General features: G+C 70.9%; 45 protein-coding genes, 3 tRNA genes and 4 pseudogenes (1 of these 52 only partly in view). 24 read left to right on the top strand and 28 right to left on the bottom strand.

The genetic code is table 11. The features are described 5' to 3' along the window. Positions 1-2,126: the 5' portion of an N-acetylmuramoyl-L-alanine amidase gene (locus tag ACIPPM_RS10420; RefSeq protein ID WP_401445471.1), read on the bottom strand. The gene continues 385 nt to the left of window position 1, outside the view; 2,126 of the gene's 2,511 nt are visible here — the first part of the coding sequence; the start codon lies at positions 2,124-2,126; the stop codon falls past the left edge of the window. A gap of 154 nt (positions 2,127-2,280) precedes the next feature. Here ACIPPM_RS10420 and recO point away from each other — a divergent pair, with 154 nt between their 5' ends. Both recO and ACIPPM_RS10410 read left to right on the top strand, forming a co-directional pair. Next, positions 2,281-3,027, top strand: a complete 747-nt coding sequence (recO, locus tag ACIPPM_RS10415) for a DNA repair protein RecO (RefSeq protein WP_401445468.1) — start codon at positions 2,281-2,283, stop codon at positions 3,025-3,027. Positions 3,028-3,069: 42 nt separating this feature from the next. Further along, positions 3,070-3,921 (top strand): isoprenyl transferase, encoded by an 852-nt coding sequence (locus tag ACIPPM_RS10410; RefSeq protein ID WP_401445466.1) that lies wholly within the window; start codon positions 3,070-3,072, stop codon positions 3,919-3,921. Between the two features lie 239 nt (positions 3,922-4,160). On the opposite strand, the gene ACIPPM_RS10405 is transcribed toward ACIPPM_RS10410, so the two are convergent. The 4 genes from ACIPPM_RS10405 to ACIPPM_RS10390 all read right to left on the bottom strand — a co-directional run bounded on the left by ACIPPM_RS10405 (position 4,161) and on the right by ACIPPM_RS10390 (position 7,384). After that, on the bottom strand, positions 4,161-4,577 hold the full coding sequence (locus ACIPPM_RS10405; RefSeq protein WP_401445464.1) for a Fur family transcriptional regulator: 417 nt from the start codon (positions 4,575-4,577) through the stop codon (positions 4,161-4,163). Between the two features lie 166 nt (positions 4,578-4,743). Further along, positions 4,744-5,637 carry a metal ABC transporter permease gene (locus ACIPPM_RS10400; protein ID WP_401445461.1) on the bottom strand — a complete coding sequence of 298 codons (894 nt, stop codon included), beginning with the start codon at positions 5,635-5,637 and terminating at the stop codon, positions 4,744-4,746. Next, positions 5,637-6,416, bottom strand: coding sequence for a metal ABC transporter ATP-binding protein (locus ACIPPM_RS10395; RefSeq protein WP_401445458.1), 780 nt, complete (start codon positions 6,414-6,416; stop codon positions 5,637-5,639). The genes ACIPPM_RS10400 and ACIPPM_RS10395 overlap by 1 nt, the downstream gene beginning before the upstream one ends. Further along, complete coding sequence (locus ACIPPM_RS10390) at positions 6,413-7,384, bottom strand: metal ABC transporter substrate-binding protein (protein WP_401445455.1); 972 nt, start codon at positions 7,382-7,384, stop codon at positions 6,413-6,415. Before ACIPPM_RS10390 ends, ACIPPM_RS10395 begins: the two co-directional genes overlap by 4 nt. A gap of 229 nt (positions 7,385-7,613) precedes the next feature. Here ACIPPM_RS10390 and ACIPPM_RS10385 point away from each other — a divergent pair, with 229 nt between their 5' ends. The 3 genes from ACIPPM_RS10385 (at position 7,614) to ACIPPM_RS10375 (ending at position 10,790) form a co-directional block, all read left to right on the top strand. Then, positions 7,614-8,996, top strand: a complete 1,383-nt coding sequence (locus tag ACIPPM_RS10385) for a glycine--tRNA ligase (RefSeq protein WP_161150485.1) — start codon at positions 7,614-7,616, stop codon at positions 8,994-8,996. A 147-nt stretch (positions 8,997-9,143) separates the two neighbouring features. After that, positions 9,144-10,154: an aldo/keto reductase gene (locus ACIPPM_RS10380; RefSeq protein ID WP_401445452.1), complete on the top strand. Its 1,011-nt coding sequence runs from the start codon at positions 9,144-9,146 to the stop codon at positions 10,152-10,154. Between the two features lie 39 nt (positions 10,155-10,193). Beyond that, positions 10,194-10,790, top strand: coding sequence for a TetR/AcrR family transcriptional regulator (locus ACIPPM_RS10375; protein WP_401445449.1), 597 nt, complete (start codon positions 10,194-10,196; stop codon positions 10,788-10,790). Positions 10,791-10,997: 207 nt separating this feature from the next. On the opposite strand, the gene ACIPPM_RS10370 is transcribed toward ACIPPM_RS10375, so the two are convergent. The 3 genes from ACIPPM_RS10370 to ACIPPM_RS10360 form a co-directional block, all read right to left on the bottom strand. Next, positions 10,998-12,149: a serine hydrolase domain-containing protein gene (locus ACIPPM_RS10370; protein ID WP_401446416.1), complete on the bottom strand. Its 1,152-nt coding sequence runs from the start codon at positions 12,147-12,149 to the stop codon at positions 10,998-11,000. 61 nt (positions 12,150-12,210) lie between these two features. After that, positions 12,211-12,435 carry a hypothetical protein gene (locus ACIPPM_RS10365; RefSeq protein ID WP_388993357.1) on the bottom strand — a complete coding sequence of 75 codons (225 nt, stop codon included), beginning with the start codon at positions 12,433-12,435 and terminating at the stop codon, positions 12,211-12,213. A gap of 72 nt (positions 12,436-12,507) precedes the next feature. Then, on the bottom strand, positions 12,508-13,941 hold the full coding sequence (locus ACIPPM_RS10360) for an MFS transporter (RefSeq protein ID WP_401445447.1): 1,434 nt from the start codon (positions 13,939-13,941) through the stop codon (positions 12,508-12,510). Between the two features lie 178 nt (positions 13,942-14,119). Here ACIPPM_RS10360 and ACIPPM_RS10355 point away from each other — a divergent pair, with 178 nt between their 5' ends. Together ACIPPM_RS10355 and ACIPPM_RS10350 are read left to right on the top strand one after the other, a co-directional pair. Beyond that, on the top strand, positions 14,120-14,992 hold the full coding sequence (locus tag ACIPPM_RS10355; RefSeq protein WP_401445445.1) for a helix-turn-helix transcriptional regulator: 873 nt from the start codon (positions 14,120-14,122) through the stop codon (positions 14,990-14,992). A 141-nt stretch (positions 14,993-15,133) separates the two neighbouring features. Continuing rightward, on the top strand, positions 15,134-15,589 hold the full coding sequence (locus ACIPPM_RS10350) for a DUF6000 family protein (protein WP_401446413.1): 456 nt from the start codon (positions 15,134-15,136) through the stop codon (positions 15,587-15,589). 77 nt (positions 15,590-15,666) lie between these two features. Here the strand turns inward: ACIPPM_RS10350 and ACIPPM_RS10345 are convergent, their stop codons facing one another. Next, complete coding sequence (locus tag ACIPPM_RS10345; RefSeq protein WP_401445443.1) at positions 15,667-17,109, bottom strand: MFS transporter; 1,443 nt, start codon at positions 17,107-17,109, stop codon at positions 15,667-15,669. A gap of 203 nt (positions 17,110-17,312) precedes the next feature. On the opposite strand from ACIPPM_RS10345, the gene dusB reads away from it, so the two are divergent. After that, positions 17,313-18,443 (top strand): tRNA dihydrouridine synthase DusB, encoded by a 1,131-nt coding sequence (gene dusB, locus ACIPPM_RS10340; RefSeq protein ID WP_401445441.1) that lies wholly within the window; start codon positions 17,313-17,315, stop codon positions 18,441-18,443. A gap of 49 nt (positions 18,444-18,492) precedes the next feature. On the opposite strand, the gene ACIPPM_RS10335 is transcribed toward dusB, so the two are convergent. The 3 genes from ACIPPM_RS10335 to ACIPPM_RS10325 form a co-directional block, all read right to left on the bottom strand. Continuing rightward, on the bottom strand, positions 18,493-20,052 hold the full coding sequence (locus ACIPPM_RS10335; protein ID WP_401446410.1) for a CDP-alcohol phosphatidyltransferase: 1,560 nt from the start codon (positions 20,050-20,052) through the stop codon (positions 18,493-18,495). Positions 20,053-20,866: 814 nt separating this feature from the next. Continuing rightward, the gene (locus ACIPPM_RS10330; RefSeq protein WP_401445439.1) at positions 20,867-22,795 is read right to left on the bottom strand and encodes a glycogen debranching N-terminal domain-containing protein; all 1,929 of its coding nucleotides are present in this window, start codon (positions 22,793-22,795) and stop codon (positions 20,867-20,869) included. After that, on the bottom strand, positions 22,792-24,186 hold the full coding sequence (locus tag ACIPPM_RS10325) for an MGH1-like glycoside hydrolase domain-containing protein (RefSeq protein WP_401445437.1): 1,395 nt from the start codon (positions 24,184-24,186) through the stop codon (positions 22,792-22,794). Before ACIPPM_RS10325 ends, ACIPPM_RS10330 begins: the two co-directional genes overlap by 4 nt. 119 nt (positions 24,187-24,305) lie before the next feature. Between ACIPPM_RS10325 and ACIPPM_RS10320 the strand changes: the two genes are divergently transcribed. Together ACIPPM_RS10320 and ppdK are read left to right on the top strand one after the other, a co-directional pair. Further along, positions 24,306-25,526: an ROK family protein gene (locus ACIPPM_RS10320; protein WP_401445435.1), complete on the top strand. Its 1,221-nt coding sequence runs from the start codon at positions 24,306-24,308 to the stop codon at positions 25,524-25,526. A 406-nt stretch (positions 25,527-25,932) separates the two neighbouring features. Then, positions 25,933-28,653 carry a pyruvate, phosphate dikinase gene (gene ppdK, locus ACIPPM_RS10315; RefSeq protein ID WP_401445432.1) on the top strand — a complete coding sequence of 907 codons (2,721 nt, stop codon included), beginning with the start codon at positions 25,933-25,935 and terminating at the stop codon, positions 28,651-28,653. A gap of 607 nt (positions 28,654-29,260) precedes the next feature. Here the strand turns inward: ppdK and ACIPPM_RS10310 are convergent. Next, complete coding sequence (locus ACIPPM_RS10310) at positions 29,261-30,082, bottom strand: class I SAM-dependent methyltransferase (protein ID WP_401445429.1); 822 nt, start codon at positions 30,080-30,082, stop codon at positions 29,261-29,263. Positions 30,083-30,138: 56 nt separating this feature from the next. On the opposite strand from ACIPPM_RS10310, the gene ACIPPM_RS10305 reads away from it, so the two are divergent. Continuing rightward, a complete protein-coding gene (locus ACIPPM_RS10305; RefSeq protein WP_401445427.1) occupies positions 30,139-30,855 on the top strand; it encodes a GntR family transcriptional regulator in 717 nt (238 codons plus the stop codon). Between the two features lie 615 nt (positions 30,856-31,470). Here the strand turns inward: ACIPPM_RS10305 and ACIPPM_RS10300 are convergent. Beyond that, entirely contained in the window at positions 31,471-32,178 is a 708-nt protein-coding gene (locus ACIPPM_RS10300; RefSeq protein WP_401445425.1) for a hypothetical protein, read from the bottom strand. A 158-nt stretch (positions 32,179-32,336) separates the two neighbouring features. Between ACIPPM_RS10300 and ACIPPM_RS10295 the strand changes: the two genes are divergently transcribed. Continuing rightward, complete coding sequence (locus ACIPPM_RS10295; RefSeq protein ID WP_401445422.1) at positions 32,337-32,951, top strand: hypothetical protein; 615 nt, start codon at positions 32,337-32,339, stop codon at positions 32,949-32,951. A 4-nt stretch (positions 32,952-32,955) separates the two neighbouring features. Here ACIPPM_RS10295 and ACIPPM_RS10290 read toward each other — a convergent pair whose 3' ends face one another. From ACIPPM_RS10290 to ACIPPM_RS10270, 5 genes are all read right to left on the bottom strand, one after another. Then, on the bottom strand, positions 32,956-33,576 hold the full coding sequence (locus tag ACIPPM_RS10290) for a class F sortase (RefSeq protein ID WP_401445420.1): 621 nt from the start codon (positions 33,574-33,576) through the stop codon (positions 32,956-32,958). Between the two features lie 118 nt (positions 33,577-33,694). Continuing rightward, on the bottom strand, positions 33,695-34,237 hold the full coding sequence (locus ACIPPM_RS10285; RefSeq protein ID WP_401445418.1) for a hypothetical protein: 543 nt from the start codon (positions 34,235-34,237) through the stop codon (positions 33,695-33,697). A gap of 286 nt (positions 34,238-34,523) precedes the next feature. Next, complete coding sequence (locus tag ACIPPM_RS10280; protein WP_401445415.1) at positions 34,524-36,170, bottom strand: M4 family metallopeptidase; 1,647 nt, start codon at positions 36,168-36,170, stop codon at positions 34,524-34,526. 156 nt (positions 36,171-36,326) lie between these two features. Continuing rightward, positions 36,327-37,235, bottom strand: a complete 909-nt coding sequence (locus tag ACIPPM_RS10275; RefSeq protein ID WP_401445413.1) for an EamA family transporter — start codon at positions 37,233-37,235, stop codon at positions 36,327-36,329. Beyond that, positions 37,232-37,894 (bottom strand): nitroreductase family protein, encoded by a 663-nt coding sequence (locus ACIPPM_RS10270; protein ID WP_401445410.1) that lies wholly within the window; start codon positions 37,892-37,894, stop codon positions 37,232-37,234. Before ACIPPM_RS10270 ends, ACIPPM_RS10275 begins: the two co-directional genes overlap by 4 nt. A gap of 144 nt (positions 37,895-38,038) precedes the next feature. On the opposite strand from ACIPPM_RS10270, the gene ACIPPM_RS10265 reads away from it, so the two are divergent. Together ACIPPM_RS10265 and ACIPPM_RS10260 are read left to right on the top strand one after the other, a co-directional pair. After that, positions 38,039-38,536, top strand: a complete 498-nt coding sequence (locus ACIPPM_RS10265) for a MarR family winged helix-turn-helix transcriptional regulator (RefSeq protein WP_401445407.1) — start codon at positions 38,039-38,041, stop codon at positions 38,534-38,536. A 21-nt stretch (positions 38,537-38,557) separates the two neighbouring features. After that, a complete protein-coding gene (locus tag ACIPPM_RS10260) occupies positions 38,558-38,947 on the top strand; it encodes a hypothetical protein (RefSeq protein ID WP_401445404.1) in 390 nt (129 codons plus the stop codon). A 55-nt stretch (positions 38,948-39,002) separates the two neighbouring features. On the opposite strand, the gene ACIPPM_RS10255 is transcribed toward ACIPPM_RS10260, so the two are convergent. Next, positions 39,003-39,674, bottom strand: coding sequence for a vancomycin high temperature exclusion protein (locus tag ACIPPM_RS10255; protein WP_401445401.1), 672 nt, complete (start codon positions 39,672-39,674; stop codon positions 39,003-39,005). A 131-nt stretch (positions 39,675-39,805) separates the two neighbouring features. On the opposite strand from ACIPPM_RS10255, the gene ACIPPM_RS10250 reads away from it, so the two are divergent. The 4 genes from ACIPPM_RS10250 (at position 39,806) to ACIPPM_RS10235 (ending at position 45,737) form a co-directional block, all read left to right on the top strand. Next, positions 39,806-41,080, top strand: coding sequence for a deoxyguanosinetriphosphate triphosphohydrolase (locus ACIPPM_RS10250; protein ID WP_401445399.1), 1,275 nt, complete (start codon positions 39,806-39,808; stop codon positions 41,078-41,080). A gap of 115 nt (positions 41,081-41,195) precedes the next feature. Further along, entirely contained in the window at positions 41,196-42,455 is a 1,260-nt protein-coding gene (locus ACIPPM_RS10245) for an NAD(P)/FAD-dependent oxidoreductase (RefSeq protein WP_401445397.1), read from the top strand. A 47-nt stretch (positions 42,456-42,502) separates the two neighbouring features. Further along, the gene (dnaG, locus tag ACIPPM_RS10240) at positions 42,503-44,407 is read left to right on the top strand and encodes a DNA primase (RefSeq protein WP_401445394.1); all 1,905 of its coding nucleotides are present in this window, start codon (positions 42,503-42,505) and stop codon (positions 44,405-44,407) included. Positions 44,408-44,588: 181 nt separating this feature from the next. Beyond that, entirely contained in the window at positions 44,589-45,737 is a 1,149-nt protein-coding gene (locus tag ACIPPM_RS10235; protein WP_401446407.1) for an RNA polymerase sigma factor, read from the top strand. A 74-nt stretch (positions 45,738-45,811) separates the two neighbouring features. Here the strand turns inward: ACIPPM_RS10235 and ACIPPM_RS10230 are convergent, their stop codons facing one another. The 4 genes from ACIPPM_RS10230 to ACIPPM_RS10215 all read right to left on the bottom strand — a co-directional run bounded on the left by ACIPPM_RS10230 (position 45,812) and on the right by ACIPPM_RS10215 (position 51,460). Next, positions 45,812-47,740, bottom strand: a complete 1,929-nt coding sequence (locus ACIPPM_RS10230) for an ABC transporter ATP-binding protein (protein ID WP_401445391.1) — start codon at positions 47,738-47,740, stop codon at positions 45,812-45,814. After that, positions 47,740-49,473: an ABC transporter ATP-binding protein gene (locus tag ACIPPM_RS10225; RefSeq protein WP_401445387.1), complete on the bottom strand. Its 1,734-nt coding sequence runs from the start codon at positions 49,471-49,473 to the stop codon at positions 47,740-47,742. Before ACIPPM_RS10225 ends, ACIPPM_RS10230 begins: the two co-directional genes overlap by 1 nt. Before the next feature lie 127 nt (positions 49,474-49,600). Further along, the gene (locus ACIPPM_RS10220) at positions 49,601-51,055 is read right to left on the bottom strand and encodes an FGGY family carbohydrate kinase (RefSeq protein ID WP_401445385.1); all 1,455 of its coding nucleotides are present in this window, start codon (positions 51,053-51,055) and stop codon (positions 49,601-49,603) included. Positions 51,056-51,151: 96 nt separating this feature from the next. Then, positions 51,152-51,460, bottom strand: coding sequence for a YtxH domain-containing protein (locus ACIPPM_RS10215; RefSeq protein ID WP_393598387.1), 309 nt, complete (start codon positions 51,458-51,460; stop codon positions 51,152-51,154). A gap of 171 nt (positions 51,461-51,631) precedes the next feature. On the opposite strand from ACIPPM_RS10215, the gene ACIPPM_RS10210 reads away from it, so the two are divergent. The 3 genes from ACIPPM_RS10210 to ACIPPM_RS10200 all read left to right on the top strand — a co-directional run bounded on the left by ACIPPM_RS10210 (position 51,632) and on the right by ACIPPM_RS10200 (position 52,029). Next, positions 51,632-51,704: transfer RNA gene (locus ACIPPM_RS10210), tRNA-Asn, on the top strand. Positions 51,705-51,710: 6 nt separating this feature from the next. Then, positions 51,711-51,783: transfer RNA gene (locus tag ACIPPM_RS10205), tRNA-Asn, on the top strand. 169 nt (positions 51,784-51,952) lie between these two features. Next, positions 51,953-52,029 (top strand) — tRNA-Ile (locus tag ACIPPM_RS10200). Between the two features lie 520 nt (positions 52,030-52,549). On the opposite strand, the pseudogene ACIPPM_RS10195 reads toward ACIPPM_RS10200, so the two are convergent. Further along, a pseudogene (locus ACIPPM_RS10195) lies at positions 52,550-53,365 on the bottom strand (IS5 family transposase). Positions 53,366-53,421: 56 nt separating this feature from the next. Continuing rightward, positions 53,422-53,910, bottom strand: a complete 489-nt coding sequence (locus ACIPPM_RS10190) for a hypothetical protein (protein WP_401445381.1) — start codon at positions 53,908-53,910, stop codon at positions 53,422-53,424. A 138-nt stretch (positions 53,911-54,048) separates the two neighbouring features. Between ACIPPM_RS10190 and ACIPPM_RS10185 the strand changes: the two are divergent. Continuing rightward, a pseudogene (locus ACIPPM_RS10185) lies at positions 54,049-54,417 on the top strand (transposase family protein); the annotation flags it as partial. Here the strand turns inward: ACIPPM_RS10185 and ACIPPM_RS10180 are convergent. Beyond that, positions 54,364-55,021 (bottom strand): annotated as a pseudogene (locus tag ACIPPM_RS10180) (transposase); the annotation flags it as partial. The pseudogenes ACIPPM_RS10185 and ACIPPM_RS10180 overlap by 54 nt on opposite strands. A gap of 184 nt (positions 55,022-55,205) precedes the next feature. Next, positions 55,206-55,403, bottom strand: a complete 198-nt coding sequence (locus ACIPPM_RS10175; protein ID WP_401445378.1) for a hypothetical protein — start codon at positions 55,401-55,403, stop codon at positions 55,206-55,208. Positions 55,404-56,290: 887 nt separating this feature from the next. Between ACIPPM_RS10175 and ACIPPM_RS10170 the strand changes: the two genes are divergently transcribed. Next, positions 56,291-57,028 carry a hypothetical protein gene (locus ACIPPM_RS10170; RefSeq protein WP_401445376.1) on the top strand — a complete coding sequence of 246 codons (738 nt, stop codon included), beginning with the start codon at positions 56,291-56,293 and terminating at the stop codon, positions 57,026-57,028. A gap of 92 nt (positions 57,029-57,120) precedes the next feature. Further along, a pseudogene (locus ACIPPM_RS10165) lies at positions 57,121-57,344 on the top strand (hypothetical protein); the annotation flags it as partial.

Raw genomic sequence — 57,344 nt, 5'->3', positions numbered from 1 at the left:
GCGGTGTTGCCCGCCAGGTCGGTGGCGGTCAGGCCGAACTTGGTGGCCGCCGCCGACTTGGCGGTGGTGGACCAGCTCGTCGAGGTGGCCGTCAGCGCCTTCGCCGTGGGCGAGGTGACGGCCTGGGAGCGCAGGCCGTTGGCGTCGGCCGCCTTCCAGTTCACCGTCACCGGGACGCCCGCCGTGTTGACCGTGCCCTTGCCCAACTGCGCGGTCGGCGCGGTCGGGTAGGTGGGACGCGTGGTGTCGGCGGTCACCGTGACCGCCGCCGAGGTGGCGGTCGTGCCCGAGACGTGGGTCGCCCGCACCTGGACCGTGTGACGGCCCGAGGTCAGCTTGACGGAGGCCGAGGTGGCGGTGCCCGCGACCTTCGCCACGGAGGTGCCGTCCACGAGGACCTCCGCGCCGGAGAGCAGCGAGGTGGGCGTGGACGTGGTCCAGCGCACGGTCGCCGTGGTGCCGGTGACGTACCCGGTGCCCGAGCGGACCGCGCCGGACGGGGTGTCCACGCTGGTGACGCCGACCCCGGCCGGGGGACCGGCCGCGTAGGAGCGGATGGTGGCGAGCTTCGCGTACAGCTGGTTGCCGGGGCAGTCGGTGGCGAAGCCGTTGCGGTGCCCGGAGACGGCGTTCAGGGTGTACGCCTTGCCGAACGTGAAGCCGGAGCTGTCCTTGGAACCCTCGGTGAGGACGCTGGTGCCGGTCGGGCTCACGCCGGACATGCCGAGCTTCCACGCGGCGATCCGGGAGATCGCGGTCACCATGGCCGTGGTCGGGGTGGCACCGGGGATGGTGCTCGCCTTGGAGTCACCGCCGGTGAAGTCGGTGAACGTGCCGATCGCGGCGATACCCATCGAGTCGGTGTTGAACCCGTAGGTCTGCGCGCCGATCACCGGCATCGCCATACCGCCGAAACGGCCTTCGAAGATCGTTCCGCACTTGTCGACCAGGAAGTTGTAGCCGAGGTCGCGCCAGCCCTGGTGCAGGTGCAGGGCGTACAGGCTGCGCACGATCGAGGCCGAGTCGGTGCAGGAGTAGGTGTTGGTGGTGTCGGTGTGGTGGACGAACACCGCCTTCACCGTGTGGCCGTAGTCCGGGTAACCGGTGTCGCGGGCGCACTCGTCCGCACCCCAGCCCGCGCGGGTGACGACCGGGGGAGCGGGCACCTTCGTCGTCGGGGGCTGCGCGGGCAGCGGGCTGGGCATCTTCTGCGGCGCGGCGGAGGCGCTCGCGCAGGAGGGGTACGCGGCCGACAGCGACGGAAGGTAGCCGGGCGCGCTGGGCGCGGTGCTGGTCGGCGGGGCCGTCGAGGTCGGGGCGGTGGGCGACGCCGGGGCGCTCGACGCGGCCGTCGTGCTCTGCGAGGGCTCGACGGTCGGGGTGGGCGGGGGCGTGGTCCCGGGCGGCGTCTCCGTCGCGGAGTCGGAGGGCGCGGGGGGTGCGGGCGTGGTCTCGGCCGGGTCGTCCGACGGGGTCTGCTCCGGGGTGGAGGTGTCGGGGTCGGTCGGCTGGTCCGTCGGCGTCTCCTCGCCGTCGCCGGGCATCGCGTAGGCCGCCGGGTCCATCGCGGCAGTGGAGGAGCCGCTGGAGTCGCTGGCGTCGCTGGCGTCGGTGGAGTCACCCTTGCCGGGGTCCACCAGGTCGACGGTCAGCCCCTTGGGGAGCGCCTTGCCGTCGGCCTTCACCTGCACGCCGTCGGAGGGTCCGGCCCACAGCGGGGCGGTGCCGCCGCGCACTCCGGCCCGGTCGCGCTCGGCCGGGTCCGGCTGCGCGTCCCCGGCGCCCAGCGCCTGCCACTCGGACCACTGGCCCGTGTCCGACGACCGGGTACGTACCCGTACCGTCCCGTCGAGCCGGACGCTCGGGTCCTGCCAGCTCACCGCCAGCATCCGGAACGCCTTGGTCGAGCGGGCCGCGAGCGCGCGCTCGCCCGACGAGCCGGTCAGGTCCAGCGAGTTCACCGAGGTGTGCACCACGTGCGGCCCGTCAGCCGCGGTGTCGGTGCCCGACGTGGCGCGGACGGCGACGACCGCGCCCGTCCCCGCCACCAGCACGGTTCCGGCCGCGAGCCATATCTTGGCCCGTCTCCCCCGCGGCGCCCGCGCGCCGCCAGCCTCTGTTCTCATGTCCAGCCTCTCCCCTTGCCGCCACCGGCGGCCCGTGCGCACACTCGCGTCACGTCCAGCGGATCGTAGAGCCGGGCGTGGAGCCGGTCACAGCCGGGGGCGGATAAGGGGAGACCCGGCTTCACGGCTTCTGGCGTGGGCGAGAATGGACGACATGAGTCTGTTCCGCGACGACGGCATCGTGCTGCGCACCCAGAAGCTGGGTGAGGCGGACCGGATCATCACCCTGCTCACCCGTGGCCACGGCCGGGTGCGGGCGGTGGCGCGCGGCGTGCGGCGCACGAAATCGAAGTTCGGGGCCCGGCTGGAGCCCTTCTCCCACGTCGACGTGCAGTTCTTCGCGCGGGGCGGCGAGCTGGTCGGGCGCGGGCTGCCGCTGTGCACCCAGAGCGAGACGATCGCGCCGTACGGCGGTGGCATCGTCACCGACTACTCCCGCTACACCGCCGGGACCGCCATGCTGGAGACGGCCGAGCGCTTCACCGACCACGAGGGCGAGCCCGCCGTACAGCAGTACCTGCTCCTGGTCGGCGGCCTGCGCACCCTGGCCCGTGGCGAGCACGCCTCGAACCTCGTCCTCGACGCCTTCCTGCTCCGCTCCCTCGCCGTCAACGGCTACGCGCCGACCTTCGGGGACTGCGCGCGCTGCGGGATGCCCGGGCCGAACCGGTTCTTCTCGGTCGCCTCCGGCGGCTCGGTGTGCGTGGACTGCCGGGTGCCGGGCAGCGTGGTCCCCTCCCCGCAGACCCTGATGCTGCTGGGCGCGCTGCTTACGGGAGACTGGGAGACCGCGGACGCGGCCGAGGCGCGGCACGTCCGCGAGGGGAGCGGCCTGGTGTCCGCCTATCTGCACTGGCACCTGGAGCGGGGTCTGCGCTCCCTGCGCTACGTAGAGAAGTAAGCAGCGAAACAAGCAGCAAGCACGGCTGAGGAGACGAGAAGCATGGTCGTACGCGGATTTCTGGGGGGCCGGCGCCGGGAGTACCAGGCACCGGAACCGCACCCGTCCGGCGCCCGCGCGCCGAAGCTTCCCGGTGAGCTGGTCCCCGAGCACGTGGCGATCGTCATGGACGGCAACGGCCGCTGGGCGAAGGAGCGGGGGCTGCCGCGCACGGAGGGGCACAAGGTGGGCGCCGAGCAGGTGCTCGACGTGCTCCAGGGCGCGATCGAGGCGGGCGTCCGCAACATCTCGCTCTACGCCTTCTCCACCGAGAACTGGAAGCGGTCGCCCGAAGAGGTCCGCTTCCTCATGAACTTCAACCGCGACTTCATCCGCAAGTCCCGCGACCAGCTCGACGCGCTGGGCATCCGGGTGCGGTGGGTGGGCCGCATGCCCAAGCTGTGGAAGTCGGTCGCCAAGGAACTCCAGGTCGCGCAGGAGCAGACCAAGGACAACGACCTCCTCACCCTGTACTTCTGCATGAACTACGGCGGCCGCGCCGAGATCGCCGACGCCGCCCAGGCCATCGCCGAGGACGTCAGGGCGGGGCGCCTGGACCCGGCCAAGGTCACCGAGAAGACCATCCAGAAGTACCTGTACTACCCCGACATGCCCGACGTCGACCTCTTCCTCCGCCCCTCCGGCGAACAGCGCACCTCCAACTACCTTCTCTGGCAGAGCGCCTACGCCGAGATGGTCTTCCAGGACGTCCTGTGGCCCGACTTCGACCGCCGCGACCTGTGGCGCGCCTGCGTCGAATTCGCCTCCCGGGACCGCCGCTTCGGGGGCGCGGTGCCGAACGAGGAGCTGCTGGCGATGGAGAAGGCTATGCAGGGGGACGACTCGGCGTCGTAGGGGGCGCGGGGGTAGGACGGGGCTTGGGCTGGCGGGGCGAGGGTGCCCGTCAGGCCAGGCCAGGCTCGGCGAAAGCACTGAGAACGCACTGCTGCGGCCCGTAGACATGCAGGTCAAGCAGTGTGCTCCCCGCGCGTGCGGGGATGGTCCCAGGCGCCGGTGGCGGTGGCGGACGGGGACAACCTGCTCCCCGCGTGTGCGGGGGCGGAGCGTGTCGGCCCTTCGGAGCTGCCGCCTACTCAGCGGAGCGCCCCCGCGCAGTCCGCGCAGGTGCCGAAGATTTCCACCGTGTGGGCGACATTGACGAAGCCGTGCTCCGAGGCGATGGCCTCGGCCCACTTCTCCACGGCCGGGCCCTCCACCTCCACCGCCTTGCCGCAGGTGCGGCAGACGAGGTGGTGGTGGTGCTCGCCGGTGGAGCAGCGGCGGTAGACGGACTCGCCGTCCGAGGTGCGCAGCACGTCGACCTCGCCCGCCTCGGCGAGGGACTGGAGGGTGCGGTAGACGGTGGTGAGCCCGACCGAGTCGCCCTTGTGCTTGAGCATGTCGTGGAGATCCTGCGCGCTGCGGAACTCGTCGACCTCGTCGAGGGCCGCCGCCACCGCCGCGCGCTGCTTGGTCGCGCGGCCCTTCACGGGCGGTCCAGCGGTCGTCACCGGGTGCCTCCTCATGTCTGCGCCTCTGACCGGGCCATTGTGCCAGCCCGCAGGGCGGGCGGTCAGACGCCGAGCCCGCCTCCGGCGGTTCTGAGGTGTACTCGGCCGGGGGTGCACCCCTTGCACAGGCGCCCGGTCGGGGCAGCCGGTGAGCCGCGGGCGTGAGTCAGACGCCGACCTCGTCCCCCGCCGTCCGCGTGGCCGGGATCGCGCACTCCACCGGATCTCCGGTGACGCGGTTCGCGCGGGCTCGGCGGCGTGCCAAGGGGGTGGCGAGCGCGGTCATGACGGCGAACGCGGCGATGGTCAGCAGGACGATCGTCGCGCCCGGCGGAACATCCTCGTAGAACGACGTGATCGTGCCGCCGATCGACACCGTCACGCCCAGCGCGACCGATATGGCGAACGTCGCCGCGAAGCTGCGGGTGAGCTGCTGGGCGGCGGCCACGGGAACGACCATGAGCGCCGAGACGAGGATCAGGCCGACGACCCGCATCGCCACGGTGACCGTGACGGCCGCGGTGACCGCGACGAGCAGGTTCAGCGCCCGCACCGGCAGCCCGGTGACCCGCGCGAACTCCTCGTCCTGGCTGACCGCGAACAACTGGCGCCGCAGCCCCAGCGTCACGGCGACCACACACGCCCCCAGCACGATGATCGCGACCACGTCGGACGGCGCCACCGTGGACAACGAGCCGAAGAGGTACGAGGTGAGGTTGGCGTTGGAGCCGCCGGGCGCGAGGTTCACGAAGAGCACACCGCCCGCCATGCCGCCGTAGAACAGCATGGCGAGGGCTATGTCGCCACGCGTCTTCCCGTACCAGCGGATCAGCTCCATCAGTACGGAGCCCGCCACGGAGACGAGGGTCGCCATCCACACCGGCGAGGAGTTCAGCAGGAAGCCGAGGCCGACGCCGGTCATCGCGACGTGCCCGATGCCGTCGCCCATCAGGGGCTGACGGCGCTGGACGAGGTAGATGCCGATCGCGGGGGCGATGATGCCGACCAGGACGGCCGCGAGCAGTGCCCGCTGCATGAAGGCGTAGTTCAGGAAGTCCATCAGCTCAGCAGTCCCGTACGGATCGGTTCGGCGCCCTCGTGCGGGTGCACGTGGTCGTGGCCGGGCAGGGCGTGCTGGCCGACGGCCTTCGGCGGCGGCCCGTCGTGCAGCACGCAGCCGTCGCGCAGGACGACCGCGCGGTCGATCAACGGCTCCAGCGGGCCCAGTTCGTGCAGCACCAGCAGGACGGTGGCCCCGGCGGCGACCTGCTCGCGCAGGGTCGACGCCAGCACCTCCTGGCTGGCGAGGTCGACACCGGCCATCGGCTCGTCCATGATCAACAGCTCGGGCTCGGAGACCAGCGCGCGGGCGATCAGCACCCGCTGGTGCTGGCCCCCGGAGAGCGCGGTCACGGAGTCCTTGGCGCGGTCCGCCATGCCGACCAGCTCCAGGGCGCGCGCCACCGCCTCCCGGTCCGCCTTGCGGAAGCGGCCGAAGCGGGTGCGAGCCAGCCGGCCCGAGGACACGATCTCGGAGACGGTCGCCGGTACGCCCCCGGCGGCGGAGGTGCGCTGGGGGACGTAGCCGACGCGGGCCCAGTCCCGGAAGGAGCGCAGAGGCGTACCGAACAGCTCGACGGCGCCCGAGGTGGCGGGCACCTGCCCGATGGCGGTGCGCACGGCCGTGGACTTGCCCGAGCCGTTGGCGCCGAGCAGCGCGACGACCTCACCGGAGCGGACGGTCAGGTCGATGCCACGCAGCACCGGCCGCCCGCCCAGCTCGGCCCGTACGTCCCGCAGGGCGAGCACGGGCGCCGACTCCCGCTCTTCGGTGGTCACTTGGCCCCCAGGGCACTCTGAAGGGCCTTGAGGTTGGCCCGCTGGACGGCGAGGTAGTCCTGGCCGCGCGACTTCTTCGTGATGCCCTCGATCGGGTCGAGCACGTCGGTCCGTACACCCGCGTCCCCGGCGACCGTCTTCGCGGTCTTGTCGCTGACCAGCGTCTCGTAGAACACGGTGGAGACCCCGTCCGCCTTGGCCAGCCTCTGGAGGTCCCGCACCCGGGCCGCGCTCGGCTCCGACTCGGGGTCGAGCCCGCTGATCGCCTCCTCGGTGAGGCCGTAGCGCTCGGCGAGGTAACCGAAGGCGGCGTGGGTCGTGATGAAGACCTTGGAGCGGGTGTGCGCCAGGCCGTCCTTGAAGTCGGTGTTCAGCTCGTCCAGCTGCTTCACCAGGGCCGCGGTGTTCCTCTTGTAGTCCGCGGCGTGGTCCGGGTCGGCCTTCTCGAAGGCCCGGCCGACACCCTGGGCGACCTCGGCGTACCGCACCGGGTCGAGCCAGATGTGCGGGTCGTTGCCGTCCGCGCTCTCGTGGTCGTGGCCCGCGTGCTCCTCCTGGTGCCCGGCCGCGTGGCCGCCGACCTCGGTGCCGTGCTTCTCCAGCGTGGTCAGCGTGGCCGCGTCGATCTTCGTCCGCACCGGCGACTGCTCCACCGCCTCGTCCACCGAGGGCTGGAGCCCCTTCAGGTAGAGGACGGCGTCGGAGCGCTCCATGCTCCCGATCTGCCGCGGGCTGATCTCCAGGTCGTGCGGCTCCTGGCCCGGCGAGGTCAGCGTGGTCACGTGCACGTGGTCGCCGCCGATCCGCTCGGCGAGGAAGGCCATCGGATAGAACGAGGCGACGACGTCGAACTTGCCCGTGTTCCCCGAAGCGGCGCTGCTGTCCGAGCAGGCGGACAGCGTGCCCAGGCCCAGTGCGGTGACGGCCGCTATCGCGGACCCGGATATGAGGCGTCGTCGTACGTTCATGACAGTCATTTTCAACAAAGTTGGAAACGATTGTCAACAAGCTCGACGGCGGGAGCTCACGACACGGATTCTCCGGGTCGGCTTGGTAAGGGTTCGGGCGGGCTTCGGCGGCTTCGGGAGGGGGGTCGGCGGGGGCCGATTTGGCCGAGGGGGAGCATGCGCCGGTAACCTGAATCATTCGCTGGAAGCATCTCGCTTCAACGCCCGTCGTCGTAATGAAGAGAGCACCGTGGCCGCCGACAAGATCGACACCATCGTCAGCCTGAGCAAGCGCCGTGGCTTCGTTTTCCCCTGCAGTGAGATCTACGGCGGACAGCGTGCCGCCTGGGACTACGGACCGCTGGGTGTCGAGCTCAAGGAGAACATCAAGCGTCAGTGGTGGCGCTACATGGTGACGTCCCGCGAGGACGTGGTCGGCATCGACTCGTCCGTCATCCTGGCCCCCGAGGTCTGGGTCGCCTCCGGTCACGTCGCCACCTTCACGGACCCGCTGACCGAGTGCACCTCGTGTCACAAGCGGTTCCGCGCGGACCACCTGGAAGAGGCGTACGAGGAGAAGAAGGGCCACGCCCCGGCGAACGGCCTGACCGACCTCAACTGCCCCAACTGCGGCAACAAGGGCACCTTCACCGAGCCCAAGCAGTTCTCCGGTCTGCTCTCCACCCACCTCGGCCCGACCCAGGACTCCGGCTCCGTCGCCTACCTGCGTCCCGAGACCGCCCAGGGCATCTTCACCAACTTCGCCCAGGTGCAGACCACTTCGCGCCGCAAGCCGCCCTTCGGCATCGCCCAGATGGGCAAGTCCTTCCGCAACGAGATCACGCCCGGCAACTTCATCTTCCGGACCCGCGAGTTCGAGCAGATGGAGATGGAGTTCTTCGTCAAGCCGGGCGAGGACGAGGAGTGGCAGGAGTACTGGATGCAGCAGCGCTGGAACTGGTACACCAACCTCGGCCTGCGCGAGGAGAACATGCGCTGGTTCGAGCACCCGAAGGAGAAGCTCTCCCACTACTCCAAGCGCACCGCCGACATCGAGTACCGCTTCTCGTTCGGTGGCTCGGAGTGGGGTGAGCTGGAGGGTGTCGCCAACCGCACGGACTACGACCTCGGCGCTCACGCCAAGGCGTCCGGCCAGGACCTCTCCTACTTCGACCAGGAGGCCGGCGAGCGCTGGACCCCCTACGTCATCGAGCCCGCCGCCGGTGTCGGCCGCACCATGCTGGCCTTCCTCCTCGACGCCTACACCGAGGACGAGGCGCCCAACGCCAAGGGCAAGATGGAGAAGCGCGTCGTGCTGCGCCTCGACCACCGCCTCGCGCCGGTCAAGGTCGCCGTGCTCCCGCTCTCCCGCAACCCCGAGCTGTCCCCGAAGGCCAAGGGTCTCGCCCAGGCGCTGCGCCAGAACTGGAACATCGACTTCGACGACGCCGGTGCCATCGGCCGCCGCTACCGCCGCCAGGACGAGATCGGTACCCCCTTCTGCGTGACCGTCGACTTCGACACGCTCGAGGACAACGCCGTGACCGTGCGCGAGCGCGACACCATGAAGCAGGAGCGGGTCTCCCTCGACCAGATCGAGGGCTACCTCGCCGCCCGTCTGATCGGCGCCTGACCTTCGCATTTCCGCCCACCCTCCTGCCCGGTCCCCCGGGTCGGAGGGTGGGCTTTTTCGTGTTCGGACGGGGTCTACCCGGAATTCACTGACAAGTAACAGATGACAGATATTGAATTCTGTCAGTCCACGTGCCAGGCTGGACGCATGACGATCCCCACGCGAAATCTCGGAAGCACAGGACCCCAGGTCTCCGCCCTCGGACTCGGCTGCATGGGCATGTCGGGTATGTATGGAGAGGCGGACCGCCCGGAGGCCGTCCGCACGGTGCACGCCGCTCTGGAAGCGGGCGTCACCCTTCTCGACACCGGCGACTTCTACGCCATGGGTCACAACGAAATGCTGGTCGGCGAGGCCCTGCGCACCGCCCCGGCCCACCTCCGCGACAACGCGGTGCTGAGCGTGAAGTTCGGCGCCCTGCGCGACCCGGACGGCGCCTGGCTGGGCTTCGACGGCCGCCCCGCGGCGGTGAAGACCTTCGCCGCCTACTCCCTCCAGCGCCTCGGCGTGGACCACATCGACATCTACCGCCCCTCCCGCCTCGACCCGGACGTCCCCATCGAGGAAACGGTCGGCGCCGTCGCGGAACTGGTGGAGAAGGGATGGGTGAAACACATCGGCCTCAGCGAGGTCGGCCCCGACACCATCCGCCGCGCCGCCGCCACCGCCCCGATCTCCGACCTCCAGATCGAGTACGCGCTGATCTCGCGCGGCATCGAGCGGGAGATCCTCCCCACCCTGCGTGAGCTGGGCATCGGCGTCACCGCCTACGGCGTACTCTCCCGCGGCCTGCTCTCCAACCACATCTCCGCCGACCGCGACTTCGCCGCCACCGACTTCCGCGCCTTCTCGCCCCGCTTCCAGGGCGACAACTTCCGGCACAACCTGAGCCTGGTCGACTCCCTCCGCAAGATCGCGGAACAGAAGGGGGCCACGGTCGCCCAGATCGCCATCGCCTGGGTCCTCGCCCAGGGCTCCGACATCGTGCCGGTCATCGGCTCCCGCACCCGCGAGCGGCTGTCCGAGGCGCTGGGCGCACTGGACATCACCCTCGATCCGGCCGACCTCGCCGCCATCGAGGAGGCCGTCCCCGCCGACGCGGCGGCAGGCGAGCGGTACGCGCCCGCGCAGATGGCCATGCTGGACAGCGAGCGATGAGCCGGAACCGGTGACCGGCGCGCCGGGTACGGTCTAGGCATGGCAGCGACCGAGACTCTGACCGCCGAGCGCATCCTCGAAGCGACCGAGGAGGTGCTGCGCCGCCACGGCCCGGCCAAGGCCACCGTGGTCGACGTGGCCCGCGCTCTCGGCGTCAGTCACGGCAGCGTCTACCGCCACTTCCGCACCAAGGCGGCGCTGCGCGAGGCGGTCACCAAGCGCTGGCTGGACCGCACCTCGGAGCGGCTCGCGGTCATCGCCGGCGAGGAGACCCCCGTCGAGCAGCGGCTGCGGGACTGGCTCGCCACCCTGTTCGAGGCCAAGCGGCACAAGGCGGGTGACGATCCCGAACTGTTCGCCACCTACAGCGTGCTGGCCGAGGAGAGCGGGGTGACGGTCGGCGAGCACATCACCGACCTCACCGCCCAGCTCGCCCGGATCATCGGGGCCGGGACCGAGTCCGGCACCTTCCGTGCCGCGGACCCGGCCGCCGAGGCCCGCGCGGTCTTCCAGGCCACGGCCCGTTTTCACGACCCCTGTTACGCCCGCGAATGGCAGCAGCCCGGTATCGAGGAGGACTTCAAGGTGATCGTGGACCTGCTGATACGTGGGCTGGGCGCTCCCGCCAGGCCATGAGCCGCGTCGGGCCGTGAGCCGCGTCGGGCCGTGATCCGTGTTGGGCCGTGGTTCCCGTCAGGCCGTGACCCGCGTCAGGCCGTGACTCGCGCAGGCCGTGACCCGCTTCAGGCCGTGACCCGCGTCAGGCCGTGACCCGCGCGGGCCGCGAGCCGCGTCGGGCCGTGACCCGCGTCAGCGGTGAGCCGTGTTGGGCCCTGGTTCCCGTCAGGCCGTGACCCGCCAGAAGTCCCGCATCACCGCGGGTGGGGTCGGGCCGGTCATCGCCACCTGGGTGAGCAGCACGGTCACCTTGCCGGTGGACGGGACCAGATGGGCGGCGGTGCCGGTGCCACCGACCCAGCCGTAGCGGCCGGGCACGTTCCACGGTTCGGTGCGGTCGATGTCGACCGAGCCGCCGTATCCCCAGCCCTGGCCCTCCAGGAAGAGCGGGCTGCCCTTCCGCTGGTCCGGGGCGAGCTGGTCGCTGGTCATCCGGGCTACCGACTCCGGTGAGAGCAGCCTGCGGCCACCGCTCTCACCGGCCGCTTCACCGCCCGCCAGCAGCATCCGGGCGAAGGCCAGGTAGTCGTCGGCGGTGGAGACCAGGCCGCCTGCGCCGGAGGGGAAGGCGGGGAGCTGGTCCCAGCCGCTGTCGAAGGTTTCGGCCACGTTCAGGGTGCCGTCGGGACCGGGCTGATAGGCCGTCGGCAGCCGGTGCAGGTCCCGTTCCGGCACGGAGAAGCCCGTGTCCGTCATGCCGAGTGGTTCGAAGATCCGCTCGGCCAGGAAGTCCGGCAGTGTCCGGCCCGTCGCCCGGGCGATCAGGGCACCTTGAAGATCGGAGGAGGTGTTGTAGAGCCAGGCTTCACCGGGCTGGTGGAGGAGCGGCACCTTGGCGAGGTCGGCCAGCAACTCGTCCATGGCGGGCACCGCGTGCGGAGCGAAACCGCCGCGCTGGAGCTCGAACAGCGGAGCCACGGCGGGCAGCGAGAAGTCCGGCGGGAACCCCCACCCGCACCGCGAACTGAGCACGTGCTCCACGGTGATGGGCCGCTCGGCCGGCACCACGTCGCCCACCGGCGACTCTGGCGTCCGCACCACCATCGGCGCGGCCAGCTCGGGCAGCCACCGCGCCACCGGGTCGTCCAGCCCGACCAGGCCCTCGTCGACGAGCATCATCAACGCGGCGGCGGTCACGGGCTTGGTGATGGAGGCGAGCCGGAACAGCGAGTCCCGCTCCAACGGCACGGTCCGCCCGGTGTCCGTGTGCCCGACGGCCACGGCCTCGATGTCGTCCCCATGGGCGACGAGGCCGACCGCGCCGGGCAGGCTCCCGTCGTCCACGTACCTGCGCAGGGTCTCGTGCAGTGCGGTCATGGGGCTGGCCTTCCGGTCGGCGCGGGTCGTCATGGGGTACGACTCCCACGGCGCCGTGGATTCATCGCCGGGCGGGGTCCAGCGTCGCCTGATGAGCCTCGGCCAGATGCTCCGTCGCCGGGTGCTCGTCCGTCGGCGTCCAGGGCAGGTGCCGGGTACCCCGGCGCCAGCCGCAGGTGCCGCAGCCGAAGGTCCGCTGGAGTCCGGCCCGCACCACCCGTACGACGTGTTCCCGGCCGTGCCGGTCCCACCGGCGCACGCTGGTGCCGATTCTGCTGTCGGTCATGCCCGGAGTGTGCGGCACGCGGGGCGGGGTGAGGGGCGGAAGTCCGGGTGGGAACTCTCACACGGGCCCGGCTCAACCCACCTCGCGAGGCAGGCGCAGGCTCAGCAGGCCGGTGGCGAGGATCGCCGTGAGCTGGGTGAACAGGGCGATCAGCAGGGCGTCCCGCATGCCGAGGTGCGGGACCAGGGTGAGGAAGAGGGCGCCGAGGGTGGCCACGCCCAGGGCGAACGACGCCTGCTGGGTCGTCGCCAGCACCCCGCTGCCCACCCCGGCACGGGCGGCCGGGACCTCGGAGAGCACGATCCGCAGCAGATTGGGGAGCTGGAGCGCCTGACCGGCTCCGGCGACGGCCGCGCCCGGCAGCAGGGTGCCCAGACCCAGGTCCGGCCAGTCCCGCCACACGGCCAGCACGATCAGCAGCACGCCCACGCCCTGGAGCACGGCCCCGGCGCCCACCACCCGCGTTCCGAAGCGGGCGATCAGTCGGGGCCCCGCCAGCGAGACGAGGAGGAAGGAGACCGCCATCGGCGCCAGCGCCAGACCCGCACGTACCGGACCCAGACCCGCGCCCTGTTGGAGGCTCAGCGCGATGACGAACATGAACCCACTGAATCCCAGGCAGAACGGCACCACGATCAGCAGCCCCCGTCGCAGCGACAGGGTGGCGAACAGACTCGGAGGCAGCAGCGGGGTGCGGCCCAGCCGGTCCAGACGCCGCTCCACCGTCCAGAACGCCCACCCCGCCACCGGGAACACCGCCAGCGAGACCCACGTCCACAGCGGCCAGCCCGTGGCGCGGCCCTCGGTGAGCGGGGCGAGCAGCGCCAGCAAAGCCACCGCCAGCAGGACGGTGCCGGGGACGTCGACCGGCTCGGGGTGCCGGGCGCGGGTGTCGGGGACGTGGCGGACGGCGAGGATCAGACCGAGGACGACCACGGGCACGTTCACCAGGAAGATCGAGCGCCAGCCGGTTCCGGCGATGTCCGCCGCGACCAGGACGCCGCCCAGGATCTGGCCCACCACCATGGACAGGCCCGCCGTCGCCCCGTACAGGCTCATCGCGTGGGCGCGGCGGCTACCGGTGGTGGTGGACTGGATGGTGGCGAGCACCTGCGGCAGCATCAGCGCGGCCGACGCGCCCTGCGCGGCCCGCGCCGCGACCAGGCTCCACGCGTCCGGGGCCAGCCCGCACGCCAGCGAGGTCAGCCCGAACGCGGCCATGCCGCCGATGAACAGCCGGCGCCTGCCGAACAGGTCTCCGAGGCGCCCGCCGAGCACGAGGAGTACGGCGTACGTGACGCCGTACCCGGCCACGACCAACTCCAGCAGGGCCTCGCTCGCGGAGAGGTCGCTGCCGATGGCGGGGAGGGCGACGTTGACGATGAAGAAGTCGACCAGGGGGAGCGAGGCGGCCAGCAGGACGGTCACCAGGCCCGCCCCGCTCAGGGAGGGCGCCGCCGCCGGAGCGCGTACGGACGGCGCGGTGGAGAGGGTGGTCTCGGTCATGCCACCGAGCGTGCGCCCGCCGTCAGACGGGTACCAGAGTGTGCCGATGCTGGTACCGGAAGTACCCGCCAACGCCCTCGGCCGGGCCTTGTCCCACCTGCAGCCTGGTGGTGGCGAGCCCTCATCCTGGTGGCAGGAGCACCTGGCAACGGGGTCCGCGCGGAGGCACTCTGGAACCATGACGACCATGGCCCAGGAAAGCGCCGCCCCGGCGGTCAAGGGCGCGGAGATCCGGCGCCATGAACTGGCCGCGTTCCTGCGCAGCCGCCGCGAGCGGATCACCCCCGAGCAGGTGGGGCTGCCGCGCGGGCCCCGGCGGCGTACGCCCGGTCTGCGCCGGGAGGAGGTCGCGCAGCTCTCCGCGGTGGGCGTCACCTGGTACACCTGGCTCGAACAGGCCCGCAACATCCAGGTCTCCGTGCAGGTCCTCGACGCCCTCGCCCGCACCCTGATGCTGGACCCCAGCGAACGCGCCCACCTCTTCCAGCTGGCCGGGGCCACCGACCCGACCCCGGCCGCGATCTGCCCCAGCGTCACCCCTGCGCTGCTCGCGACCCTGCGCCAGATGGAACCGTTCCCGGCCGCCGTGCAGAACAGCCGGTACGACATCCTGGCCTACAACCGCACCTACGCCCGGCTGCTGTGCGACATGGACGCCGTCCCGCCCGAGGACCGCAACTGCGTGCTCCTCGCCTATTCCAACCCCGAGTGGCGCTCCTCCATCGTCCACCTCGACGAGGCCCTGCGGCTGATGGCGGCCCGGCTGCGCGCCTCCATGGCCGGACACCTCGGCGAACCCGCCTGGAAGATGCTGCTCAAGCGCCTCAAGGCGTACCCGGAGTTCCTCGAGCACTGGGAGCGCTACGAGGTGGTCGGCAGCCGGTCCAAGACCAAGGAGTTTCTCAACCGCCATGTCGGCCACCTCACCCTGGAACACACCGACCTCTGGCTCTCCCCGGACCCCGGCCCCCGCATCGTGATCTACCCGCCGAAGAACGAGGAGTCCCGCGAGCGCCTGGAGAAGCTGCACGCGATGGCGCTGGAGAGGTGACTGGAGGAGGGACTGGAGGGGCGAGCGGGCGGGACGACCTGTTCCGGCGCTACTGCCTGCCCGGCAACCGGTACAAGAAGCTCCTGTCTGTGGGTGTCCTGACCGCCGACCGGGAGCGCGCGCTGCGATTGCAGGGCGTTGGTGGACGACGGCCGCCGGGCGTCCTCGGCGGAGCTGGAAGGTCTGCTCGTGGGGGACTGGCGTGAGGTCAGCACCGGGTGCTGGCTCATCGGGTTCGCGCAGCGGTGGGAGTTCCGGGCCGAGCTGCACCGGCGCCTTCGGGCGGGGGAGGCCGGGCGCGCGGCCAAGGGGATGGCGTTCGCGCTGGCCCGGTCGGGGCAGGCCGCCGACGCGAAGGTGCTGGCACACCGTCTGGCGGCCGACCTCGGTGATCCGGCGGACCGTCGCCATCAGCCGTGGGTGCTGGGTGCGCTGCTCGTCGTCGAGGAGCGGCTCGGCCTGGAGCTCTCGGGCGAACTGCTCGCCCCCGACGGACCGTGGGAGCGCTGGGCGGAGGCGAGCACGTTCCACAGCCGGGAGTCCGCCGAGTGGGCACGGCTCGTCCGCCAGTGGGTCGAGCTGGCTGAGGCGGTCTGAGGGCAGACACCCCGTTCGGCCGACCATGTCGGAGGCATGGGCACCGTCGGCAGCCGTGCGCCCGAAGCGGTCCGAGGTCAGGACACCCCCGCGGGCTGGCGTACCTCTTCCGTCCGCAGACGTTCCGCCGTCCGTTCCGCCGTCCGGTGGGCCCAGCGGCCGCTGGTGAGGAGGCCCAGGATCAGGACCGCGGCGCCGCACGCGGCCAGGACCCACCAGCCGGGGCGGGCCGCCGAGACGAAGGTGTCGCGGTACGGGGAGTGGCCGATGCCCGCGGCCAGGATCGCGCCGATGACGGCCACGCCCAGGGTCTGGCCGAGCTGGCGGCTGGTGGACGCGACGGCCGCCGCCACGCCCGCCTGGGCGCGGGGCATGCCGGAGACGGCGGTGTTGGTGATGGGGGCGTTGACGAAGCCGAAGCCGACGCCGAAGAGGACGTACCCGAGGAAGAGGGTGACGTCGGAGGTCTCGGCCTCGAAGAGGGCGAAGAGGAGGCCGCTCGCCGTCATCGCGGCGCCCGCGATCAGCAGGGGCAGACGTGGGCCCCGGCTGCCGACCAGCCGTCCGGACAGCGGGGCGCACAGCAGAGTGGGTACCGCCATGGGCAGCATCCACAGACCGGCGTGCAGGGCGTCGAGGCCGCGTACGTTCTGCAGGTACAGCGTGGACAGGAAGAGGAACCCGCCCAGCGCGGCGAAGGCGCTCACCGCTATCCCGGTCGCCCCGCTGAACGGCGCCGAATGGAAGAAGCGCAGGTCGATGAGGGGTTCGGTGCGCCGGGGCTCGTAGATCAGGAGGGCCAGCAGGGCGGCGAGGGCCACGGCGGCGAAGGGGAGGACCTCGGCGAGGCTCGCGTCGGGCGCCTCGATGATCGCGTACGTCAGTGAGCCGAACAGGGCGATCACCAGCACCTGGCCGACCGGGTCCGGGCGGCGCGGCCGGGGCGCGCGGGACTCGGGGACGAAGCGCAGGGTGAGCAGCAGGGCGGCGAGGCCCACCGGCAGGTTGACCCAGAAGATCGAGCGCCAGCCGACCGACTCCACCAGCAGCCCGCCCGCCAGCGGACCGGCGGCCATGGAGATGCCGACCACCGCGCCCCAGGCGCCGATCGCCCGCGCCCGTTCGCGCGGGTCGGTGAAGGTGTTGGTGATGATCGACATGGCGACCGGGTTGAGCATCGAGCCGCCGACCGCCTGGACCATGCGGAACACCACGAGGAGTTCCAGGTTCGGCGCGAGCGAGCACAGCAGGGAACCGGCGGTGAAGATCACCAGGCCCGCCATGAAGACCCGTTTGCGGCCGATCCGGTCCGCCGTGGACCCCGCCAGCATCAGCAGCGAGGCCAGTACCAGCGTGTAGGCGTCGATTGTCCACTGGAGACCGGAGGTGGTGGCGTGCAGCTCTCGCTGCATCGAGGGCAGCGCGACGTTCAGGGCGGTGTTGTCCAGGCTCACGATCAGCAGGCTCATGCAGCAGATCGAGAGCACCAGCATCCGCCGCCGGTGACTCAGCTCGGGCATGCGTCCCATCGTACGCGCTTCGATAGTGCGGCTAACTAATGACCCCTACATGATCCTTCCCGTCTCCGGGCGCGATCCTTCCCGTCTCCGGGTGTGACCCGTCCCGCCCCTGTGCGTGATCCAGCCCGTAGGGGGGAGGGGCACCGGTGAGGTGAGGGACAATGGACGACGCCCATGCCGTACATCCGTCCCGGAGCCCCCTGATGACCCAGCCGCTGTCCATCGGCCCGCACGCCGTGGTGCCGCCCGTCGTGCTCGCACCCATGGCCGGGATCACCAACGCCCCCTTCCGCACGTTGTGCCGGGAGTTCAGCGGGGGCAAGGGGCTGTTCGTCAGCGAGATGATCACCACGCGGGCGCTGGTCGAGCGCAACGACAAGACCATGCAGCTCATCCGGTTCGACGAGACCGAGAAGCCCCGCTCGATCCAGCTGTACGGCGTCGACCCGGCCACGGTCGGCAAGGCCGTCCGCATGATCGCGGAAGAGGGCCTGGCCGACCACATCGACCTGAACTTCGGCTGCCCGGTCCCCAAGGTCACCCGTAAGGGAGGCGGCTCCGCGCTGCCGTACAAGCGGAACCTGCTGCGGTCCATCCTGCGCGAGGCCGTCTCCGGCGCGGGTGATCTGCCGGTCACCATGAAGATGCGCAAGGGCATCGACGACGACCACATCACCTACCTCGACGCCGGGCGCATCGCCGTCGAGGAGGGCGTCACCGCCATCGCCCTGCACGGCCGCACCGCCGCCCAGCACTACGGCGGCACCGCCGACTGGAGCGCCATCGCCCGGCTGAAGGAGCACGTCCCGGAGATCCCGGTGCTCGGCAACGGCGACATCTGGTCCGCCGAGGACGCGCTGCGCATGGTCCGCGAGACCGGCTGCGACGGTGTGGTCGTCGGCCGCGGCTGCCTCGGCCGGCCCTGGCTCTTCTCCGATCTGGTCGCCGCCTTCGAGGGCCGCGACGACTTCCAGCGGCCCGTGCTGCGCGAGGTCGCCGACGTCATGGTCCGGCACGCCACGCTGCTCGGGGAGTGGCTCGGCGACGAGGCGCGCGGTGTCATCGACTTCCGCAAGCACGTCGCCTGGTACCTCAAGGGCTTCGCGGTCGGCTCCGAGATGCGCAAGCGGCTCGCCATCACCTCCTCACTGGAGGAGCTGCGCACCGGGCTGGACGAGCTGGACCTCGACCAGGCGTGGCCGACCGGCGCCGACGGCCCGCGCGGCCGCACCTCCGGCAACAACCGGGTGGTCCTCCCGGACGGCTGGCTGAAGGACCCGTACGACTGCGCGGGCGTCGGTGAGGAAGCCGAGCTGGACACCTCCGGCGGCTGAGCGACGACGGGGGACACCCCCTAGGGGGTGTCCTCAGGGCCCCTGAGGGTCAGCCCTTCGGGTGGGGAGTCGAGCCGTACGCGGTCAGGAAGCGGTCGCGGAAGAGGTTCATCTTCCACACCGGCGCGTCGTGCGCGGGGCGCAGGCCGTCCGTCCAGTTCCAGTCGCCGATCTTGTCGAGCACCTTCGGGTCCTTGGCGACGATCGAGACCGGTACGTCCCTGCTGGCGTGGTTGCCGCTGACGCGGGCGATGGGCTGGTGGTCGCCGAGGAAGACCAGCACCGTGTCCTTGGAGCCGTACCGCTCCAGCCACTCGGTGAGCGCGGTGACCGAGTACTGGATCGACTTGCCGTACTCCTGGCGGGACTTGGTGGTGTCCGCGATCACGTCGGCCGGGTCGTTGCCCGCCGCCTCGATGCCCTTGAAGACCGAGCCGTCGCCCAGCTGGTCCCAGCCGACCATCTTCGGGATCGGGCCCCAGGGCTGGTGGCTGGAGGTCAGGATCACCTCCGACATCACCGGCTTGTCGTGCTTCTTGCCGTGCACCCGCTGCTGGAACTGCTCCAGCGCGTACTGGTCCGGCATCGTCGACCAGCTGAACTTCGGTCCCTTGTAGCCGAGTTGGAAGGCGTTGTAGACCTTGTCCAGGCCGAAGAAGCCCTGCTCCGGCCATGCCTTCTGGATGCCCGGCATCACGCCGACCGTGTCCCAGGCGCCGGTCTTCTTGAACACCTTGGTGAGGCTGAGGTGGTCGCTCGCCATCACCGTGCGGTAGCGCTGCTGGTTGCTGACCCACAGGCCCGACAGGGTGGTGGAGTGGCCGAGCCAGCTGCTGCCGCCGTAGGTCGCCGAGGTCAGCCAGCCGCTCTTCGCGTGGTAACCCGCCTTCTCCAGCGCCGCGTTGCGGACGGCGAGGGTCTGGTCCACACCGGGTGCCATGATCGGGTCCTCGATCGCGCTGCGGCCGTAGCTCTCGATGAACGTGAAGATCACGTCCTTGCCGCGCAGGTCCGGCACCAGCTGGTCGGGCGGGGTCGCGCCGAACGCGTCCACCCGGGCGATCTTCTGGAACGCGGCCTCGTCCTTCAGCGTGTTGGACACCCGCTGGGTCTGGCTCTGGACGGTGAGGGCCGCGCTGTCGGCGGCCAGCGGTACGCCCGCGAGCTGCACCCCGAAGGAGGAGCAGGTGATCCAGACGACGCCCGCGATCAGGGTGCCCCGCGTCGCGGTGGCCGAGTGCCGGGCGAGGACATCACTCAGGCGCACGACGGCGTAGGCCGAGGAGGCGAACAGCACCAGCACGAGGACGATCAGCCCGGCGGTCGCGGCGAGGGTGGCCGCCCGGCCGAGCGAGTCCTCCAGGTACGACTGCGCGTCGCCCAGCAGGCTCCAGTCCAGCACCAGGTTGAAGGTCCGGCCCAGGTACTGCTTGAACCCCATGTCGAGCCAGTTCAGCACCGTCAGCGCGGCGAGGGCCACGCCGGAGAGCGCGGCCAGCACCACACGGGGCTTCCGGGGCAGCGCGAGCAGTACGGCCGCCCCGACGATCGCCTCACCGGGCAGCCGGAAGAAGCTGGCGGGGCGGACGGCGGCGATGGTGGCGGGCATCACCAGGGTGCAGACGACCAGTACGGCGGCCAGCACGGTGATGGTGCGGGAGAGGAAGCGGGCCCGCCGGGGGTGCTCGGCCCGCCAGCGGGTGAGGCGCGCGAAGCGGGGTGGCTTGGCGGGGGCGCCGGGAGCGCCCTCAGGGGTGGGCTCGGGGCCGGCATGCAGGCCGAGTGTGTCGGCCGCCTCCGCATCGGGGGTTCCCTCAGGGTCGGCCTTCAGATCGGGCGCGTCTGCCGCCTCCGCGTCGGGGGCGCCCTCAGGGGCGGACTCCGCGTCGCGCGCGCCCCCCGCCTTCACCTCCGGGCCCGACTCGGGGACCGGCTCGGGGTCGGCCCCTACCTCCGCGTCCCCACCCGTGTCCGCCGCAGGCGCGCCCGGCCGCACCTCGGTCCCGGCAACAGCCCCCGAAGCGCCGCTCCCGCCCCCGGAACCCAGCTCGCCCTCATGACCCCGCGCCCCCGAAGCCTCGGCAACCTCGGCGTCCCCACCGACCCGCCGGTCACCACTCTTCCCGTGCTCGACCGGGGTCTCGGTACCCACCGCCCCGCCGGAGCCCGCGGAGCCCTCCTCGGGGGTGCCCCCCGGTCCCCCCGGCGCGCCGGGTGACGTATGCGTGTTCTTCTGCTGAGACAACCCGGAGGTCCTTCCGCACGGGGCCGGTGACGACGGAGGCGGCGGGCCACGCTGGGGAGGCTGGGCAGGACCGGTGGCGGCCGGTCCGCCTGGCCCGCCGTCCTTCCGTACGAGCCACCGCGGACCGGTGTTCACGACCTACGGCAAATACCGGGCAAACGCCCGGTCAAGGCCGGTGTCAGGCACCCCCGACCGCGGTGAGCAGGGCGAGCGGCGCGGCAGCCGAACGGGACTCCCGCACACACGCGTGCGGGTACGGTACCGGCTCGGGGTGGGTGTCCCGGCCGTAACCCGCCAGCACCTCGGGCAGCCGGTGCCCCGCACAGGCCGCCGCGTCCACCAGGCCACGGGCCACCGCGCGGGCCTCGTCGTGCAGGCCGTAGCGGGCCAGGCCGAGGGTGATCAGCGCGTTGTCGTGCGGCCAGACGGAGCCCCGGTGGTAGGAGAGCGGGTGGTAGGCGGCCTGGCCGGAGGCCAGCGTGCGCACGCCCCAGCCGGAGAAGAAGTCCGGCTCCAGCAGCCTGCGCCCGACGGCCTCCCCGTACTCCTTGTCCAGCAGCCCCGACCACAGCAGATGCCCGGCGTCCGAGGCGAGCGCGTCTATCCGGTGGCCGTCGCCGTCCAACGCCAGGGCGGGGAAGGACTGTTCGGGCAGCCAGAAATCCCGCTGGAAGCGGTCGCGCAGGTCGGCTGCCGCCTGCTCCAGCAGCGCCGCGTACGTCCCGTCGTCCCACACCGCGCGCGCCAGCCACGCCGTGCGGCGCAGCGCGTCGTACGCGTACCCCTGCGCGCCCGCCGCCATCACGGCGCCGCTCGGCCGGGTGCCGTCGGCGCGGCAGATCGCGCCGGGGGAGTCCTTCCAGTTCTGGTTGGCGAGGCCGCCCTCGTCGGCGCGGTAGACGAGGTAGCCGCGCGCGGTCAGCCCGCCGTGGTCCAGCATCCAGCCGACCGCCGCGCGGGCGTGCCGCTCCAGCCGCCGGGCGAGGGCCGTGTCGCCGGTGCGCTCGGTGTAGGCGCCGAGCAGGACCATGAAGAGCGGGGTGGCGTCGACCGAGCCGTAGTAACGCCCGTACGGCACCTGCCCGAAGTGGGCCAGCTCGCCGTGCCGGACCTCGTGCACGATCTTGCCGGGCTGGGCGACCGGGGAGGCGCCGTCGGCCGTGGCCTGGGTGGCGGCGAGCGCGGGGAGCGTGGCGGCGGCCAGCTGAGGGCGGTACGGCAGCGCGAACAGCGAGGCGAGCAGGGCGTCCCGGCCGAGCAGCGTGAGGAACCAGGGCGCGCCCCCGGCCGGTACCCGCAACTCCTCCCCGTCCGGTCCGCGCGCCGGGACCTGGAGCGCGGCCAGGTCGGACAGCCCGCGCGCACAGGCGGCCGCCAACTCCGGCCAGGCGGTGGGGAAGGCGACCCCCTCCATGAACTCGTCCTCCGCCGAACGGAGTTGTCCGCTGACGGCGGCCGGGGAGCGGGGTACGCGCACCGCGCGCCGGTCGCCGTGCGGGCGGGCCGTCACCCGCAGCAGCAGCTCCGCGTTTCCGTGCGGCGGGAGTTCGAGTGTCCAGACCAGCCGCCGTGCCCCGGTACCGGTCTCTTCCACCGCGTCGGGAGCGGGGTCGGCGGTGATGGCCGTACAGGACCGCCACTCACCGCGCCGGTAACCGAACTCGATCCCGTCGTCCAGGACTTGTCGGCTGCGCACGGCGCCCGTCTTGACGTACGTGCGATGGTCGGAGCGCAGCTCGAACTGGTCGGTGAAGTCGGCGTCGACGGTGAGGGCGAGCCGTACCGTGGTGGGCACCGGAAGGTTGCCGGTGATCCGTACCGACTCCACGAACGAGCTGTCACCCACGGCCTGTTCACGCCACAGGGTGTACGCGGGCGGTTCCTGGCGGCCGCCGCGCGGCACCAGTACACAGCGTGCCGTGTCGCCCGCCCCGACCGGCCGCAGCACCTCCGGCACCGCGCCGTCGACGGTGAGCTGCCAGCGGCTCAAGTGCCGGGCGTCACGCACGAAGAGCCCGTCCACCTGGCCGCCGCCGCGCACCCCGCTGATGTCGCCCCGGTCGCCCACCGCGGCGAACGTGGTTCCCCGCACGAACAGATGAGTCATCTTTGTTCCCCTCCCTCTCCAGCCCCGTCCACGTCGTGCAGCAGGTCGAGCGTCAGCGCGGCGGTCCAGCCGAACCCCGGCGCCCCGCACGCCTCACCGGTGTCCGGGTCCACGTACTCCGCGAACCCGGATTCCCCGGCCACCCGCAGGAACGCGGCGCGCAGGGCGTCGGCCGCCGCGCGCTCGCCGTGGGCGCGCAGCCCCCGTTCGACCAGCCAGCTCGTGTTGAACCAGGCCGGGCCGCGCCAGTAGCGGCTGGGCTCGTAGGCCGGGCCGCGCAGGTCGTAGCTGGGCACGAGCCCGGTGCGCGCCGCGAAGTGCGGGCCGCGCAGGGTGCCCACGAGCGCGTCCGCCACCTCGCGGGGGAGGCCGGGCAGCAGCAGCGGGACCAGGCCCGACACGCTCCGCTCCCGGACCGGGCCGCCGCCCCGCAGGTCCCGGCACAGGAACATCCCGGACGCGTCGTCCCACAGCCGCTCCACCAGGGCCGCCGTCAGCCGCTCGGCGCGGGCGTGGCGGGCGGTGCCGGGGGCGCCCAGCTCGGCGGCGATCCGGGCGAGGGCGTGCTCGGACGCGATCAGCAGGGCGTTGAAGGAGGGGTCCTCCACCGCGAACTCGCTTTCCCCGTCCGCGTATCCGCCGTCCCGGTAGTCGGCCGCGAGGCGCACGTACCGCCCGTAGTCCAGGTCGGTCGGCCGGTCCCCGGCGGCGCCGTGAGCGAGGTCGGCGCGGCGGAAGGAGCGGGCCGGGGCCGGGGTGACGCGGGCCAACGGGCCGTCCCAGCAAGGGCTGTTGTCCATGCCCTGCTCCCACGGGTGCACCACCGACACCAGCCCGCCCCCGCCGAGGTCCCGGCGGTGCAGCAGATAGCGGTGCCAGGCGGCCAGCCGGGGATACACGCGGGCCAGGAAGCCGCGCGCCCGCGACAGGACCGGGTCGGCCCGGTGCACCAGCCAGGCGGCCAGCGCGTGCACGGGTGGCTGCACGATGCCGGACGTCTGTACCGTGCGCGGGGCGCCCGCGGGCCGCCCGGCGGTGGACGAGCGCCAGAAATCCGGGCTCGGGAAGTAGGCGTCGAGCGGCACGGAGGGGGAGAACACGATGTGCGGCACCCGCCCGTCCGCCCACTGCGCCGCGAGCAGCGTCTCCAGTTCCGTCTGCGCCCGCAGCGGCGACAGATGCCGCAGCCCGATGGCGATGAACGCCGAGTCCCAGGACCACTGGTGCGGGTACAGGCTCCGGGAGGGGACCGTCGAGCCGCCCGTCCAGTTCGCCGCCAGCACCCGGGCCGCCCTGACGTGCAGCGATGTGCCCGGGGGCGCTGTGGTCGGCGGATCGTATGCGATCCCGCGCTCGGTGACACGGGCGGTGAGCTGGGCAGTGCGATCCACTCGGGGCTCCCCGAAGACGTCCGGCCGGCCTGGTTTGGTTGTGTCTATCGCAGGGTTACGTCTATTTAACACGCAAAACTCAATATGTAATGCAAACTTGAGGAACACAAGGGGGTGGCATGACCGGAAAGCCGGGCAGGACGGCCAGGGGCGGCGCTCAGACGAGCGCCGGTGATCTGCTCGACCTGGTGCGCAGTGGACAGGCCGTCACACGCGGCGCGCTCCAGCAGCTGACCGGGCTCTCCCGCGCCACGGTCGGCCAGCGCCTGGACCGGCTGTTCCGGGCGGGCTGGCTGCGCGAGGGCGCGGGCGGCCCGGTGGACTCCCCGCTCGGCGGCCGCCCCGCCATCACCCTGGAGTTCGACGGGTCGCACGCCGTGGTCCTCGCCGCCGACCTCGACACCCGGCACGCCCGCGCGGCCCTGCTCACCCTGACCGGCGAGATCCTCGCCGAGCGGTCCGGGGCCCTGATCGTCGAGGACGGCCCGGAGGTGGTCCTCGCCGGACTCGGCCGCTGGTTCGCCGAGCTGCTCACCGAGACCGGGCACGCCCCGGAGTCGGTCTGCGGGATCGGGCTCGGCGTACCGGGCCCGGTGGACACCGGGACCGGGCGGGTGGTGCAGCCCCCGATGATGTCCGGCTGGGACGGCTACGACATAAGGGGCCGCCTCTCCCGCGCCTTCACCGAGCACACCGGTACCGGCCCGGTCCCGGTACTGGTGGACAACGATGCCAACCTGATGGCGTACGGGGAGCAGCGCACCGGATACCAGGATTGCCGGGCCTTTGTACTGGTCAAGGTCTCTACCGGCATCGGCGCCGGGGTCGTGGTCGACGGCGCGATCTACCGGGGCGTGGACGGCGGCGCGGGCGACCTCGGGCACATCCGGGTCGGCACCGAGGCGCTGTGCCGCTGCGGCTCGTACGGCTGTCTCGCCGCCGTCGCCAGCGGTGGTGCCGTGGCCCGGCGGCTGACGGAGGCGGGCGTACCGGCCGCGTCCGGCTCGGACGTACGGGAACTGCTGGCCGCGGGGCACCCGGAGGCGGCGGCCCTGGCACGGGAGGCCGGGCGTCGCGTCGGGGACGTGCTGGCGACCGTCGTCACCCTGCTCAACCCCGGCGTGCTGATGATCGCGGGCGACCTCGCCGGGACGCCCTTCCTGACCGGGGTGCGCGAGCTGCTCTACCAGCGGGCGCTGCCCCGCTCCACCGCGCACCTCGATGTCGTCACCGCGCGGCTGGGGGAGCGGGCGGGGCTGATCGGCGCGGGCGCGATGGTCGTGGAGCATCTGTACGCGCCGGATCGGGTGGAGGAGCGGCTCGCCGCGCTGGGGGTGTGACGGCCGCGTTTCGGGCCCGGAACGGCGTCCGCATGGTGAAATCCCGTGCCGTGTGGCAGCGTGATTCTCGCCACCCTTGATAAGGGTCGCGCTCAGATGAGCGGATCATGAGCGGCTGCACTTCTCCAAGGGGTGGCACTCGGTGCCACCCCTGCGGCGTTCATTGATCGAAATCAAGCGTGCCGATCACCGCTCATTTGAGCGAGATGGGGCGTCGCGAGGCGGCCGTCAGTTCAAGAAGTGAACACTCGCGTGGCCCTGGCCTTGCCATGCCTTTGCTTTAGATCCTGTGGCAGACGGCTGGTTACAGGCTTATGACGCACGACTGGACGTACCAAGGCGCCTTCGATCTGGGTATGTTCCTCGCCGTCAGGGCAGCCACCGTGGCCTCAAGGAGTCGAGACCCGTGTCGGAAAACAAAGAGCCTCACGTAGCGAAGTTCGTCTACGACTTCACCGAAGGCAACAAGGACCTCAAGGACCTGCTCGGTGGCAAGGGTGCCAACCTCGCCGAGATGACCAACCTCGGGCTGCCGGTCCCTCCCGGCTTCACCATCACCACCGAGGCGTGCAAGGTCTACCTCGACAGTGGCGAGGAGCCCGCCCCCCTGCGCGACGAGGTGAGTGCGCACCTCGACGCCCTCGAGCAGCGGATGGGCAAGCAGCTGGGCCAGGCCGACGACCCGCTGCTGGTCTCGGTCCGCTCGGGCGCCAAGTTCTCCATGCCCGGCATGATGGACACCGTCCTGAACATCGGCCTCTCCGACAAGTCGGTGAAGGGCCTGGCCAAGCAGGCGGGCGACGAGCGGTTCGCGTGGGACTCCTACCGCCGCCTCATCCAGATGTTCGGCAAGACCGTCCTCGGCGTCGACGGCGAGCTGTTCGAGGAGGCGCTGGAGAAGGCCAAGGAGGCCAAGGGCGTCCAGGTCGACACCGAGCTGGACGCGGCCGACCTGAAGAAGCTGGTCACCGCCTTCAAGAAGACCGTGAAGGCCGAGGCCGGCCGGGACTTCCCGCAGGACCCGCGCGAGCAGATGGACCTCGCCATCCACGCGGTCTTCGACTCCTGGAACACCGACCGCGCCAAGCTCTACCGCCGCCAGGAGCGCATCCCCGGCGACCTGGGCACCGCGGTCAACGTCTGCTCCATGGTCTTCGGCAACCTCGGCCCCGACTCCGGCACCGGCGTCGCCTTCACCCGCGACCCCGCCTCCGGCCACCAGGGCGTCTACGGCGACTACCTCCAGAACGCGCAGGGCGAGGACGTGGTCGCGGGCATCCGCAACACCGTGCCGCTCGCGGAGCTGGAGAACATCGACAAGGCGTCGTACGACCAGCTCATGCAGATCATGGAGACCTTGGAGAACCACTACAAGGACCTCTGCGACATCGAGTTCACCATCGAGCGCGGCAAGCTGTGGATGCTCCAGACCCGCGTCGGCAAGCGCACCGCGGGCGCGGCGTTCCGGATCGCCACCCAGCTCGTGGACCAGGGTCTGATCGACGAGACCGAGGCGCTCCAGCGGGTCAACGGCGCCCAGCTCGCCCAGCTGATGTTCCCCCGCTTCGACGAGGACGCGCGGGCCGAGCAGGTCGGACGGGGCATCGCCGCCTCGCCGGGTGCGGCGGTCGGCAAGGCGGTCTTCGACTCGTACACCGCCGTCAAGTGGTCCCGCTCGGGCGAGAAGGTCATCCTGGTGCGCCGGGAGACCAACCCCGACGACCTGGACGGCATGATCGCCGCCGAGGGCATCCTCACCTCGCGCGGCGGCAAGACCTCCCACGCGGCCGTGGTCGCGCGCGGCATGGGCAAGACCTGTGTCTGCGGCGCGGAGGAGCTGGAGGTCGACACCAAGCGGCGCCGGATGACCGTGCCGGGCGGCCATGTGGTGGAGGAGGGCGACGTCATCTCCATCGACGGCTCCTCCGGCAAGGTGTACCTCGGCGAGGTACCGGTCGTGCCCTCGCCCGTGGTGGAGTACTTCGAGGGCCGGATGCACCCGGGTGCCGACGACGCCGACGAACTGGTCGAGGCCGTGCACCGGATGATGGCCTTCGCCGACCGCAAGCGCCGACTCCGCGTGCGGGCCAACGCCGACAACGCCGAGGACGCGCTGCGCGCCCGCCGGTTCGGCGCCCAGGGCATCGGCCTCTGCCGTACCGAGCACATGTTCCTCGGGGACCGCCGTGAGCTGGTCGAGCGGCTGATCCTCGCGGACACCGAGACCGAGCGCGAGGAGTCGCTGAAGCAGCTTCTCCCGCTCCAGAAGCAGGACTTCATCGAGCTGTTCGAGGCGATGGACGGCCTGCCGGTGACGGTACGTCTGCTCGACCCGCCGCTGCACGAGTTCCTGCCCGACATCACCGAGCTGTCGGTCCGCGTGGCCCTCGCCGAGTCCCGGCAGGAGCCGCACGAGAACGAACTCCGCCTGCTCCAGGCCGTGCACCGGCTGCACGAGCAGAACCCGATGCTGGGCCTGCGCGGCGTACGCCTCGGCCTGGTCATCCCCGGCCTGTTCACCATGCAGGTCCGCGCCATCGCGGAGGCGGCCGCCGAGCGCAAGACCGCGAAGGGCGACCCGCGCGCCGAGATCATGATCCCGCTGGTCGGTACGGTCCAGGAGCTGGAGATCGTCCGCGACGAGGCCGACCAGGTCATCGCGGAGGTCGAGGCGGCGACGGGTACCAAGCTGAAGCTGGCCATCGGCACGATGATCGAGCTGCCGCGCGCCGCGCTGACCGCCGGTCAGATCGCCGAGGCCGCGGAGTTCTTCTCCTTCGGCACGAACGACCTCACGCAGACGGTGTGGGGCTTCAGCCGGGACGACGTGGAGGCTTCCTTCTTCACCGCGTACCTGGAGAAGGGCATCTTCGGGGTCTCGCCGTTCGAGACGATCGACAAGGACGGGGTGGGCTCGCTGGTGAAGTCGGCCGCCACGGCAGGCCGCGCCACCCGCCCCGACCTCAAGCTCGGCGTCTGCGGCGAGCACGGCGGCGACCCGGAGTCCGTCCACTTCTTCCACGAGGTCGGCCTGGACTACGTCTCCTGCTCCCCGTTCCGCATCCCGGTCGCCCGCCTGGAAGCGGGCCGCGCGGCCACCCAGTCGGAGGGCAGCGACCACCGCTGACCCTTCCTGGCCCCGGAGCCCGTCGTCGGTCCCCGACCCTCACCACCGATCGCCGACGGGCCCCGGCACCATAAAGAGAGGCGGCACCCTGTGCGGGGGTGCCGCCTCTTTGGGCTGGGGTGGGGGACTGTCAAGCTACGCCGGTGACCAGGCCAAATGGTGTTTGCTGGCGTTGGCTGTCGTTGAACCTGCGCGGGGCTGTTGTGCCCTCGTTGTGCCCTGGGGGTGCGGCTTGGGCTTGTCACGTGTGGCGGTGGTCGGCAGGGGGCGTACCTGCGGCCGTTCTCTACAGCCACAACTGATCACGGGCGGCCGTGACCTGTGGCCGCCCATAACGGCTGATCCGCCTCATGGTCAGCCCGACCGCCCAAGCCACGACGTGTTCTGATCTCCCCCGCCGGCCAACCCACATACGGCCCGCGTCGGCGCAGCGCGGGCGGAGCGGGCCTAAGACAGGAGCGGCGCCCGCAGCGGAGCCGGGAGCGCGCCCGGCGGAGCGGAGCGCAGCCGGGGCTTGATGGAGTAAAGGAACTTGTACCGCGCTACTAGCGCGAGTACGGCGGCACGGCGAAGGCTGCTGCTCCATGCGTGCTCGCTGCCGCTGGCCTCAGACGCTGATGCGAACAGGGGCCCTTCCCACGGCTAGTAGATGCGAACTGGCAGCAAGCAACTCTGGGTACGGCTCGGCCATGCGGGCCGCCTCCATGGCGGACGCAATCAGCTCATCTGTTGGCCCTTCGCCCGGCTGCTGCTCCACCACCTTCACCAGTGACCACGCGGGGCCCTCGATTCCGAAGACCTGCACGTCGGTCAGTCCGGACGCCAGCAGCTCCGAAGCCAGATCCTCGGCCCTGTGGAAGTAGCTCAGGGTGAACCTGCGTACTCCGTCATAAACACCCGTCTCAAGGATCTTGGAGACGGAGTCGCGGATGCGCTCCGTGTGGAGGTGGGCATAGGTCACGTGCTCAAACAAGGAGGCGTACCGGTTGATGGCGGCTGCTACGACCAAGCCGCCCGGCTTCACTACGCGCTGGGCTTCGGCCAATGCAGTGCGTCGGTCCTCGGGGTTGGGCAGGTGATATAGCGGCCCGAGGAGCTGCACAACGTCGAAACTGTTGTCCGGCTCGTTCAGGTCGCGTGCGTCTCCGACAACCGCTGAGCACACGGCTGATGCGGTCTCGACATGGCGCGGGACCGGGTCCACTAGCGTCACGTCATAGCCGTCCTTAACAAGCCATTCGGCATGAATTCCGGTACCTCCTCCCACGTCGAGCACCCGGGCCGGTGCCGGGGGAAGGAATCGGCGAAGAAGCTCTTGCGTTCGGGCCAGCTCCATCCGTCCGTCTGCCGATATGCGCAGGCGGTTGTCCTCGTTCACCGTCTCGCCGTAGAACCGCATTACGGAGGGCGCCAGTTCGGGAGTCGACATGGTCGCAGTATCGTGCGTACCGGTGGACCAGTCCAGCGTGCGAGGTGGAAGAAACCGTGGCTGTTCTGAAGTACGAGGAGATCGCCGAGTCGCTTCGGGTCCGCATCGCCGCCGGTCAGTTCGCCCCCGGCGAGACCATCCCGTCCGGCCGAGACCTGGCCGAGCAGTGGGACGTGTCACGGGCCACCGCCATCAAGGCTGTGGATGTGCTCCGCAATGATGGCGTCGTGGTGGCCAAGCAGGGGACCGGTTTCGTGGTGACGGAGACACCCGTCGCGAAGGCCGTCGGCGCTCGCCGGGCCGGGGCGGCACGCATCCTCGGCGGGATGCCTTTCCTGCGGGTCGGGGTGCCCGACTGGGCCGAACCGCCTGCGCGCGTCGCAGAGGCGCTGGGTCTGGCGCCCGGCGTACTGGCTCTTCGGCGCGTCCGGGTCCTCCAACTCCCCGATGGGAGTGCCCATAGCTCTGTGGAGGCATGGTTCCCTCCCGAGATCGTGGAGGCGGCACCCCGGCTGTCCGGCGCCGCGCCCATCGCCGAGGGCACGACTCGCTACGTCCGCCGGGAGACCGGGCGTTTCCCGGCTGAAGGAGTGGACGTGATCACCGTGCGGCTCGCCACCGAGATCGAGGCCGCGAGGCTGGGAGTCGGGGAGGGCAGCGCTGTCGCAGTTCTTCTGCACACGGCGCGCGACCAAGAGGGGCGCCCGCTGGTTTGCGAGGAGGGTGTTACTCCGGCCTCGCTCTTCGAACAGGTAGACACCTATGTGATGTAGAGAATCTCTGAATTGAAGGCTCGCCGTCTCGCGTAGCCAACACTTGACACTCATCAAGTGCCTTGAGCTGCTGGGACATGCTTCCTCGTTCATCAAGCCCATGAGGTGCAGGCCGCACCGCCATACGGCGGAACGGTTCCGGTTCGGGGTGCCTTGACAGCCCGTCAAATCTGTCTGGACGGTCTCGTGATGCGGTGCGTTCACTGGCGCAGGGTGCCCCTTGACTTGGGGCGGGAAGCCCAAGGGGAGCCGGCCGTTGATCACGTCGAGAGGGCGGTGCAGTGCCAACTGTCCGCGCCCGACGGTGACCACTTCGGCCTCCTCGGTGACGACGGCAGGTACGGGGCCGCACTATGGCTCCGCTGGCACGGGATGAGTGAGGCGGCACTCGTCGAACTCCCGGATTGCCCGGCGCGGCCTTGGTTACGGCCGGGCCACCTGCGAGATACGAGATCAAAGCCAATGCAGGCACCGGAGTCGGGGCACAGACCCCCGAATCCTGTGGCCGGGGCGCACCCGGCCTGAGGCCAGCCCCCATGAGCTCACCGCCGCAGCGGCTCCGAGTCTCTGTATGGACGGGGCGAGTTGGGTCTCGCCGCGGCGAGCCGCCGACTGTCACAAGCGCACGCCGTGTTCGGCCGCCACGGCGGCCATGCGGGCTTCGAAGGTCGTGGAAGCCTGCCAGCGGTCATCGGCGAGGTCTGAGAAGGGTCGTACCGAGCTCACCTCGAGCGGGCGTCGCGACGCTCGGCGGTAGGCCCTCGCGTAGCTGTCGAACCACCGCCGGAGGCGAGCGTCCGTTTGCCGCTCCACATCCGTGAGAGTCCCCAAGTTGGCCCGTACCCGATCCCGCATGCTTTCTGCTCGATCCCACGCCGTTCCCAGATGGCCGCTCGTCAGAACGAGGTCACGGTAGAGCTGCCCATGGTCTCCGTATGCGTCGGAGCCGCCGATTCGTTCGTGCCCGTCCAGAAGCCACCCTTGGACGGGACCAGCCGGGGCGTTGGGGCCGGAGGTGCGCCAAGTGGCCATGCCGGGACTGCCTGCTTGGAGCATCGCTGCGACGAAATGATGTGCGGCATCGACTCGCGCATCTCGCGTCGCCTGTTCGGCAGCTGCTTGCTCCTGCCGTAGTCGCTCCGCCTCGGCATGCTGGTCGGCAAGACAGTCGGTGCACAGAGGCTGGGCCACCAGCATCGGGAGGTTGTGCCACCCGGCGGTCGCGTTGAGCACAGCCTGATGGCTGCCACAGAAGGCCCGCCCGCACTCTTGGCATCGGCCCACAGCGATCACGTCACACCAGCACAACGCCGCGTCGTTCATGCCCCCCGGCCTCCCCGCTGTCACCCACCCACCCCGGACAGGGCGGCTTCTCTCTATGGAAAATCACAATTGAGTGAACATCAACTGTTCGCCGCAACCACACAAGTTCTTCACGAGTCACACACTCGCAAGTCACACAGCGTGCCTCGGGAGGGACCATGAACCAGTCGCAGCCTCAGCAGCCCCAGCAGCCCCAGCACCCGGGATGGGGTGGCCCCCAGCAGCCTTACGGGCAGCCGCCGTTCCAGCCGCAGCCGCAGCCGCCGAAGAAGAGCGGTGTCGGGAAGATCCTCGGTATCGGATGTCTCGGGATCATCGGCCTGTTCGTGCTGATCGGCATCATCGGGGCCGCCCTGGGCGCCGGAGGCGACTCCAAGTCCGGGAAGGCCACCGGCTCCGGTGACGCCAAGGCCGCCGCTCCCAAGGAGGAGAAGAAGGCCGACAAGGCGAAGTCCGACCCCAAGCCCGCGAAGGAGGTCGTCACCTTCAAGGTCTGGGGCACCGCTCCCGGCGGCGCGCTCGGGCCGCTGGACATCACCTACGGGTCGGACTCCGACAACCGTAAGGGCGCCTTCAAGAACGGCTCCTTCACGGCCACCCTGCCGCTGAACGACGACGCGATGTACTACAGCCTCACGGCGCAGCTCCAGGGTTCCGGCGACATCAACTGCTCGGTCACGGTCGACGGCCACACGAAGAAGGGACACGCGGCCGGGGGCTACAACATCTGCGACGCCCAGCTCAGCTCCAGCCTGCTCGGCGGATGGAACTGATCCGTCAGGTCGGGCGGCCGCCCGTCAGGTGGGCGAAGACCACCACGTTGCCCTGGTAGCCGGTCGACTTGGAGTACCCGCCGCCGCAGGTGATCACCCGGAGTTCCGGGCGGGACGACGCGCCGTAGACCTTCTTGTCGGGGAAGTTCTTCGCGGAGTAGACCTCGACCGCGTCCACCGTGAAGACCGCCGTCGTGGCGTCCTCGCGGTCGATCTCGATCGTGGTGCCGCGCTTCAGGGCGCCGAGGTCGTAGAAGACGGCGGGGCCCTCGGTGTTGTCGACGTGGCCGGCCACGACCGCGGTGCCGGTGTCGCCGGGGGTGGTGCCCGCCTCGTACCAGCCCGCGAGGTTCTTCTCGGCGGGGGGCGGGGTGTCCAGGCTGCCCGAGGAGGTCAGGGCGAGGCCCATCAGGGGGGCGTTCACGCGGATCGCGGGGATGCGGACGCGGGTCGGCGGGGAGGCAGGCAGCGGCCGGGCCGCGCGGTGTTCGCCGCCCGGGTCGGGGCGGCCCTCCGCGGCGGACGGTTGTGGGGGCGTACCGGTGCTGGTGCCGAGCAGCCACACGCCGGTGCCGAGCGCGAGCGCCGTGCCGGCGGCTATGGCGGTGTCACCGATCCTGCGCATGGGAACCCCTTCCCCTACATGACCTGAGGGAGGCCCGCCCCCTAGGGGTCACGAGGGGCATCGGACCCTTAGGGGGCGGGACTTCGCGGTACCGGCGACGGACAGCGGAGGGTGTCCGTCAGATCCCGTCGCCTCTCGCCCGGCGATGCAGGAGCCAGGTACCGCCCGCGGCGGCGACGGCCAGAGCCGCCACACCCGCCGTGGTCTGGGTGGGGCCGGGGCCGAACGCGCCGCCGACACCCGTCTTCACACTGCCGTGCGGCTGCACCTGCCCGTGCGCCCCGGCCATGGTCACCATCAGGTCCCCCCGCACCTGCCGGTCGCCCTCCGCGCACCGCGCGACGATCTCGTACGTCCCCGGCTGCGCCCCCGTCGGCACCTGGAACCGCCCGATCGCCTCGCCCTCGTGCGTGGTCGGGGCCAGCGCGAAGGTTCCCGCGCCGATCGCGCCCGCGTCACCGATCGCCGCGCCCTTCTCCCCGCAGGCCGCCGTGTTCACCGTGACCTGGCTGCCCGGCAGCGCGGTGGACGGATACACCTGGAGGCTGCCGACCTGCGCGGGCCGCTGGTGCGGAACGCCCGCGTGGGCCGGAGCGGTGCCGAGCCCGGCCGCGGCTACGGCCAGCGCGGTACCGGTCAGCAGACGGGCGGTGCGTCCCATGGTCTCCCCAGAGCTTGTCCGACTCGTGTGATCCAGGGGGCGTGCCCCTGCCCTTTCGAGGTAAAGGCCACCGCGCCCGGCGCGCCTCCCGAGCCGCCGGCCCCGCTGCGGTGAACGGGTGGCGGCCGCCGCCCCCGCACGGGTGAGGCGGCACGACGTAACAGCAGGTCAGGGGCACAGCAGGGGCAGGGAGCCAAGTGCACACGAATGGCGTGCGGCCGGGGGGAACGCGAAGACGGTGCGCCGGAACTCCGACGCACCGTCAGTCACCGCTCGCCAAAAAGGCTCAGCTCACGTTCACCGCGGTCCACGCAGCCGCGACCGCGCTGTACTCCGCGCTCCCGGCCCCGTACAGGTCCTTCGCCGCGTTCAGGGTCGCCGTGCGGGCGCCCGCGTACTTGGTGGAGGAGGTCATGTACACCGTCAGCGCGCGGTACCAGATCTTGCCGACCTTGTCCCGGCCGATGCCGGTCACCGACTGGCCGTTGGCCGTGGGGGAGTCGTACGAGACGCCGTTGATGGTCTTCGCGCCGCTGCCCTCGGCGAGGAGGTACGCGAAGTGGTTGGCGACGCCGGAGGAGTAGTGCACGTCCAGGTTGCCGAGCGAACTGCTCCAGTAGTCGGCCGAGTTGCCGTCCTTGGAGGGCTTGTCCATGAAGCGCAGCGCGGCCTTGCCGAAGCCGGGCTTCACGATGCGCTCACCGATGAGGTAGTCACCCTGGTCGGTGCCGTTGGCCGCGTGCCACTCGACCATCGTGCCGAGGATGTCCGAGGTCGCCTCGTTCAGGCCGCCGGACTCGCCCGAGTACGTCAGCGCGGCCGTCTTGGAGGTGACACCGTGCGTCATCTCGTGCCCGGCCACGTCCAGCGCGACCAGCGGGCCGAAGGTGGTGCCGTCACCGTCGCCGTACGTCATGCAGAAGCAACTGTCGTCCCAGAAGGCGTTGTTGTAGTTGCTGCCGTAGTGGACGCGGTTGTACGAGCCCTTGCCGTCGCCCGCGATGCCGTTCCGGCCGTGGACGTCCTTGTAGTAGTCCCAGGTCTGGTCGGTGCCGTACTGGGCGTCGACGGCCGCCGAGGCGCGGTCGGCGGTGGCGCCGGTGCCCCAGTGGTTGTCGGTGTCGGTGAACACCGTGGAGGGGGCGCGGCTCAGGCAGATCCCGAGGATGCACAGGTCGGTCTTGTTGGCCGCGTCGCCGGTGTAGGTGTTGCCGCGCGTGGCGTCCTTGAGCTGGTACGACGAGCCGGACTGGGTCGTCTGCAGCGGAACCGTGCCGCTGTACAGCGACTTGCCGTCGCCCGCCGCCGTCTCGATGCTGTCCCACGCGTCGATCCGGGCGCCGGTGCGGGCGTCGGTCAGCACGGTACGGCCCACCGGGTTGCCCAGGGTGTCCAGGCCGACCGCGTTGGTGCGCCAGGCCAGTCTGGGCGCCCCGTGCAGGGCGTCGACGACCAGCTGCGGCTTGGCCTTGGCCCGGGTCAGCTTCCGGGGGCTCGCGGCGCGCAGCGCGTCCACCGCGATCCCGGCCGCCTTCGCGCCGGTCAGCTTCGGGGTGACGGTGGGCAGCGAGAGCGCGGTACGGGTGGCGCGGTCGGCGCCGCGGTAGCCGCCGCCGGAGTTCAGGTGGACCACGAAGTCCCCGCCGAGCACGGGAAGCTGGTGGTACGTGCGGTCGTAACGGACGTGCTGCGTACCGTCCTTGTCGACGATCACGTCCCGGACACTGGTGCCCTGGTCGGAGGTGAGGCCGAGGCTCGTCGCGTGCGCGACCAGGAGCGAGGCCGCGTCCGCGAGCGTGGTCGCCCGCTTCGGTCCGGCGTCGGCCTGGGCGGCGGGGGAGAGGGCGGTGACCAGCAGGGTTGCCGCGGCCGCGGCGGTTCCGGCGGTGGCGAGACGACGGGACCCTCGGACGTGCTGCCGTATCCGGCTCATCGGTCTCCTTGGGTGAGGCGCCTATGAGGCGTGGGGGTGGCGCGATGCCCTAGAGATTTAAGAGGGCATGACATGTCATGTCCATAGCGCCATCAGGGGGCCTGATGGGGTTCTCGTGGAGATCCCCTACGGGGCGTGACGGCGCGTGGAGATCCCTTAGGGGACTGGAGACCGCGCCGGTCGGGGGCGCCTGGCAGCCGCCTTGCGCCCCCTGGGCTGGGCGAGGATCACAGCCCCCACCACCGCTGCCGCGCCCACGAGTTGGAGCGGCCGCAGGCTCTGGTCGAGGAAGAGGTAACCGAGGGCGGTCGCGCACAGTGGCGACCCGAAGGACAGGAACGACGCCGCCAGTGCGGGCAGTCGCGCCAGCCCGCGGAACCACAGCACGTACGCGATGAGCGCGCCGATGACGCCGAGGTAGAGGAACCCGCCGATGTTGCCCCGGGTGAGGTGGTCCGGCAGGCCCTCGCCGAGCAGGGTGACCGGCAGCAGCACCAGCCCGCCGACGGTCAACTGCCAGCCGGTGAAGGCCAGTAGGCCGACCCCCTCGGGCCGCCCCCACTTCTTGGTGAGCACGATCCCGGACGCCATCGACAGCGCGCCGAGGAGCCCGGCCACCACACCGACGCCGTCCAGACCGGCGTGCGGTTGCAGCACCAGCATGGCCACACCGGTCGCGGCGAGCAGGCAGGCCCCGATGTGCGCGAGCCGGACCGGCTCCTTGAGCAGCACGGAGCCCAGCAGCAGCACGATCATCGGCTGGATGGACATCACCAGCGCGGCCACCCCGCCGGGCAGGTGGTAGGCGGCCAGGAAGAGGAAGTAGAAGAACGCGCCGATGTTCAGCACCCCGAGCACGGCCGCCCGCCACCACCAACTGCCCCTGGGCAGCGTCCGCGTGATCAGCAGCAGGATCAGCCCGGCGGGCAGCGCGCGCAGCGTGGACGCCAGCAACGGGCGGTCCGGGGGCAGGAATTCGGTCGTGATCAGATACGTCGACCCCCAGACGGCCGGGGCCAGCACGGTGAGCGCGGAGGTCCGCGCCGTTCGCCCGCCGCCGCTCACGGACGCGCGCCGTACGTCTCGGCGAACCTGGTCAGCGACGGGTCGCGGCGGCCCGGATGGCGCCGGGTCTCGGCCGGGAAGCCGAGCGGCATGAGCAGGGCGATGTGCAGGTCCTCGCGGTCCGCCACCCCGATGGCCCGCTTGACCTCCGCCTCGTCCCAGCCGTTCATCGGGCTGCTGGCGAGACCCGCGGCCTCGGCGGCGATCATCAGGAAGGAAGCGGCGATCATGGCGTCCTTCACCGCGTACTCGCGCTCCAGGCCGCGCCCGCGCAGGTTCTCGTGGAACTGCCGGGCGTCCTCGGGCGAGGCGGTGGCGAACGGTCCCGACCAGGCGCCGAGCCGCGCCGCGGTCTCCCAGACGTCCTGGCGGCCCTCGCGCCAGGCGCCGCCCTCGGCGACGAACACCAGCATCACCGGCGCCTCCTGCGGGTGCGGCTGTCCGCCGGTGGCCTCGGTCAGCGCCTTGCGGCCCTGCTCGTCGGAGACGATGACGACGGACCGGGACTGGAGGTTGAAGCTCGACGGCGCCTCCAGCGCCAGGTCGACCAACTCCCGCACCAGGTACGCCGGTACCGGGTCGGGCCGGTAGTGGCGGATGCTGCGGCGAGCGCGGATGATCCGCGCGACGGTGGCGTGGTCGGTGGTCGATGACTGCATGACGGGTCCCCCTGCTGGTCCTGTTGCTTCGACCTGTCGGTCCGGTTACTTCGACGTCGAACCATCTGACGTCGAGAGACTAGAGAGTGACCTAAGCTGGCGTCAAACAGTTCGCTGTCGAAATATTTTTTTTGGGGTGACCGGATGCGTGACGCCGTCGACGACTTCCTCGACCAGTGGGCCGCCCAGCGTTCCGACCTCGACCTCGACGCGATGGGCTCCATCGGCCGCATCCTGCGGCTGTCCCGGCTGGTCAGCGGGCATCTGAAGGACTACTTCGCCCAGCACGACATGGAGCTCTGGGAGTTCGACGTCCTCGCCACCCTGCGGCGCGCCGGCAAGCCCCTGACGGCCAAGGCTCTGGCGGCGAGCGTCATGATCGGCTCCGCCGCCCTGACCAACCGCGTCGACCGGCTGGTGGCCCGTGGTCTCGTGGTCCGCGAGGCCGTGCCCGGAGACCGCCGCTGCCTGCACATCACGCTCACCGACGCCGGGCGGGACCTGGTCGACCGCGTCGTGGAGGGGCACGTCCAGAACCAGCGGAAGATCCTCTCCGGCCTGGAGGACGCCGACCGCGACGAACTGGGCCGCATCCTCCGTACGTTGCTGGTCTCCCTTGGGGACACCCGCGTCAGTCCTTGAGCGCCTTCGGAAGGATTCGCCGTGCTCGCGCAGCTCCCCCTGATCTATGTGCTGCTCATGGCAGCCTTCGCGACCTTCCTCTTCTGCTTCGCGCTGCAGCGGTGGATGGGGATACGCAAGCTGGCCTGGGTCTCCCTCGTCGTCTCCGTCGGATGCTGCCTCGGCATGGTCGCGGTGGGAGGACTTCAGCGTCAGCACTGGAGTGCCCAGCAGATGCTGGTCATGTACTCCTTCGGGTGGACCGGACTCGCGATCGGTCTCTTCCCGTCGCGGAAGTTCTTCCGTCAGCTCGCTGACGAAGCCCGGAGGGGTGTACGGAGGGAAGACTTCGAGTACCCCGCGCGATATGGCTGGTTCGCGTGCTTCTCGGTCGTCGTCATGGGCTTCCTGGCGTTTCTGCTCGCGACATGACCGTACGCGGCCCAGATCGGAGACACGGCCTGGACGCCCGCGTCCGAAAGCACGGCTAGGGAGCCAGTGCCCGCTGAATGCCCGGCTCCCGCGGCCCGAGGAACTGCGGATCGGGGCGTAGTGCCACGTCCAGTGCCGCCTTGCCCGCCGCGAAGAGTTCGCGGGTGCCGCCGTAGTACCACGTTGCGTCATGCTTCGCCTCGACCCCGAGGCCGTACGAGGTGACGCCCGCCGCCTCGCAGAGGGCCACCGCGCGGCGGATGTGGAAGCCCTGACTGATCAGGACCGCGCGGTGCACGCCGAAGATCCGGCGGGCGCGGACGCAGGAGTCCCAGGTGTCGAAGCCCGCGTAGTCGCTGACGATCCGTCCGGCCGGGACCCCGTGGCGGCTGAGGTAGGCGCGCATCGCGCTCGGCTCGTCGTAGTCCTCGCGGCTGTTGTCGCCCGTGACCAGCACCGCCTTGATCCGGCCCGCGCGGTACAGCCGGGCCGCCGCGTCCAGCCGGTGCGCCAGGTACGGGGAGGGCCCGCCGTCCCACAGCCCGGCGCCGAAGACCACGGCGACGTCGGTGCGCGGCACGTCCGACGCCGTGCGCAGCCGGTCCGCCGTCGACACGTACAGCCAGGTCGACGGCAGCAGGGCCAGCACGCACCCCGCGACCACGCCCCGCACCAGCCGTCGGCGCCCCCGCACCGTGCGCGGCAGCCTCGGTCGGCCGATCCCCATCCCGCCCCCTGTACTCGATCCCGTGCCGGAGGACGTGAATCGCGGCCGTGTGGTTCACTCCACCCCGGCATAGCGCCACAATTCCGTCACCCCTGCCCCGCGATGTCCGTACCGGCGCTTACTGTCGAGGCATGGAAGGCACCGCACACCCCTCGGCCTACGATCCGACCTCCGTCGAACGCTGGGCACCCGAACCCGACAAACGCCCCGGCCGCACCGCCTTCCAACGCGACCGCGCCCGCATCCTGCACTCCGCCGCGTTGCGCCGCCTCGCGGGCAAGACCCAGGTCGTCACGCCCGGCACCCGCACCCCGGCGTGGGACGCCACCCCGCGCACCCGGCTCACCCACTCCCTGGAGTGCGCCCAGGTCGGCCGCGAGCTGGGCGCCGCCCTCGGCTGCGACCCCGACCTCGTCGAAGCCGCCTGCCTCGCGCACGACCTCGGGCATCCCCCCTTCGGCCACAACGGCGAACAGGCGCTGAACGAGTTCGCGGACGACATCGGCGGCTTCGAGGGCAACGCCCAGTCGCTGCGCCTGCTCACCCGCATCGAGCCCAAGCGCTTCACCCCCGAGGGCTCCGTCGGCCTCAACCTCACCCGCGCCACCCTGGACGCCGCCACCAAGTACCCCTGGCCGCGCGGCGCCCACCCCACCGACCCGGCGTCCCCCAAGTTCGGTGTCTACGACGACGACCGCCCCGTCTTCGACTGGGTCCGCAAGGAGGCCCCCGGCACCCGCACCTGCTTCGAGGCACAGGTCATGGACTGGGCCGACGACGTCGCGTACTCGGTGCACGACATCGAGGACGGCCTGCACGCCGGGCACATCGACCCCGACTGCCTGCACGCCGACTCCGAACGGCAGGCCGTCTTCCAGGTCGCCGTCGGCCGCTACGTCCCGGCCGACACCGACCCCGCCGAGCTGGCCGAGGCCCTCGACCGGCTCCAGGACCAGGAGTGGTGGCCGCACGGCTACGACGGCACCGCGGTCGCCCAGTCCCGGCTGAAGGACGCCACCAGCCAGCTCATCGGCCGCTTCTGCCTCGCCGCCGAGGGCGCCACCCGCGCCGCGTACGGCACCGGCCGCCTCACCCGGTACGGCGCCGAACTCGTCGTCCCCCGCGAGGCCCGCATGGAGTGCGCGGTGCTCAAGGCCGTCGCCGACCGGTACGTGATGCAGCGCGCCGAGCAGGAGCTGCTCCGCGCCGATCAGCGCATCGTCGTCGCCGAGCTGGCCGAGGCGCTCACCCGGCGCGCGCCGGAGGGGCTGGAACCGCAGTTCAGGGCGCTGTTCGACGAGGCGGAGAGCGATCACGCGCGCAAGCGGGTCATCGTCGACCAGATCGCCTCGCTGACCGACGCGTCCGCCCGCACGCTGCACGCGAGCCTGACGGGGCATATGTAGCCGGAAAATGACCGAGGGTGGCCCGTTTCGAGTCACCCCCTCTTCCCGCACCACGCCGCGTGCGGGACGCTCGCCTGAAGCCCGAAGGCGGGGCATCTTCACGAGGAGGCATCACGTGGTCGACGCGGACCAGACGTTCGTCATCGTCGGAGGCGGTCTCGCCGGAGCGAAAGCGGCCGAGACGCTCCGCGCGGAAGGGTTCACCGGCCGCGTGATACTGATCTGCGACGAGCTGGACCACCCCTACGAGCGTCCGCCGCTGTCCAAGGGACACCTGCTCGGCAAGGAGGAGCGCGACAGCGTCTTCGTCCACGAACCCGCCTGGTACGCCCGCAACGACATCGAGCTGCACCTCGGCCAGACCGTCGACGCCCTCGACCGCGAGGCCAGGACCGTCCGCCTCGGCGACGACGGCACCCTGATCCGCTACGACAAGCTGCTCCTCGTCACCGGTGCCGAACCCCGCCGCCTCGACGTCCCCGGCACCGACCTCGCGGGCGTCCACCACCTGCGCCGCCTCGCCCACGCCGAGCGCCTCAAGGGCGTGCTGGCCGCCCTCGGCCGGGACAACGGCCACCTGGTGATCGCGGGCGCGGGCTGGATCGGCCTGGAGGTCGCCGCGGCCGCCCGCGAGTACGGCGCCGAGGTCACCGTCATCGAGCCCGAGCCCGCCCCGCTGTACGGCGCGCTCGGCCCCGAGCTGGGCAACCTCTTCGCCGAAGTGCACCGCGAGCACGGCGTCCGCTTCCACTTCGGCGTCCGGCTCACCGAGATCATCGGCCAGGACGGCATGGTGCTCGCCGCCCGCACCGACGACGGTGAGGAACACCCCGCGCACGACGTGCTCGCCGCCATCGGCGCCGCTCCCCGCACCGGCCTCGCCGAGGCGGCCGGGCTGGACCTCGCCGACCGCGCCCACGGCGGCGGCATCGCGGTGGACGAACGGCTGCGTACCTCCGACCCCGACGTCTTCGCCGCCGGGGACGTGGCGAACTTCCCGCTCCTCGGCACCCGGCTGCGCGTCGAGCACTGGGCCAACGCCCTGAACGGCGGACCGGCCGCCGCCCGCGCGATGCTCGGCCAGGACATCACCTACGACCGCGTCCCCTACTTCTTCTCCGACCAGTACGACCTGGGGCTGGAGTACAGCGGCTGGGCACCCCCCGGCTCCTACGACCAGGTCGTCATCCGGGGCGACGCGGGCAAGCGCGAGTTCATCGCCTTCTGGGTGCGCGAGGGCCGGGTGCTCGCCGGGATGAACGTGAACGTGTGGGACGTCACAGAGCACATCCAGCGCCTCATCCGTTCCGGTGCCGCGGTGGACGTCGAGGCGCTCGCCGACCCGCACGTACCGCTCGCCGACCTGGTGCCCTGAGGTCCGCGCGAGCGGGGGGAGCCGCCGGACCCCCGTAGAATTCATCCGTGGCAGGACGGATCAACGACGAGGACGTGAAGGCGGTACGGGACGCGGTCCCGATCGACGCCGTGGTCTCGGAGTACCTCCAGCTGCGCAACGCGGGCGGCGGCAACCTCAAGGGCCTCTGCCCCTTCCACGACGAGAAGTCGCCGTCCTTCCAGGTCAGCCCGAGCAAGGGACTCTTCCACTGCTTCGGCTGCCAGGAGGGCGGCGACACCCTCACCTTCGTGATGAAGGTGGACCACCTCTCCTTCTCCGAGGCCGTCGAGCGCCTCGCCGCCCAGGCCGGCATCACCCTGCGCTACGAGGAGGGCGGCTACAACCCGGCCCACCAGCGCGGCGAACGCATCCGGCTGGTCGAGGCGCACAAGATCGCCGCCCAGTGGTACGCCGAGCAGCTCGCCACCAGCCCCGAGGCCGACACCGGCCGGATCTTCCTCGCCGAACGCGGCTTCGACCAGGCCGCCGCCGTCCACTTCGGCGTCGGCTACAGCCCCCAGGGCTGGGACCACCTCACCCGCTACCTGCGCGGCAAGGGGTTCACCGACAAGGAACTGATCCTCTCTGGCCTCGCCCAGGACGGCCGCCGCGGCCCCATCGACCGGTTCCGGGGCCGCCTGATGTGGCCCATCCGGGACATCGGCGGCGAGGTCGTCGGCTTCGGCGCCCGCAAGCTCTACGAGTCCGACAACGGGCCCAAGTACCTCAACACCCCCGACACCGCGATCTACAAGAAGTCCCAGGTGCTGTACGGCATCGACCTGGCCAAGCAGCAGATCGCCAAGTCCAGCCGGGCCGTCGTCGTCGAGGGCTACACCGACGTCATGGCCTGCCACCTCGCCGGGGTCACCACCGCCATCGCCACCTGCGGCACCGCCTTCGGCGGCGACCACATCAAGATCCTGCGCCGACTGCTGATGGACAACGGCTCGGCCCGCGTGATCTTCACCTTCGACGGCGACGCGGCCGGACAGAAGGCCGCGCTGAGAGCCTTCGAGGACGACCAGAAGTTCGCCGCCGAGACCTACATCGCCGTCGCCCCCGACGGCATGGACCCCTGCGACCTCCGCCTCGCCAAGGGCGACGAGGCCGTCGCCGACCTGGTCCAACCCCGCACCCCGCTCTTCGAGTTCGCGCTGCGCCAGATCGTCGCCCGCTACGACCTCGACACCCCCGCCGGACGCGCCGCCGCCCTGGACGAGGCCGCGCCGGTCGTCGCCCGGATCAAGAACAGCGGCGCCCAGCACGAGGTCGCCGTCGACCTCGCGGGCATGCTCGGCATCCTCGACACCCAGTTCGTCGTCAAGCGCGTCGCCCAACTGGCCCGCTGGGCCCGCGAACGCGGCGGCAAGGGCGGCGCCGCCCCGCAGCAGTCCCGCGCCCCCCAGCAGAGTTGGGAAGCCGCGCCCCGTGCCACCGGCGGCCCCGCCCTCACCCTGCGCAACCCGGTCTACGCCACCGAACGCGAACTTCTCAAACTCGCTCTCCAGCGGCCGGAGTTGGTCTCGCCCGCCTTCGACGCGTACGGCCTCGACGAGTTCACCGCACCCCCGTACACCGCCGTCCGCCAGGCCATCGCGGAGGCGGGCGGCGCCGAGTTCGGCACCCAGGACCCCCAGGAGTACGTCGTCCGCGTCCGCGAGGCCGCCCCCGACGACACCGTCCGGGCCATGGTGACCGAGCTGGCCGTGGAGGCGATCATGCGCCGCACGGTCGACGAGACGTACGCGGGCATGGTGCTGGTGCAGATCAGACGGCGTGCCGTCGCCCGGCGCATCACCGAGCTGCAGTCCACCCTCACCCGCCTCGGCCACACCGATCCGGCTCAGTCGGCGGCCGTCCAGAACGAGATGATGGTGCTCACCCGCTACGACCGCGCCCTCCAGCACGAGGGCCCGACCGCCCTCTAGCCGCCCCCTCGGGCCCCAGGATCACCACGCGGTCACCGGCCGGAAGCAAAAAGTCACCGCACGACTCTCGTGGCGGAGATGTGTCGTACCCCACACTGGGGGCGGTGCCCGAGTCTCCGGAGCGCAGGCCGTCGACTTCGCGCTCCGTCGCGCCGCTGCCGCACACCCCCCCGGAGCAGCGATCATCCTGGAGGTCGCCCCCGTGCAGACCCACACCCTCACGCAGACAGCCCGCAGCGCCCACGGCGGTGCCGAGCCGGGACTGCTCAGGGCCGTGCCCGCGCAGAGTCATGGCGGCCCGGAGACGGCCCCGGAATCCACTCCGGAGGATGCCGCCGAGCCGCCCGCCGAGGCGCCGGCCGACGGCGACGACGAGCCCGTGACGGCTGTGCGCGGAGCCGCCCGTACCGAGAGCGGTGGCCCCTCCGCCGACCTGTTCCGCCAGTACCTCCGCGAGATCGGCCGCATCCCCCTGCTCACCGCCGCCGAGGAGGTCGAACTCGCCCGCCGGGTGGAGGCCGGGCTCTTCGCCGAGGAGAAGCTCGGCAGCACCCCGCACCTCGACAGCGGGCTCGCGCTCGACCTGGACCGGATCGTCGTCATGGGCCGCATGGCCAAGCGCCGCCTCATCGAGGCCAACCTGCGCCTCGTCGTCTCCGTGGCCAAGCGGTACGTGGGCCGGGGGCTGACCATGCTCGACCTGGTTCAGGAGGGCAACCTCGGGCTGATCCGCGCGGTGGAGAAGTTCGACTACGCGCGCGGCTACAAGTTCTCGACCTACGCCACCTGGTGGATCCGGCAGGCCATGTCGCGGGCCCTCGCCGACCAGGCCCGCACCATCCGGGTCCCCGTGCATGTGGTGGAGCTGATCAACCGCGTCGTCCGCGTGCAGCGCCGCATGCTCCAGGAACGGGGGTACGAGCCCACCCCCGAGGAGGTCGGCGCCCACCTCGACCTCCCGCCCGAGCGGGTCCGCGAGGTGCTCCGGCTCGCCCAGGAACCGGTGTCGCTGCACGCGCCGGTGGGGGAGGAGGACGATGTCGCCTTCGGCGATCTGATCGAGGACGGGGATGCGGCCAGCCCCGTCGAGTCGGCCGCGTTCCTGCTGCTCAGGCAGCACCTGGAGGCCGTGCTGTCGACCCTCGGGGAGCGTGAGCGGAAGGTGGTGCAACTCCGGTACGGCCTGGCCGACGGGCGGCCCCGGACGCTGGAGGAGATCGGTCGGCTGTTCGGGGTGACCCGTGAGCGGATACGGCAGATCGAGTCCAAGACGCTGAGCAAGCTCCGGGATCACGCCTACGCGGACCAACTCCGGGGCTATCTGGACTGATTGCGGCTGCGGGCCCGTCGTGGCTGGTCGCGCAGTTCCCCGCGCCCCTGGGGAACCGCGCGACAGCCTCTTCCCTAGTCGACCTCGGCCACCGCCTGCGCGAACTGGGCCTTGTACAAGCGGGCGTACGCCCCGTCCGACGCCAACAGCTCGGCGTGCGCGCCCTGTTCGACGATCGAGCCGTTCTCCATCACCAGGATCGTGTCCGCGTCCCGGATCGTGGAGAGGCGGTGGGCGATCACGAAGGACGTACGGCCGTCGGCGAGCTTCGCCATGGCCTTCTGGATCAGCACCTCGGTCCGGGTGTCCACGGAACTCGTCGCCTCGTCCAGCACCAGGATCACCGGCTCGGACAGGAACGCTCGGGCGATGGTGATGAGCTGCTTCTCACCGGCGCTCACCCCGGTGCCCTCGTCGTCGATCACCGTGTCGTAGCCGTCGGGCAGGGTGCGGATGAACCGGTCCGCGTGGGCCGCCCGCGCCGCCTCCTCGATCTCGCCGCGGGTGACCTCGCGCGAGGAGCCGTACGCGATGTTCTCCGCGATGGTGCCGCCGAACAGCCAGGTGTCCTGGAGGACCATGCCGATCCCGGCCCGCAGGTCGTCGCGGGACATGGTGCGGACATCCACCCCGTCGAGGGAGATACGGCCGCCCGTGACGTCGTAGAACCGCATCAGCAGGTTGACCAGGGTGGTCTTGCCCGCGCCGGTCGGGCCGACGATGGCCACCGTCTGGCCCGGCTCCACGGTGAGCGAGAGGTCCTCGATCAGCGGCTTCTCCGGGTCGTACCGGAAGGACACATGGTCCAGCTCCACCCGGCCGCGCCGCTCGGCGGGACGCACCCCCGGCACCGGGTCCGCCTCCTGCTCCTCGGCGTCCAGCAGCTCGAACACCCGCTCCGCCGAGGCGACACCGGACTGCACCAGGTTGGCCATCGAGGCGACCTGGGTCAGCGGCATCGAGAACTGGCGGGAGTACTGGATGAACGCCTGCACATCACCGATGGACAGCGTGCCCGACGCCACCCGCAGACCGCCGACGACGGCGACCAGCACGTAGTTCAGGTTCGACACGAACATCATCAGCGGCTGCATGATCCCGCTGTGGAACTGCGCCTTGAACGCGGCCTCGTACAGCTCGTCGTTCTGCTCGGCGAACTGCTTCGCCGACTGCTCCTGGCGGCCGAACACCTTCACCAGGGTGTGCCCGGTGTACATCTCCTCGATGTGCGCGTTCAGGGTGCCGGTGACGCGCCACTGCTGCACGAAGTGCGGCTGGGACCGCTTGCCGACCCGCGTCGCCACCACGAAGGACAGCGGCACCGTCACCAGCGCGACCAGGGCGAGAATCCAGGAGACGTAGAACATCATCACCAGCACGCCGATGATGGTCAGCACCGAGTTGATCAGCTGGCCCATCGACTGCTGGAGCGTCTGCCCGATGTTGTCGATGTCGTTGGTGGCGCGGGAGAGCACCTCGCCGCGCTGCCGCTTGTCGAAGTAGGACAGCGGCAGCCGGGACAGCTTGGCCTGCACCTGCCCGCGCAGCCGGAACATCGTGCGGTTCACGGCCCGGTTCACCAGCCGGGTCGCCACCGCCATGAGCAGACCCGCGACCAGGAAGACCCCGACCGCCAGCAGCAGCACCCGGCCGACCGCGTCGAAGTCGATGCCCTGGCCGGGGGTGAAGTCGGTGCTGCGCAGCATGTCCGCGACCGAACCCTGGCCACGCGCGCGCAGCGAGTCCAGCACCTGCTCCTTGGACGCCCCGGCGGGCATCCTCCGGCCGACGATGCCCGCGAACACCAGGTCGGTGGCCTTGCCGAGGATCTTCGGGCCGATCACGCTCAGCGCCACGCTGATCACCACGCAGGCCAGCAGCCCGTAGATGGTGACCCGTTCGGGCCGGAACTGGGCCACGAGCCGCTTGCCCGAACCCTTGAAGTCCATCGACCGCTGGTCGGGTCCGCCCCCGGCCATCATGCGTCCCATGGGACCGGCCATCAGGCGGCCTCCGCTTCCGTCAGCTGGGAGAGCACGATCTCCCGGTACGTCTGATTGCCCGCCATCAGCTCGTGGTGGCGGCCGGAGCCCACCACCCGGCCCTCGTCGAGCACGATGATCCGGTCCGCGTCCCGGATGGTCGCCACCCGCTGGGCCACGATCACCACGGTGGCGTCGGCGGTCTCCCGGCCGAGCGCCGCGCGCAGGGCCGCGTCGGTGGCGTAGTCGAGCGCGGAGAACGAGTCGTCGAAGAGGTAGATCTCCGGGCGCTGCACCAGGGTGCGGGCGATGGCCAGCCGCTGGCGCTGACCGCCGGACACATTGGTGCCGCCCTGCGCGATCGGCGCCTCCAGGCCGCCTTCCAGCCCTTCCACGAACTCCTTGGCCTGCGCGGTCTCCAGCGCGGCCCACAGCTCGTCGTCGGTGGCGTCCGGTTTGCCGTAGCGCAGATTGCCGCCGACGGTGCCGGCGAACAGGTACGGCTTCTGCGGGACCAGGCCGACGGTACGGGCCAGCAGGGCCGGGTCGGCCTCGCGCACGTCCACGCCGTCCACCAGGACCTGGCCCTCGGTGGCGTCGAAGAGCCGGGGGACCAGGCCCAGCAGGGTCGACTTGCCGCTGCCGGTCGAGCCGATCACCGCCGTCGTCTCGCCCGCGCGGGCCACCAGGTCGATGGAACGCAGCACCGGCTCTTCGGCGCCCGGATAGCGGAAGCCCGCGTTCCGGATCTCCAGGTGCCCGTGTCCGCGCAGCTCGGTGACCGGAGCCACCGGAGGCACGACGCTGGACTCGGTCTCCAGCACCTCCTGGATGCGCTCGGCGCACACCTCCGCGCGCGGCACCATCATGAACATGAAGGTGGCCATCATCACGGACATCACGATCTGCATCAGATAGGCGAGGAACGCGGTCAGGTCACCGATCTGCATCCCGCCGCTGTCGATGCGGTGCGCGCCGAACCACACCACGGCGATCGACGACAGGTTCACCACCGTCATCACGATCGGGAACATCAGCGCCAGCATCCGGCCGGTCGCGAGCTGCATCTCGGTCAGCTCGCCGTTGGCCTTCCCGAACCGCTCCTGCTCGTACTCGTCGCGGACGAAGGCGCGGATGACGCGGTTGCCGGTGATCTGCTCGCGCAGCACCCGGTTCACCATGTCCAGCCGGGTCTGCATCGACCGGAACAGCGGCCGCAGCCTGCGCACGATCAGCGTCACGCAGATGCCCAGCACCGGCACCACGGCGACCAGCACGCCGGAGAGCGGCACGTCCAGCCCGAGGGCCAGCACGATGCCGCCGACACACATGATGGGCGCCGACACCATCAGCGTGAACGTCATCAGGACCAGCATCTGGACCTGCTGCACGTCATTGGTCGTACGGGTGATCAGCGACGGCGCGCCGAAGTGGCCCAGCTCCCGCGAGGAGAAGGACTGCACCCGGTCGAAGACCGCGCCACGCAGGTCCCGGCCCAGCGCGGAGGCGGTACGGGCGCCGTAGTACACGGCGCCGATGTTGCACACGACCTGGACCAGCGAGATGCCGATCATCAGGGCGCCCGCGGTGAGGATGTAACCCGTGTCACCCTTCACGACACCGTTGTCGATGATGTGCGCGTTGAGGTTCGGCAGGTAGAGCGTGGCGCAGGTCTGGAGGAGCTGCAGCGCCACCAGAAGGGCGATGGGTTTCTTGTAGGGCCTGAGACAGGTCCGCAGAAGTCGTATGAGCACGCTTGTCTCTCGGAGTCGGCGGTGAGGGCGGTGGTCTGCCCATGGCCCTATCGTCGGGCACTCCACCCCTGTTACCTCAACCGATTAACCCATCGGGTGGCCCGCCGGTCCCGGCTTGTACGGCTCTTTACGCTCGGAACGCCCCCGGGTGGGTCTGCTCGCGCACCGCGACGTACTGCTGGCGCACCGCCTGCCCCACGGCCAGGTCGTCGCCCGGCTCCAGCACCTGGGCGGCCGCACCCTGCCAGGCGGGCGGGGTACGGGGGTCCAGGGTGCCCTGGGCGGCCCCGAGGGCCCACGCGGCCTGGCGGGCGGCGCCGATCGCGGCGTAGTCGGCGGGCTGCGGCACGACCACCTGCGTCCCGAACAGCGCCGGGGCGATCGCCTGTACGGCGGGCAGCTCGGCGGCCTGGCCCAGCAGGAAGATCCGCCGCACCGCCACGCCCCGCCCGCGCAGCACGTCCAGCGCGTCCGCGAGCCCGCACAGCATGCCCTCGAAGGAGGCCCGCGCCAGATGCTCCGGCTTCATCGACTCCCGGCGCAGCCCGGCGAGGGTGCCCGCGGTGTGCGGCAGGTTGGGGGTGCGCTCGCCCTCCAGGTACGGGAGCAGCACCAGGCCGTGCGAGCCGGGCGTGGAGCTCAGGGCCAGCTCGGACAGCTCCTTCAGGTCGGGCAGGCCGAGGAGTCCGGCGGTGCCGCGCAGGGCCCGTACGGCGTTCAGCGTGGTGACGACCGGCAGGTGCATGCCGGTGGCGTCGGCGAGGGAGGTGATCATCCCGGTCTGGTCGGCCAGCGCCTCGGTGTGCACGGCCATCACGGAGCCGGACGCGCCCAGCGAGACGACCGCGTCGCCCAGCCCGATCCCGAGGCCGAACGCGGCGGCCATCGTCTCGCCCGTACCGGCGGATATCAGCAGCCCCTCCGGGGTGGTGCCCGCGGCCTCGGCCGGGCCGATCACCTCGGGCAGCGCCACCTGGTGGCCGAGCGCCAGCTCGACCAGGTCGGGACGGTAGGTGCCGGTGGCGGCGGACCAGTACCCGGTGCCCGAGGCGCCGCCCCGGTCGGTGGTCCGGCGCACCGGCCGCCCCAGCAGCTGCCAGACCAGCCAGTCGTGCGCCTGGAGGAGTACGGCGGTCCGGCTGGCGTTCTCCGGCTCGTTCTTGGCCAGCCAGCGCAGCTTGGTCACCGGCCGGGCGGCCTGCGGGACACAGCCCACCGCCTGCGCCCATGCCTCCCGGCCGCCGAGCGCGTCGACCAGGTCGGCGGCGGCCACCTGGGCCCGCTTGTCGGCCCCGGCCATCGCCGGGCGCACGGTGTTGCCCTGCGCGTCCAGCGGGACCACGGCGTTCGCCTGGGTGGAGACGCCGATGGCCTGGACGCCCTCCAGCAGGCCGCCGCCCGCGGCCTCGCCCAGGGAGAGCAGCCACGCCTGCGGATCGACGTCACTGGGCCGCGGGGCGCCGTCCGGCACGTCCAGCGGATGCGGGGCGTACCCCTGACGCAGCACGGCCCCCGTGTCCGTGTCGCAGACCACGATGCGAGTGAATGCGGGCGAACTGTCCAACCCGGCGACTATCCCCATGGCTCAAATTCTGCCGCAGAGCGGGGGCTGCTCCGGCCGATACGCCGGTGCCCCCTGGAGCCGCTGCTCAGGGGGCACATGCGCGGGGTGGCCGGTTCAGGGGTGGCTGGTGCCCCAGTCGTCCTCGGCCGGGCGGCCGTGGTTGCCCCGGCCGAGCCGGGAGCGGACCCGGTCGGTGAAGGACTCGGGGGCGTGCTCGCCGACCTTCTCGCTCACCGTGTGCAGCGCCTTGCCCGCGTAGACCTTGCCCTGCTGGGCGGCGGTCTCGGCGGAGTTACGCACCGCGGGGTTCTGCGCGATCCCGCGAGCGGCCTTCTTGATCTGCTCGTAGCGCTGCTGGCCGGCGCGGGCTCCGAGGACGTATCCGACGGCCAGTCCCGCGACGAACGTGAGCCGGTAGCGCATGTGGGCCACCCTTCCTTGCGTAGTCCCTGACGGGGGTCTGTGGTGCTGAGCGGGGGCCGGAGGTGAACCGATTGGCGGAGCACCCCCCTGCTTGCGCTAATGTATGTGTCGCAGCGACCGCCCGCCCCCTGGCGAATACCCAGGTGAAGGCGTTCGATGCAGACGAAGCGATCCCCTGTAGCTCAATTGGCAGAGCAGCCGGCTGTTAACCGGCAGGTTACTGGTTCGAGTCCAGTCGGGGGAGCTTCGGTCCCCTGTAGCTCAATTGGCAGAGCAGCCGGCTGTTAACCGGCAGGTTACTGGTTCGAGTCCAGTCGGGGGAGCGCGGTGAACGAGGACCCTGCGGGGTCCTTTTTCATGCCCGCTTCCATGTCCGCCGCAGTCGTGCCAGGTCAGGGAAGCAGCGCGGAAGCCGACCATCCGAAGCAGGAGATCGTATGAGCGGCTATGCTGCGGCAGACGGCGCGCACAGTTGTACGCGACACGCCGCGAGGGGCGGTAGCTCAGCCGGTTAGAGCAGCGGACTCATAATCCGTCGGCCGTGGGTTCGAGTCCCACCCGCCCCACCATAGAGTTGCGCCCTGACCTGCGAGAACGTGGTTCTTGGAGGTGCTGGCCGTGCGGGGATTGCCGCACGGCCGTGCGGTGAAATCCTGTTCGTGCACGTCCGTGACGGTGACTGCACGCCGGTGACCTGCGGATTCTCTCTTCGTAGCCCGTGGGAGCGTAGTGCAGCGGTCCCCACGGCCGAGCGGTCGCGGGAGGGGCTTGGTCTTACGGATGGGGTCGTTGTTCTGCCGGGTTGGGGCGATGCGCGCGCGTGGTCAGTCCTGGTGTTGTTCGAACACCGCGACATCGAAGGCGAACTGTTCCCTCGTCGACTGGATCCGGTGTGAGCGGGACATCGCGGAGGCTTCACGCTCTTGGGGTTGTCTGGCAGTTGGGTGCTGCTGTTACGGGCCCTTCGGTTGTGTCCGGAGGTCGCAATCAGCGACCGAACGAAAACAGCCGCAGAGGCCGGTAGAGTCGCATCTCAGCAAGTGCCGCCCGCGGGGCTAGCCCGCTGAATCCGACGCGCGGCCGAGGCCCTTACTGATCGTTTCGGAATGAGTTCCGGAGGCGGCGAAGGCATATGAGGCTGCAGGCCAGGTCGAGTAGACCTTGGTGGAGGTCGGCGCGGCGTTCGTAGCGGGTGCGGAGCCGTTTGAACTGGCGCAGCCAGGCGAAGCGCTCGACCACCCAGCGGACCTTGCCCAGCCCGGAGCCGTGGGCGATGCCACGTTGGGCGATCAGGGGCTTGATGCCGCGTTTCCACAGCAGGCGGCGGTACTTGTCGAAGTCGTGGCCCCGGTCGGCGTACAGGCGCCGGGGTTTGCGCCGGGAGCGTCCCCGCAGTCCGCGGATCGATGGAACGGCGTCGAGCAGGGGCAGCAGCTGGGTGACGTCGTGTCGGTTGCCGCCAGTGAGGGTGACGGCGAGTGGGGTTCGGTGGCGGTCGACGATCAGGTGGTGTCTGGAGCCGGGGCGGGCGCGGTCGACGGGTGAGGGGCCGACGTGGTCCGCCCTTTGAGGGCCCGGACGTGCGAGCCGTCCACGGCGCAGTCGTCCAGGTCCAGCAGGTCGGCGCGGCGAAGCTCGGTCAGCAGGGCGGCGTGCACGCGTGGCCGGACGCCGGCCTCGGTCCAGTCCCTCAGTCGATGCCAGGCCGTCACACCCGAGCAGCCCACGGTCTGCGGGGACATCGCGCCACGCGACACCGGTCCGCAGCAGGTACATGACGCCGGCGAGGGCCACTCGGTCGGGAATGCGCAGCCGTCCGGGGTGGCGACGGCGCCGTTCGGGAGTGGGCGGCAGCATCGGGGCCACCCGCTCCCACAGGTCATCCGGGACAAGATCAGCACGCATCTCGGGCACTCTGCTGACCGAGATCGTCGAGCACAAGACCCGCAGCTAGCTCGCGCTCATCCTGATGCGTCCTCCAGCGGGAGGTGGTCTCGGAAGAACTGCGAATCCAGCCATTCCTCCTTCACGAAGAGCGGGCGCGTAAGGCGGGCTTCCCCGACCTGCTGCGAACGCAGAAGAAGCCCGAGATCAGTCAGGGAAAGCGAGTCGTCAGGCGTGTAGAGCAGACAGTTCCCATGCTCCCCAGCGTGGTCCAGCAGGAACTGATGGCCCTCCTCTGGATCGCTCCCTGCCAGCGGGAAGCCGGACAGGAAGGCTTGCGGACCGGTGACCGCATCCAATGCGACGCAGGCGAGCCTGCCCGCCTCGTAGAACGCCTTCACCCCATCCGGGAAGTCCTCCTGCTCGTACGGACCGCCAACCCGCTCCTGCGGTCCAGAAACCAGCAGTGCCTCGGCAACCTCGGCTGGAGACATACCGAAGTGCAACGGCCCCACGCCGGCTCCGGGGCGGATCTCCCAGCACTCCCTGTCCACATCTATGCTCATCCACCCGCTCCGATATCCGACCGGCCCGGATCTGCTTCGCTGCTCAGGCCTCATGCACATGGCTCGGGGCCAAGATGCCCGCTCAGCTGCACAAGTGCCAACTGGAGTGCTCGGTCAGACTCATTCTGAAACGATCAGTTAGTCGCATTCGTGTACCTGCGCCACCATGACGCCCTCGCCAGGATTGCGGCCTCCTTCGGCGTATCCGTCGGCACCGCCCACGCCTACGTCACCGCGGTGACCAGCCTGCTCGCCGACCTGGCCCCGGGCCTGCTGAAGACGCAGCGCCAGCACAACCCTGACTTCGTGCTCCTGGATGTCACACTCGCCGAGTGTGACCGCGTCGGGGACGGCCGCGCCAACTACTCCGCAAAGCACCGCTGACACGGCGTTAACGTCCAGGTCGTCACCGATCCCATCGGCGACGTGCTGTGGATCTCACCTGCTCTACCGGGTCGCACCCACGACCTGGCTGCCGCACACACCCACAAGATTGTCCGGGCCTGCGGTATGAGCGTCGGAGACGACCAGTTGGGCGTCGGCCAGGCTGCGGGCGGTCAGTGAGCGCAGGAAGGCGAGTCAGCAGGCGCCGTCCTCGATGGTTGCGACGTCGATGCCGAGGATCTTGCGGTGTCCGTCGGCGTTGACGCCGACCGCGACCGGGGCGTGGGCGTTGATGATCGGGCCGCTCTCACGGACCTTCTGCGTGAGAGCGGCGACCCAGACGAACGTGTAGGGGCCGGCGTCCAGCGGTCGGTCGCGGAACGCGGCGAGCAGGCAGGCTGTGGCGACCACCGAGATCAGGGCCTGTTCGGCCCGGCGGCGGTGTTCGGGGAGCCAGTGCGGAAAGTAGCTTCCGCTGCGGAACTTGGGGATGGCGAGTTCGAAAGTGCCTGCCCTGGTGTCCCACTGATGTGCGCGGTAGCCGTTGCGGTGGTTGACGCGTTCGTCGCTGACCTGCCCGGATTCGGCGTTGCAGAGGGCGTCCGCCTCGGCCGACAAGAGCGCGTCGGCGAACGTCTTGATCAACGCGCGCAGCAGATCGGGACTCGACGCGGAGAGGTTCCCCTTGGCGAGGGCGCGCAGGGGCCAGAGTGTCTGGTGCGGTCATCGTCCTGATCTCCTTCGAGCCTTAGACATCTCGAAGATCAGCCGGTGGCCGTTCTTGTATCCGGACCCTCACCGACGCCGGGACAAACACCCGGATCAGGTGGGAACCGGTACACCACTTCCCTGGACGCAACCTACCGAAGGTTCAACGCACGCCATAGAGATCAGCACCGAGGCCGGTGCAGTCAGGGGAAAAGGGCGGCGAAGGTAGCGGCGATGGTGGTGGCGAGGTTAATGACGACGGCAAAGGCGGCGGCGGCACGGGTAAGGGCGGTTGGGTAGGTGGCGCCGTCGAGGCGGGCGAGTTTGCCCGCGCCAGCGGCGGCGAGCGAGGCGGCGATGACGACAAGGGCGGTGGCGAAGAAGATCACGGCGACGTTCACGACTGACTTCTTTCTGAACGGTGGGCTGATGACATGAACGACCGTCCTGGAAACGGTGTCCGCCGTGGTTCGCCGGGACGAAGATGAACATCGGCGAACACACCACTCGGGGGAGCCGTGCACGACAGACAAACCGCCCATACGCCGGACTCGGCCCTGACCGAACTGCGTACCAGGCTGGGGAACGGGCTCGCCCGGGCAGGGCTGAACAAGACCCTGCTCGCCAGACGCGCGGACCTTGGGCGCACGACTGTGTCGGCGGCGTTCCAGCCCGACGCTCAATCGCCCTCGGAGGCGACCGTGGGGGCACTCGGCCGGGCGCTTGAGCTGCCGGTGGAGGAGCTGCTGACGTTGCAGCGGATCGCAGCCGGCGCAGGTGTGGCCGATGAGAGTTTGGAGGGGCCGGGGCGGCCGGTCGGGCAGTGGGATCCGCACGCGCTGGAGGTCCATCCCGCCAGTACTGCTCCCGCGGGGGCCGACCTGATGGGGCAACAGGTGCTGCCTGGATATGTCGAGCGTGAGCACGACCAGGTGTTGGCTCAGGTGGTGCGGGCGGCCGGACAGGGGCGCAGTGGGCTGGTGGTCTTGGTCGGTGAGTCGTCGACGGGCAAGACACGGGCCTGCTGGGAGGCCGTTCAGGCGCTGGGTGGATTGGGGTGGCGATTGTGGCATCCGTTCGACCCGACGCGGGCGGATGCCGCGTTGGAGGAACTGCATCGGGTCGGCCCGCGGACGGTGGTGTGGCTGAATGAGGCCCAGCACTACCTCGGCGACGGCAGGGTCGGGGAGCGGATCGCGGCGGCTCTCCACTCGCTGCTCGTTGATCCGGACCGTGGGCCGGTGCTCGTGCTAGGTACCCTCTGGCCGAATACGCCGAGGAATACACGGTGCTGCCCTTGCCGGGTGCGACGGATCCGCACAGCAGGGTGCGGGAGCTGCTCGCCGGACGCATCCTGCGCCTACCCGATGTCTTCGACGCCTCTGCCCTCGCGGTGGCCAAGGCCCTGGCCGAGAACGGCGATCAGCTACTGGCCGACGCTCTCACCCGCACCGGTACCGACGGGCGGCTGGCACAGGACTTGGGCGGAGGCCCCGCACTCGTGGAGCGCTACCGCACCGGCTCCTCTACCGCCCGTGCCCTGCTGGAAGCGGCGATGGACGCCCGTCGGCTCGGAGTCGGCCTGCACCTGCCGCAAGCCTTCCTCACCAATGCCGCCTCCGACTACCTCCACGACACCGACTACGACCAGCTCACCGACGACTGGGCGGAACAGGCGTACGCCTACCTCGCCATGCAGGTCCACGGCAAACAAGCCCCCATGCGCCGGATCAACCCCCGACCACAACGACGACCAGGCCCCCTCATACCTGACAGCACCCCCTCACCGCAGCCGGCAGGGCCGGTGTTCCGGCTCGCCGACTACTCGAACACTACGGCCGAACCACCCGCCGCCACATCTGCCCACCTGCCTCCTTCTGGCACGCTGCCCACACCTACCTCACTGACCACAACAACCTGGATGACCTTGCCACGTCAGCCGAGAGACGCCACCGCCTCCAATGGGCTCACCACCTTCGCCAACGTGCCGCCCACCTCGGCAACACGGACGCCCTGCGCCGCCTAGCTGAGCTGCGGGAGAAAGCCGGGGATCGGGACGGTGCTGAGTCTCTGGCTCGGCAGGCCGCCGACCTTGGCGATACCGACGTCCTTCGCCGCGTGGCCGGGCTGCGGGAGAAAGCGGGGGACCGGGACGGCGCCGGGATCCTGTACCGGCAGGCCGCTGACCTTGGCGACACCAGCGCCTTGGTCTGCCTGGCCGATCTGCGGGAGAAGGTGGGGGACGGGGACGGCGCCGGGATCCTGTACCGGCAGGCCGCTGACCTTGGCGACACCAGCGCCTTGGTCTGCCTGGCCGATCTGCGGGAGAAGGTGGGGGACGG

Origin of the sequence: Streptomyces sp. NPDC090119 (assembly GCF_044747085.1) — a bacterium.
Taxonomy (GTDB): Bacteria; Actinomycetota; Actinomycetes; order Streptomycetales; family Streptomycetaceae; genus Streptomyces.
Note: the sequence above shows the minus strand (reverse complement) of the source record. Positions and strands in the feature narration are given on the sequence as shown.

Bases quoted from the DNA above. Each gene is read 5' to 3' on its own strand.
- recO (WP_401445468.1), top strand. From the start codon at position 2,281: ATGAGTCTGTTCCGCGACGACGGCATCGTGCTGCGCACCCAGAAGCTG.
- ACIPPM_RS10410 (WP_401445466.1), top strand. From the start codon at position 3,070: ATGGTCGTACGCGGATTTCTGGGGGGCCGGCGCCGGGAGTACCAGGCA.
- ACIPPM_RS10400 (WP_401445461.1), bottom strand. From the start codon at position 5,637: ATGGACTTCCTGAACTACGCCTTCATGCAGCGGGCACTGCTCGCGGCC.
- ACIPPM_RS10390 (WP_401445455.1), bottom strand. From the start codon at position 7,384: ATGAACGTACGACGACGCCTCATATCCGGGTCCGCGATAGCGGCCGTC.
- ACIPPM_RS10380 (WP_401445452.1), top strand. From the start codon at position 9,144: ATGACGATCCCCACGCGAAATCTCGGAAGCACAGGACCCCAGGTCTCC.
- ACIPPM_RS10375 (WP_401445449.1), top strand. From the start codon at position 10,194: ATGGCAGCGACCGAGACTCTGACCGCCGAGCGCATCCTCGAAGCGACC.
- ACIPPM_RS10370 (WP_401446416.1), bottom strand. From the start codon at position 12,149: ATGACCGCACTGCACGAGACCCTGCGCAGGTACGTGGACGACGGGAGC.
- ACIPPM_RS10365 (WP_388993357.1), bottom strand. From the start codon at position 12,435: ATGACCGACAGCAGAATCGGCACCAGCGTGCGCCGGTGGGACCGGCAC.
- ACIPPM_RS10360 (WP_401445447.1), bottom strand. From the start codon at position 13,941: ATGACCGAGACCACCCTCTCCACCGCGCCGTCCGTACGCGCTCCGGCG.
- ACIPPM_RS10355 (WP_401445445.1), top strand. From the start codon at position 14,120: ATGACGACCATGGCCCAGGAAAGCGCCGCCCCGGCGGTCAAGGGCGCG.
- ACIPPM_RS10345 (WP_401445443.1), bottom strand. From the start codon at position 17,109: ATGCCCGAGCTGAGTCACCGGCGGCGGATGCTGGTGCTCTCGATCTGC.
- dusB (WP_401445441.1), top strand. From the start codon at position 17,313: ATGACCCAGCCGCTGTCCATCGGCCCGCACGCCGTGGTGCCGCCCGTC.
- ACIPPM_RS10335 (WP_401446410.1), bottom strand. From the start codon at position 20,052: ATGCCCGCCACCATCGCCGCCGTCCGCCCCGCCAGCTTCTTCCGGCTG.
- ACIPPM_RS10330 (WP_401445439.1), bottom strand. From the start codon at position 22,795: ATGACTCATCTGTTCGTGCGGGGAACCACGTTCGCCGCGGTGGGCGAC.
- ACIPPM_RS10320 (WP_401445435.1), top strand. From the start codon at position 24,306: ATGACCGGAAAGCCGGGCAGGACGGCCAGGGGCGGCGCTCAGACGAGC.
- ACIPPM_RS10310 (WP_401445429.1), bottom strand. From the start codon at position 30,082: ATGTCGACTCCCGAACTGGCGCCCTCCGTAATGCGGTTCTACGGCGAG.
- ACIPPM_RS10300 (WP_401445425.1), bottom strand. From the start codon at position 32,178: ATGAACGACGCGGCGTTGTGCTGGTGTGACGTGATCGCTGTGGGCCGA.
- ACIPPM_RS10295 (WP_401445422.1), top strand. From the start codon at position 32,337: ATGAACCAGTCGCAGCCTCAGCAGCCCCAGCAGCCCCAGCACCCGGGA.
- ACIPPM_RS10290 (WP_401445420.1), bottom strand. From the start codon at position 33,576: ATGCGCAGGATCGGTGACACCGCCATAGCCGCCGGCACGGCGCTCGCG.
- ACIPPM_RS10285 (WP_401445418.1), bottom strand. From the start codon at position 34,237: ATGGGACGCACCGCCCGTCTGCTGACCGGTACCGCGCTGGCCGTAGCC.
- ACIPPM_RS10280 (WP_401445415.1), bottom strand. From the start codon at position 36,170: ATGAGCCGGATACGGCAGCACGTCCGAGGGTCCCGTCGTCTCGCCACC.
- ACIPPM_RS10270 (WP_401445410.1), bottom strand. From the start codon at position 37,894: ATGCAGTCATCGACCACCGACCACGCCACCGTCGCGCGGATCATCCGC.
- ACIPPM_RS10265 (WP_401445407.1), top strand. From the start codon at position 38,039: ATGCGTGACGCCGTCGACGACTTCCTCGACCAGTGGGCCGCCCAGCGT.
- ACIPPM_RS10255 (WP_401445401.1), bottom strand. From the start codon at position 39,674: ATGGGGATCGGCCGACCGAGGCTGCCGCGCACGGTGCGGGGGCGCCGA.
- ACIPPM_RS10250 (WP_401445399.1), top strand. From the start codon at position 39,806: ATGGAAGGCACCGCACACCCCTCGGCCTACGATCCGACCTCCGTCGAA.
- ACIPPM_RS10230 (WP_401445391.1), bottom strand. From the start codon at position 47,740: ATGGCCGGTCCCATGGGACGCATGATGGCCGGGGGCGGACCCGACCAG.
- ACIPPM_RS10220 (WP_401445385.1), bottom strand. From the start codon at position 51,055: ATGGGGATAGTCGCCGGGTTGGACAGTTCGCCCGCATTCACTCGCATC.
- ACIPPM_RS10215 (WP_393598387.1), bottom strand. From the start codon at position 51,460: ATGCGCTACCGGCTCACGTTCGTCGCGGGACTGGCCGTCGGATACGTC.
- ACIPPM_RS10190 (WP_401445381.1), bottom strand. From the start codon at position 53,910: ATGAGCATAGATGTGGACAGGGAGTGCTGGGAGATCCGCCCCGGAGCC.